Raw genomic sequence first — 57671 nt, forward strand, 5'->3', positions numbered from 1 at the left:
TCTTCCTGGTGAATGCCGATGGCAGCGGATTGCAACGGCTCAGCCAAAGCGCCGGAATCGATACCGAGCCTAGTTTTTCGCCCGATGGGCAGTCCATCATATTTACTTCCGACCGTGGCGGCAGTCCGCAGATTTATCGAATGGCAGTCACAGGGCGTGCATCCGGATCGGCAGAGCGCCTCACATTCGAGGGCAGCTACAACGTGAGCCCACATTACAGTTCGGACGGAAAAAGCTTCGTCTTCGTCCACCGCAATGGGGACAGATTTAATGTCGCGACCCAGGATCTGGCTACCCGCCAAGTGCAATTGCTCACTAATTCCCAATTTGACGAGTCCCCCAGCTTCGCTCCCAACGGCAAGATCATCCTCTATGCAACCGAGGTAAGGGGGCGTGGTATATTATCCGCCGTGTCGAGCGACGGCAAAACAAGACAACAGCTTTCAACGCAGGCTGGTGACATAAGAGAGCCGGCGTGGGGGCCTTTGCGAAGGCTCCAGTAGTTCGGGTTCCGTATTTTTTGCTAACTTTAAAGGAAATGAAATGAAAAAGATTTTATCCGTATTATTTATCAGTGTGTTGTCCGCCTGCGCGAGCAAGACTCCCCAGCCTTCTGCCGATGTGGAAGACAGGTCCGCAGGCGCCCGGACGGGGATGGAAACTCCTAGGTCAGGGGAAGGCGAGCCGAGCCTCAATCCGCTCACCGACCCCAATAATATTCTTTCACGGCGCAGCGTTTATTTCGATTTCGACAGCTACGTGGTAAAGGATGAATACAAGTCCCTGGTAGTGGCTCATGCCCAGTATCTGCGCGACAACTCCAATGCCAAGGCGCTGGTTCAGGGCAACACCGATGAGCGCGGAAGCAGGGAATACAACCTTGCGCTGGGGCAGCGTCGGTCTGATGCGGTAAAGTATGTGATGACTTTATCAGGGGCCAGGGAATCGCAGGTTGAATCTGTCAGCCTGGGAGAAGAGAAACCCCGCGCTACGGGTCATGACGAGGCCTCCTGGGCCGAGAACCGCCGCGCCGACATCCGTTATCAAGGGGATTATTAATCGTGGCATTGCGCGCTTTCTGGTTGGTGTTCGTGATCGCCTGTAATTCAAGCTTTGCCGGCGTGTTCGACGACGAGGAGGCGCGCCGGCAGATTGCCGTGCAAAAGGCATCTATCGGGGAAGTACGCAGTCAGGGACAGGCGCTGGAATCGCGCGTCGTAAAGCTTGAGGACCTGCTTAACAATCAACCGTTGCTTGAACTCCATAGTCAGATCGAAGCCCTGAGACTTGACATGAACAAGTTGCAGGGCCAGATCGAAGTACTGGTCAACGAGAACGAGTCCTCGCAGAAGCGCCAGAGGGATTTCTATATTGATCTGGATAGCCGGTTGCGGCGGATCGAGCAGCAGCCTGGCGAGCCTGAGGCATCCGGATCTGCAACATCTGAATCTGCAGAGGCAACCGCAGAGCACGGCGCGCCCGGGATGGAAGCCGAACCGGCAGCCGAGGCTCCAGCAGCAGCCACGGCTGCCACCGTTGTTTCGTCCGCAGCGAGCACACCTGCCAAGGGTATGAGCTCCGCATCGGCGAAGAATGGCGAAAGCGATGCCTATGAGGCTGCCTACAGCTTGTTCAAGGCCGGCAGTTATCAAGACGCCATTTCCCGGTTTAACAAGTTTCTCAAGACCTATCCCGGCTCCAGCTTTGCACCGAGCGCCCATTACTGGATCGGTAATTCTTATTATGCGCTACGTGATTTCAAGAGCGCCATCAGTGCTCAGGAGAAGCTGATCAAGACTTACCCGGATAGTGCGAAGGCGCCCGATGCAATGCTTAACATCGCCAGCAGCCAGCAGGAAATGAATAAAAAACCCGCTGCAAGGAAAACCCTGGAAACGCTGGTGGCCAGGTATCCGGGTAGCGAGGCCGCCGACAAGGCCAAGCGCCGGCTGATCACTAAAAAGTAATTTAACCAGTCATGGAGTATTGTCCCGTACATCTACGATATGGTTCACACCTTCTCTCCTCCTCCACCTATATCCCAGGTTAAACGATCCCCCGAAGCGGAGCGATCCCCTGAAGCGGAGCGATCCCGCAAAGCGGAGAGTTTGCGTATCAGCGAGATATTTTTCTCTCTTCAGGGAGAAACCAGCCGCTCAGGATTGCCGACCGTTTTTGTACGTCTGACCGGTTGTCCCTTGCGTTGTGCTTATTGCGATACCGATTACGCTTTCTACGGAGGAAAGCGTTTGTCAATCTCCGATATTCTGGCGGAAGTTGCCAGCTACGGTGCCCGCTACGTGACGGTGACCGGAGGAGAGCCCCTGGCACAGAAAGAATGCCTGCTATTGCTTACATTATTATGTGATGCAGGCTATTCGGTATCGCTCGAAACCAGCGGCGCCTTGGATATATCCGAAGTAGATGATCGCGTTTCGAAAATTCTGGATATCAAAACGCCGGGTTCGGGCGAAGTGGCAAGAAATTTCTGGCCAAACCTCCAGCATCTCACGTCCCATGATGAAGTGAAGTTTGTGTTGTGCGATGAAGCCGACTATCAATGGGCGTTGGAGGTAATGCATGAGCGTCAATTGAGTCTCATCTGCCCTGTTTTATTTTCGCCGGTCTATGGCAAGCTTGACCCCGCGATGTTGGCTGCATGGGTGTTACGCGACCGCGTAATGGTCCGGGTGCAGATCCAGCTCCACAAATTATTGTGGGGAGAAGGCGCGGGACGGTGAAGAACGAGCGAAAATACCTCTCCAATTTCCCATCTTGACTTCATGGCCAAGGCTGTAGTTCTTTTATCGGGTGGGCTCGACTCCGCCACCACCCTTGCCATTGCCCATAGTAGAGGGTATGAATGCTACGCCTTGAGCATGGATTATGGGCAGCGCCACGCATCGGAACTTGCAGCTGCGGAAGAACTGGCTCATTCGATCGGCGCGCGCGAGCACAAGGTAATCAAGCTCGACCTGTCCGTATTCGGCGGTTCGGCGCTAACGGATAAATCGAGCCCTATACCGACGGAAGGCTCCAGCGCCGGTATTCCGGTCACGTATGTGCCTGCCCGTAACACCATCATGTTGTCTCTCGCACTCGCCTGGGCCGAAGTGCTTGAGAGCCGGGATATTTTTATTGGGGTCAACGTTATAGACTACTCGGGGTATCCAGATTGCCGCCCAGAGTACATCCAGGCGTTTGAGGAGATGGCGAGCCTTGCTACGAAAGCCGCGATTGAAGGCACCAGGCTAAGCATTCACGCGCCCCTGCTAGCGTTGTCGAAAGCGCAGATCATTCAGCAGGGGATCTTGCTGGGGCTCGATTACAGTTCGACTGTGTCGTGTTATCAGGCGGATGAAGATGGGCGCGCCTGCGGCGTGTGCGATTCCTGCCGGTTACGGCGGGCGGGGTTTGAATCAGCCGGCGTGGCCGATGTAACGCGTTATCAACGCGTGATCAACGCATTATCAAAACGGGGAGTTGCGCCTGATTCCTTGATTCCATAGCGGGAAAGCGTATTCAACCATCCTCTCTTCATGATCCCCTGGCTCACGCCCGAAACCCCTTTTCCCCCGTTAGGCACTGCGCTCACCCATCCTAACGGCCTGCTTGCGGCTGGCGGCGATCTCTCGCCGCAACGGTTGATCGCGGCCTACCGCTGCGGGATTTTTCCATGGTTCAACGAGGGCGACCCTATTTTATGGTGGAGCCCGGACCCGCGCATGGTGCTTTTCCCCCCTGAACTTAAAATATCTCGATCACTAAGAAAAACGCTGAAGAAGGCCAATTATACGATCAGGGCCGACAGTGCTTTCAACGAGGTCGTGCGGGCGTGTGCCGAGCCCCGCAAGGAGCGGCCAGGCACATGGATACACGATGAGATGATCGCAGCTTACACTGCGCTGCACGAGATGGGCTTGGCCCATTCCATCGAAACGTGGATGGAGGGTGAGCTGGTGGGTGGATTGTACGGCGTTGCGCAGGGAAAAATGTTTTTTGGCGAATCCATGTTTTCCCGCACTACCGATGCGTCCAAAGTTGCGTTTGTGCACCTGGTACGACACCTGGAGCGCCGGGGCTTCAAAATGATCGACTGCCAGATGAAAACCGCTCATCTCGCTTCTTTCGGCGCCCGGGAAATTTCCCGCAAGGAATTTAGTCTAAAATTAAAAGAATTGGTAAACTATCCCGAACGAGTCGACAAATGGTGTATGGATAATGAGTCACTTGAATGATCTTCCGTCATCAACGCTACAGTTTTACACTACCGCGTCTTATCCATGCAGTTACCTGCCGGAGCAATTGGCGCGATCTCAGGTGGCGACACCCAGCCACCTGATCGATACCGGTGTCTATGGTGCATTGGTACAGGCTGGCTTTCGCCGTAGTGGCGCTTTTACCTATCGCCCGTACTGCGACAACTGCAGTGCTTGCATGCCGGTACGGATCGTGGTTGACGAATTGATTTCAAGGCGCGCCCAACGTCGTTCCTGGAAACGTCATCAGAACCTGGTCGCGACTCAACACGGTCTTTATTATCATCCGGATCACTATGCGCTATACCTGCGCTATCAGGCGCGCCGGCATAGCGGCGGCGGCATGGATCGCGACAGCCGGGAGCAATACCGCCACTTCCTGCTGCCAAGCAATGTCAATTCCAGCCTTGTCGAGTTTCATGAAAATGGCAAGCTGCGCATGATCAGTATTATCGACGAACTGCACGACGGTATATCCTCTGTATATACTTTCTTCGATCCCGATGTGCCGGGTGCCAGCTTTGGTACCTACAATATTTTATGGCAGGTGCAACTGTGCCGGCTATTGAAATTGCCCTATCTTTATCTTGGTTACTGGATAAAGGAAAGCCAGAAAATGGCATATAAGGCTGGCTTCAGGCCGCTGCAAGGTTTGGTCGGAGGGCAATGGGAGCCGCTGAGCAACTCCCGGATTCCTGAAGACTGAGACCACTCGCAGGAACGGCTGGAACATCAAGCTATAAAGTTATCGTTATGCAGTTATCGCTGCGCCGCTCTTATCGCGGCTGCGCGTGTAGCCAGCAGTTTTGCCTTATCCGCGTGGCCAATTTCCCGATAGAGTTGCGCCAGGTTTTCAAGGCTTGTGGCTACATTAGGATGATTTCGACCCAGCGCTTTTTCTGAAATAGCCAATGCGCGCCTGAACAGTGGCTCGGCATAAGGGTACTTGCCCTGTTCGTTATACATGCCTGCCAAATTATTCAAGCTCAAGGCAACGCTTGGATGATCCGGACCCAGTGCCTTTTGCGACATTGCCAATACGCGTTTAAAAAGCGGTTCAGCCTGCGCATATTGTTGTTCGGCTGTATACAGTAGCGCAAGGTTGTTCAAAGTCATCGCCACGTTTGCATGGGTCGCGCCAAGCGTTTTCTCCAATATTTCCAGCGCGCGCTTGAGAAGAGGTTCTGCCTGTGCGTACTGTTCCTGGGCTTGATATAGCTGTGCCAGGTTGTTCAGGCTCATGGCAACATTTGGATGATCGGGACCGAGTGCCTTCTCATCGATTGCCAATGCGCGCTTGTACAGCGGTTCTGCCTGCGCGTATTGCCCTTGTTTCCTGTAAAGCATTGCGAGATTGTTCAATGTCGCCGCCACCTCGGTACCTTCCCCGACAGACTTTTCAAAAATAGCCAAGGCGCGTATGAGAAGAGGTTCCGCCTGTTTATACTGATCCCGGGCATTATATAAAAATGCCAGGCTGTTCAGACTCGATGCGATGTCGGAATGGTCCGGTTCCCTTGTTTGTTCGGCTATCTGCAGCGCCTTGGCAGCTACTACAGTCGCACGGTTATAGTCCCCCTGCTCATAAAGCAATTCCCACTCCTGATTGAGCGTATCCCATTCAGTCATGGCATGAGTCAACCCCGAAGATGCCATGAGAACGAAGATCAGAGAATAGGAAGCCCGCTTGATGAATGTAATCATTTAGTCCTATGAGAAGTAACAAACAATGGGCAATTTTCTGTCGAATCCCGAAGGAATTTCTGAATCTGGATGCGGCGCTGGCAGCTCATTTTTTTAGCTCGCTCGACTGATGCCATGGCAAAAAGAATCTTTCATATCCCGTTGGCCTAATAGCTCCGCCCGTTCAACTGCTGAATATAAGCCGAAGTGGAAACGTTTTGCCAAGCATGAAAAAATCCTCGCGCACGCCTTTTGCGCGGTGTCAGATTATAAACGCTGTTCTGGATCAGACTCTCTATGACGCTGATTAACGCTTGCAAGTTCCTTTACAGACTCGGCACTTTCCCAGTGTTAAAATAAATCCATGTTCTATTCCTTACTTCGTCCGTTATTATTCAGGCTCGAACCTGAAACAGCTCACCGAGTTACGTTTGATGCGATCGAGAAGGCTTATCGGTTCGGGTTGATCCGCCGTGCCGCAATAGCATGCCGGTCCCGCAACGTCATGGGTCTCGATTTTTCCAATCCCGTTGGAATGGCTGCCGGACTGGACAAGAATGGGGAGCACATAGACGCGCTTGCAGCGCTCGGGTTTGGCTTTATCGAAATCGGTACGGTTACACCTCGTGCACAGCCAGGAAACCCGAAACCCCGGCTGTTTCGTATTCCTCAGGCACGTGCCATTGTCAATCGTATGGGCTTTAACAATGACGGTATCGATAAACTGATGGCGAATGTCAGGCGTGCAAATTATCGCGGCATACTCGGCATCAACATCGGAAAAAATTTCGATACGCCAATTGAAAAGGCTGTCGACGATTACCTGACTTGCCTGCGTAAAGCCTATCGCTACGCCGATTACATCGCTATCAATATTTCATCGCCTAATACGCCTTCCCTTCGTCAACTACAAAACGCTGAAGAACTGGATCATCTATTGCATATGCTGAAGCTCAATCAGCAAAAGCTCTCCGACGAGTACGGAAAATATACGCCCATCGCCGTAAAAATAGCTCCTGATCTCGATCCACAGCAAATCGACTCCATCGCGGCACTTTTGATGAAACATCGTATAGACGGGGTTATCGCGACGAATACCACTATTTCCCGAGCTGGAATAGAAACACTGCCTTATGCATGCGAGTCTGGCGGACTGAGCGGTGGACCGCTGGCAAAACGTGCCACCGCGGTCATCCGGCGCTTGCATGGCGTGCTGCAAGGGGCGCTGCCCATCATTGGGGTGGGGGGCATCCTATGCGCAGCGGATGCTGTGGAAAAAGTCGAGGCCGGCGCAAGCCTGGTCCAGATATACAGCGGCCTGATCTATCGCGGCCCTCGCCTGATACGGGAGATTGCGCATGCATTGTGCGCCTCAGACGCGCAGCATTCTTCACGGGCGGGTTCGAGATGAAAGAAAATTTGCTGGTAGCGGAAATCGATGCGATCCTGCCGCAAACCCAGTGCCGCCGGTGCGGATTCTCCGGTTGCGAACCTTATGCCAGGGCCATTGCTGAAGGGCATGCCAGCATCAACCAGTGTCCTCCGGGTGGCGACAAGGGCATTCGCAAGCTGGCAGAATTGTTGGGGATAAGGCCCATGGCGCTGAACACCCTGCACGGTTTCCCCAAACCCAGGACAGTGGCACTCATTGACGAGCAGCCCTGCATAGGCTGCACGCTTTGTATTCAGGCTTGTCCGGTGGATGCGATCGTGGGAGCGCCTGGCCACGCGCATACTGTCATTGCTGCCGAATGCACCGGCTGCGAATTGTGCGTGGCGCCGTGCCCGGTGGATTGTATCAGCATGATTCCATCCAAAGCACGAGCTGCTGGTTCCGCGGATAATGAGGATGCCAAAATTGATGACTGTTTGATACTTGAATACGACAAGCAAGTTGCCGACCGCGCTCGCGCACGTTATCAGTTCAGGTTGCAAAGGATCGAGCGTGAAAAACAGGAGAGCGAAGAGAGGCTTACGCAAAAAACCAAAGCCATGAGCAGCATTTCATCATCCACCACCGATCTCAAGAAAGCAACTATTCAGGCTGCGCTTGAGCGTGCCATGGCCGCTCAAGCGCAGGCTTCGAAGAAAAATAGCACTGTCGATATGCCGGCAACATCCCGCCGTATTAATTTATGAATTCAAGCATACGCCACGAGATATTCAGGCGTTTCAAGTCGGTGAATCCTAACCCTACCACCGAACTGGAGTATCGCTCGACTTTTGAATTGCTTATCGCAGTGATCCTTTCGGCCCAGGCTACCGACAAGGGCGTGAATGTGGCGACACGGAAACTGTTTTCCACCGCAAATACGCCTGAGAAAATTCTCGACCTTGGGGAGGCCGGGCTGCGGGATTACATCAAGAGCATCGGGTTATACAAAACCAAGGCCAAAAATATTATCGCTACTTGCAACCTGCTCATCCAGCATCACGGCAGCAAGGTGCCGCAGACCCGGGAAGAGTTGGAAAAACTGCCGGGCGTGGGGCGCAAGACCGCCAATGTGATATTGAATACTGCATTCGGCCAACCCACCATGGCGGTGGATACCCATATTTTCCGGGTTGCAAACCGTACCGGACTTGCACGCGGCAAAACCGTGCTGGAGGTAGAGCTGAAACTACTGAAGTACATACCGAAGGAGTTCAGCCACGATGCACATCACTGGCTTATTTTACATGGGCGGTATGTATGCATCGCAAGAAAACCGAAATGTGCCATTTGCATCATTAACGATTTGTGCGAGTTCAAGGAAAAAACTCTTTAAGGAAAACAATTTTGAGAAAGATGATACTGCTTGGTCACAGTCTGGATGTTTAATCCTTCGCGGGAACAGGCGCGTCAGTTTTTCTTTGATACCTGGCGCAAATATCGGCAGCGAGAGATACTCTCCGACATGGAAAACATGGCAGTTGAAGTGATCTTGCTGCATCCGGAGTACCACGCCATGCTTGATGATCCGGGACGCTACCAAGACAAGGATTATTTGCCGGAAACGGGCGATACCAATCCATTTCTGCATATGGGCATGCATATTGCCATCGGGGAGCAGCTTTCAATAGACCAGCCCGCCGGTATTCGCAAGCGATTTGAACGTCTACTGAAGTTGACCGGCAATGAACACGATGCCGCGCATCAAGTCATGGAATGTCTTGCGGAAATGATTTGGCAGGCACAACGCAACCAATCGGCGTTTGATGCTTCGGTATACTTTGAATGCCTGGACCGGGGGCAAAATTGATCTTTACTTGAAACGGCGCCACCATCCCGTCTATCTGGACTCCGAGCAGCGGGCTCTAGCAGCCTGTCGGACTTGAAGAATCGCAGCGAAAAAGTTACGCTTTCGCAGTCGATTTCCTTTAAGTCTGGCAGGGGAACAGTTTCAGGCCCGCCTGCCACTTCTGAACAAGCTCTCTCTGTGATGAGTACAGCGTGTATTCTCCGAGGAAGGGCTCGCGCGGCCCGGCTGAAAACCGATGGGAACGACGCCTAAGCGTTGTGCAAAGAGTTCCCGAAGTGAGCATTGGGGGCAGTATCGATATTCGCGGCCTCCCGTGGCGCACACTTCCCACGCCGAGGCCGCTTACCTTCTTCGGGAAGGGTTATCCCGCGCCGCATTCGCGCGCTATCCGTCTTGTTTCCCTCAACCCATCCCCTATATTCCTATATCCCTTGGTCCCACGACCGCACCGGGTAGGGTCTATTCAGAACTCCTGAATCAATACTTGGTTTTCAGACCGGATTGACTTGCAAAATAAGCCGACACATTTTCAATATCTTCCTTGCTCAAGGCGGCGGCCATCCCAGCCATGATGGGGTCCTGGCGCACGCCCGACTTATATTCGGTCAACGTATGAGCGAGATAATTTGCATGCTGCCCATTCAGCTTGGGGAAAGCGGGTGCGGGACTATTGCCGTCCGGACCGTGACACGCAGCGCAAACCTCCGCAGCTTTTTTCTTGCCAGCTTCAATATCGGCCGCCATTCCCTGGCTGGAAATCAGCAGCAGCGCGCCGCTCGCCGCGGCAATAACGAAATTTTTCATGAGGCTTTCCTTGCGTAATGAGTAATTATTTTCCGCTGGCACCAGCGTAATAGGCCGCCAGGTCTTCCATATCCTGGTCCGATAGTTGGGCGGCGATAGCCTTCATGCTGGGGTGGCTGCGAGCATCCGTTTTATACGCCTGTAGCGCTTTGACCAGGTACTCAGCATGCTGGCCGCCAATTCTTGGGACGTTATATACCGTCGGGTAAGATGTCCGGTATCCTTCTATTCCATGACAGCCGATGCACATGGTATTCTTCTGCTTCCCTGCAGCTGGATCACCTGCTGCCTGAGCCGTACCGGTGACCGCCAGAAGCAGGCCCCACGCAAATAATCTTATTATTGCTGGTCTTTTCATTATCAGTGCCCCCTCTTTACAAAAAGAGCGACTCTAAACGATGTGCCATTCCTGGTCAATCTATAAAATCTATAAAACAATAACATATATCGAATAGGGATATATGGAATGAAATTCATCGTCATGATTTCTGACCGTTTACTCGGCGTTTTGCCTCAAGTTCTTCCCATCGGGCGAGACAATTCATAAGCTCTTCTTCAATCCCGGCAAAACGTTCATGTAAGGACCGCGCTTTTTCCGGTTGATTGAGATAAAAATCCGCAGTATCCAGTTGGCCGGTGATGGCGGCCTGTTCCCGCTCCAGAAGCTCGATCTTTTGAGGCAGCTCATCGAGTTCGCGGATTTCCTTGTAATCCAGTTTAATCCGGGTGGGCTGTTCGCGCACCTCGCGCGCCTTGGACGGAGCAACCTGTTGCGATTTTGCCGCTTGTTCCTTTGCCGCGGCTTTCAGATATCCCTTTGCCCGTACCCAATCTTCATAGCCGCCGACATATTCCCGCAGTATGCCATTACCTTCGAAGGCGATAACCTGGGTTACGACGTTGTCGAGAAATTCACGGTCGTGGCTGACGAGAAACAGCGTGCCCGAATAGTTTTGCAACAGCGACTCCAGTAGTTCCAGCGTTTCGATATCCAGATCGTTGGTTGGTTCGTCAAGGATCAGGACGTTAGCGGGGCGGGTGAACAAACGCGCCAGCAATAGCCGGTTGCGCTCACCGCCCGAGAGAGACTTTACCGGCGAACGCGCCCGCTGTGGGGCAAACAGGAAATCTTCCAGATAGCTGATGACGTGCTTGCGCGTCTCGCCAATATCGATAAAATCCGAACCCTGGCTAATCGTGTCTATCAGGGTTGCCTCCTCGTCCAGTTGTTCGCGCAACTGGTCAAAATAGGCTACCTCAAGCTTGGTACCCAGCCGGACATCGCCGCTATCCGGCGGTAGTTCGCCCAGTATCAGCTTTAGCAAGGTGGACTTGCCCGCACCATTAGGTCCCAGCAATCCCACGCGATCGCCGCGCATGATCCGGCAGGAGAAATCGTCTATGATGATTTTGTCGCCATATCTTTTGCTGACGTGTTCCAGTTCGGCCACCATGCGTCCGGACTTGGCGCCTTCATCGACGTTGAGATTAACCGTCCCCATCTTTTCGCGCCGGTCGGCGCGCTCTATTCTCAGCGCTTCCAATCGTCTTACCCTGCCTTCGTTACGCGTACGGCGTGCCTGAATCCCCTTTCGTATCCAGACCTCTTCCTGCGCCAGCACTTTATCGAATTTTTGATTGTGGACGGCTTCAACCTCCAGCATCTCCAATTTTTTTCGCTGGTACTCGGCAAAATCGCCGGGGAAGCTTGCCAACTTACCACGGTCGAGCTCGACAATCCGCGTCGCTACATTATTTAGAAAGCGGCGGTCGTGCGTGACGAACAGCACGCTTCCGGCAAAGTCCTTCAGCAGTCCTTCCAGCCACTCGATAGAGGAAAAGTCCAGGTGGTTGGTCGGCTCATCCAATAGCAGCACGTCTGGAGATACCACCAGGGCGCGAGCCAGCGCCACCCGCTTTTTTTGTCCGCCGGAGAGTTGTCCCACTAAAGCGTCGGGGGGGAGATCAAGCTTGTCGATAGCGGTTTCCACCCTGGCCTGGATGCGCCATCCATCTTGAGCTTCCACTTCGGCTTGCAGGTCCTGCAGGCGAGAAAGAAGTGCCTCGGTGTCTCCCGTGCCGTCGCTCAAGAGATGAGACGCTTCATGATAATGAAGCAGCACCTGGCTGACTTTCCCCAATCCCTTGGATACTTCCTCGAATACCGTAAGGGCGGGGTCCAGCTCCGGTTCCTGCGGCACATAGGCCAGCTTTAATCCGGGCGTGCGCCAGATCCTGCCATCGTCCGGCTTGATTTCGCCTGCTATGATGCGCAGTAAGCTCGACTTCCCGCCGCCATTTCTGCCGATCAGCCCGATACGTTCGCCGGTATCAAGCTGCAAGTCTACATGATCAAGCAGCGTGTGATGACCAAAGGCAAGACAAGCGCTTTCAAGAGTGAGGAGAGGCATGGGCAGGGAAAGTTACTTCAGCTTGATTGATAAGGGGCGCAATTCTGGCATGCTTGGTGAAGTTTGGCAAAGAATCCGCCATGCTGATCAATGCGGGTTCGCCGGGCACGAGAACGATGCAGACAATTAGTCGAGCGGCAGCTCAAGCAATAAATTGTCTCGCGGCCGAGCGCGCCCGAGCGCCTGAACTGCTTCGCACCAGCCTTCACATGCATTGCGCCCCGGCCGGCCTCGCCAGATATTCAGCATCCCCTTGCATTTTGCGTAGAAGTAGAAGAATTTCAATACTTCCTGGCGCTGCGCCGCATCCGGACAGTAATCGCTACAGACAAGCTTGTCGTCTATCAAGCCGCCATCAGTCATAATCACGGCTCCCCAGGCTTTGACGCGTATCCTTGCGCCCAACGACAGGCGCGGGCCGAGTACCAGCGCATCCAGAAGATCGCCATCGAGGCCGATGTAACCTGGCACCGAGCCGTAGTTAAACGGACATGGCAGGGGCGAGATAAAGTCGACTCTACCGGTGGATCCGCGTTTAAGGAAGCTGCCCCGCGGAACTTCAATCACCACTTCCACCACTGGCGGTTCAGTCAGCGCCTGATGTATCGTATCCAGGCCGCAATAGGCGTTGTTGATAGTTCTCACGGTTCGAAGACGCTTATTCGCGCCAGAACGCTTTGAAATCCTGCTCTGTCCAGGATGGACATTATTGGTCTATCATCTTGAAGTCCGGTTTTGATCCAGCCCTTCCTTGACTTTTTTGCACGTTATCACTGCTCGACATCATCCTTTTCGACCAGTAGCGTATACAGCCTGCGGCTATCGGCGCGCAACACGGTAAACTTGAAAGCGCCGACAGACACCGATTCGCCTCGTTTCGGCAAACGGCCAAATTTATGCAGTACCAGACCACCGACAGTGTCGTAATCTACATCACTTAACCCGGTCCCGAGCCTTTCATTAAAATCGTCGATTTCGGTAATAGCCTTGACACGGTAATGACCGCCCGGATCCTGCACGATGTTGTCTTCGGCCTCGTCGAAATCATGTTCATCCTCAATGTCACCAACGATTTGTTCCAGTACGTCTTCAATAGTCACCAACCCGGCGACACCGCCATACTCATCCACTACGACGGCTATATGATTGCGGTTACTCCGAAAATCCTTGAGCAACACATTGAGCCGTTTAGATTCAGGAATAAAAACGACCGGCCGCAGCATATCGCGTACATCAAATTCTTCTTCTCCTGCAAAGTAACGCAACAGATCTTTCGCCAATAATATACCTATGACATTATTTTTATCGTTTTCAGTCACGGGAAATCGCGAATGGGCCGTCTCGATAACCAGCGGGATAAACTTGTCCGGCGTTTCGCTGATATCGATCACACTCATCTGTGAACGCGGAACCATGATATCTCGAGCCTGCATTTCGGATACCTGTATTACCCCTTCGATCATGCTCAGGGCATCCGAATCGAATAAATTGCGTTCAAAGGCAGAATGCAATAACGCGATCAGTTGCTCGCGATCCCCTGGCTTGCGCAAAAGCCAGGCGCTGACGCGATCGAGTAAGGCCGGTTTCGGGGGATCATCCATATGCGTTTGCCAGTTCGTTTACAAGAAATAAATAAACTGTGGAAGATGCCGACAAGCACATGCGGACCTCTCCATAATCAACATTCTTCAGCGGTCCCCAAAGATTCCCTGTAAGGATTTTCATATCCCAGTCTTTCGAGAATCTCGGCCTCCATCTGCTCCATTGCCGCTGCTTCAACATCGTTTTCATGATCGTAGCCCTGAAGATGCAAGACGCCGTGCACGGTGAGATGTGCGTAATGCGCTGTCAAATTTTTATGTTGCTCACGCGCTTCTCTTTCGATTACCGGCGCGCACAGCACAATATCTCCAGCCAGGGATTGCGCGCTTGGCCCAGCATTATCGTAAATAAAAGTCAGGACATTGGTCGCATAATCCCTGTTTCGAAAATTCCGGTTGAGGCTATGGCCCTCCGCTTCATCAACGACGCGCAGCCCAATCTCCGCATCGTGCGTCAATGCGGCTTTGATCCATTTGCGAAACGCCGATCTAGGGGGCGCCTCCGCAGCGTGGGCAGCGTATTGTGTCGCCAATTTCAGCTTTACTTCGCGGTGTGAGACTTCTGTAGGAGCCGGGGAAAGGTTACTTGTCTTTTTCGTATTTTTCATAGGCATTGACAATTCTTTGCACCAGCGGATGCCGCACCACATCCTCCGCGCCAAAATGCGTAAAAGCGATACCACGCACTTTTTTCAGGACCTGCTGGGCCTCTACCAGGCCACTTTTCTGATGTTTTGCAAGATCGATCTGAGTGATATCGCCTGTTACCACAGCCTTGGAGCCAAAGCCGATACGAGTCAGGAACATCTTCATCTGTTCGGGTGTCGTGTTTTGCGCTTCATCAAGTATGATAAAAGATTGGTTCAACGTGCGCCCGCGCATGAAAGCCAGCGGCGCAACTTCAATTGCGCTCCGCTCGAACTGCTTGCTGGTTTTATCAAACCCCATCAGATCATAGAGTGCATCATAGAGAGGCCGTAAGTAAGGGTCCACTTTCTGCGCCATGTCGCCCGGCAGAAAACCCAGGCGCTCGCCTGCTTCCACCGCAGGCCGCACCAGTACGATACGCGCTACGATATCGCGCTCCAGCGCGTCCACCGCGCTCGCCACGGCCAGATAGGTCTTTCCCGTTCCCGCAGGACCGATCGAAAACGTGATGTCATGCGTCTGGATTTGCTGCAGATATTCGACCTGGCGAGGCGTCCGGCCGCGTAAATCGCTACGGCGGGTAATCAGCGCGGGTTCCGTCGGTTCTTTCGTAGCAGTAGCAGCCGCAAGTTTTTTCGAATGATGAGGATTCATCGCTTCGATCAGGCCCAGTTGAATTTGCTCGATGCTCAAATGATGTTGCGCATGGCTGTAAAAATTTTGCAATGCTTCTGCGGCAAGCAAAGTCTGTGCGGATTTGCCGCGTAGGCTGAAGTGTTCTCCTCGACGCGCAATGGTGACATCGAGTAGGGTTTCGATCTGCCTGAGATTCTCATCCAGCGCACCGCATAAGTTGGCGAGACGCTGGTTATCAGCTGGGGAAAAAGAAATTTCGACAGGTTGGGGTTTCAAAAAGGCTGTAAGACACGATAGCGAGGACTTAATTCTGGCAGCGACAGCCGTACTTTGCAAGGAGTGAACGTGAAGGGGGCTTGCGGCGCATCACAAATCAACCTCACGTGGACATCTTACTCAAGTTCCGTAAATTTGGGCTGCACGATTTTCCCGCGCAACGAGTGCGCTAACGCCGCAGAGATCTCGATGTTTAAAAAATGCCCGGTCTCTGCCGGGTTGCCGACAAAATTTACCATACGGTTATTATCGGTGCGTCCGCAAAGCTCGTTGGCATCTTTTTTGGATTGCCCCTCCACCAGAATACGTTGAGTCGTGCCGACCATGCTCCGACTGATGGTCCGCGCCTGTTGCTCGACTTTTTCCTGCAAGCGTTGCAACCGCTCGAGCTTGATTTCATAAGGCGTAGTGTCCGGCAAGGCTGCCGCGGGTGTGCCGGGCCGCGGGCTATAAATGAAGCTGAATGAACCATCGAAGTTCGTTTCTTCTATCAACCTCATCGTCGCCTCGAAATCCGCCTCGGTTTCATCGGGAAAACCTATGATGAAGTCGGAGGTAAGCGAAATATCGGGGCGGACATTACGCAAGCGGCGGACGATGGATTTGTATTCCAGGGTAGTATAGCCGCGCTTCATTGCCGCCAGTATCCGGTCTGACCCTGACTGAACCGGCAGATGCACGTGATTTACCAATTTCGGCAATGTTTCGTAAGTCCGGATTAATCGTTCAGTGAATTCTTTAGGATGAGAGGTGGTATAGCGGATCCGCTCGATCCCGGGAATTTCATGAATATATTCAAGCAATAGCGCGAAATCGGCCATCTGCCGATCGTCCCCGGCTTCCCCATATTCGATTACGCCCCGGTAAGCATTTACGTTCTGCCCCAGCAGCGTCACTTCCTTGACGCCTCGACTTGCCAGCCCTGCAATTTCCGCCAGTATGCTGCTCAGGGGACGGGAGATTTCCTCGCCGCGGGTATAGGGCACCACGCAAAAACTGCAATATTTGCTGCAGCCTTCCATAATAGAAACGAAAGCGGTTGCACCTTCTGTACGTGCTGGCGGGAGGTGATCGAATTTTTCAATCTCGGGGAAAGAGATATCCACTTGCGGGCGGCCTGTGGCTTGACGCGCGGAAATCAATTGGGGCAACCGGTGCAGGGTTTGCGGACCAAATACCAAATCGACATATGGCGCACGCTTCACTATTTCTGCGCCTTCCTGGCTGGCGACGCAACCCCCTACGCCAATGAGAAGATTCGGGTTGGCCGTTTTAAGATGCCTGACGCGTCCCAGATCATGAAATACCTTTTCCTGGGCTTTCTCCCTCACCGAGCAGGTGTTGAACAAGATCACATCGGCCTCGGCGGGATCATTTGTTTTTTCCATGCCTTGCGCGTCATGCAGCACGTCCGCCATCTTGTCCGAGTCGTACTCGTTCATTTGGCAGCCAAACGTTTTAATATAAAGTTTTTTAGCCACACCTATCTCCAGCCTTACCGAAATATTGTTCGAACTACCCAGTACTGCGACCGTTCAGAAGTCGCAACGAATGCGCGGGTTTCAGCACGTCAAGCCGTTGGGGCTTTTATAACGGCGGCAACCATTGTTCAAACCTGAATTCGCCCCGTATCGAATCCACCAAAAAGGTGAAGCACAGGATATAAAAAATCCTATTTAGTTATAGCGCTTAGTTGACAAATAAGCGGTCAACTACCGGATTCGGGTTCGTCGCGAGAACATGATCTTTTAGATAGGGAGTCCGGTAATGCCGTAAATGAGCTTATCCGCTGTTTCGCAACCCTGCGGCCACTCCATTGATCGTGAGTTGTATTGCACGCTTCACGGCATCGGTCGCATCGCCCGAACGATAACGCCGCAACAGTTCTACCTGCAGATGGTTGAGCGGATCAATATACGGCGTGCGATTACGAATGCTGCGAGCAAGTGTAGGGTTATCCTGCAGCAACTCGGTGCGGCCAGTGACTGCGAAAAGCCACTTCACGCTAAGATCCCATTCTTTCTGTATGCGGCCAAAAACTTCCTCGCGCAAGTTGATATCGGTAACCAGCTCCGCATAACGCGATGCAATGCCCATATCGGTCTTGGCGAGCACCATATCCATATTGGATAACATGGTTTGCAGAAATGGCCAGGTACCATGCATTTCCTGCAGGAAGCCCAGCCCTTTTTTGCCTCGGCCCTGGCGCTGGACAAACATTTCCACGGCCGTGCCAAAGCCGTACCAGCCCGTAATCATGGCGCGATTGACACCCCAACTGAACGTCCAGGGTATGGCGCGCAAATCTTCTATCCGATCGGATTGAGTGCGTGATGGCGGGCGGCTGCCGATATTAAGTCCAGCAATTTCCCTGATCGGGGTCGATTCCTGAAAATAACGCTTGAACTCCGGGGTTTCGTATACAAGGTTGCGATAAGCGGTGAGCGCATCGCGCGCGAGTACTTCCATAGTATTGTGATACTCGGTGGCGCGTTTACCAAGGGGATCGCGGCTCAGCAGCGTAGCCTCAAGCGTCGCAGCGACCAACGTTTCAAGGTTTCGTCGTCCGATTTCCGGGTCGGCATATTTGCTGCCGATGACTTCGCCTTGCTCGGTAATGCGGATCTGACCATTCACGCTTGCTGGTGGCTGGGCCAGTATTGCTTGATAGCTGGGGCCGCCGCCACGTCCAACCGTGCCTCCACGTCCATGAAAAAGGCGCAGCTCAACTTTGTGCCTGGCAAAAATTTTCGTCAATTCGGTTTCGGCTTTGTAGAGCTCCCAGTTGGCTGCAAGAAAACCGCCATCCTTGTTGCTGTCGGAATAACCCAGCATCACCTCTTGCACATTGCCGCGCGAATCCAGGAGCTTGCGGTAATATGGCAGTGAAAATAATTCGTCCATGACGGCGCCACAGCCGCGCAAGTCCGCGATTGTCTCGAACAACGGAACGATATTGAGATGCAGGTGCGGCTTTTCGCCGGGTTGCAAAAGACCTGCTTCCTTGAGTAACAGCGCGACCTCCAGTATGTCGGAAACGCCGTCGGTCTTGGAAATAATGTAATTTGGCAACGCGGCACGACCGAAGCGCCGATGAATTTCCGTTGCCGTTTGTGCCATGCTCAGTTCGCTCTGAGCAAGTTCGGAGTATTCCAGATAAGGTGAGCGCAGGAGACGAGGACTGCTGATTTCGGTCAGCAGCCACTGTACCCGTTCCGTCTCGCTCAATTGGGAATAATTCCGGTCCCTTGCACAATGCCCGAGCAATTCCGCAACGACCTGCTCATGTATATTACTATGCTGGCGCATGTCCAGCGACGCGAGATGGAAGCCAAACACCTCCGCCGCCCGCCGCAGGTGACGCAAATCACCGCGCGCCAATAATTCGGATTTGTGCTGCTTGAGCGACTGAATGACGATATCAAGGTCCTTGATGAATTCCGTGCTTTTCCCGTAAGGTGCAGCGGGTCCAACCGGTCGACGCTGCCTGATTACGTGACCGAGGCCCTGGCTGGTGGCAGCGAGCCGTGCATAAACACCGATTAATGCGCGGCGGTAAGGCTCATCCGCACGGCTGGGAGCGCGATCGGGCGACGCCTCGGCCAACGCCGCCAAGGCATCATCCACATCCACCAAGCGCTCGGTCAGGCTTAACCTGCGGCCTATCCGATGTACTTCACCCATATAAAAATCCAACGCCAGCGCCGACTGTCTCTCAGCCGCATGGAGCATGACTTCATGGGTGACGAAAGGATTGCCGTCGCGATCGCCGCCTATCCAGCTACCGATGCGAAGAAACGGGGGAATATGGGGCGCATCCGCGCCCATTCCACTTTCCAGCAAATCCTCCATCTCCGCATACAGGCGCGGTACCTCAGTGAGAAAAGTATAGTGATAATAGGCGAGACCATTATTGATTTCGTCATAAACCGAGAGGCGCGCCGAACGCAGGATACGGGTCTGCCATAATATCTGGATGGCACAGCGCAACTCCTCTTCGTTGTTGCGTAGTTCATCCGGCGTAAGTTGCATGCGATCGCGCTCGTTTAAAAGATGCGCAATGGCCAGGTGGCAGTCCAGTATGCTTCTGCGTTGCACTTCAGTCGGGTGTGCAGTCAAAACCGGCGAAATCAGCGCCTTATCGAAAAATCGGGCCAGAGCGGCGCCATTCGTTCCGCTGGAGATGATCCTCTTCAGCGCGAGGGCGACGCTGCCCGCCTGAGGCGGCGATCCGTCGAGAAGATAGCTGCGGCGGCGGCGATTGTGATGCATATCCTCGGCAATGTTCGAAAGCTGCGAGAATTGGCTAAATGCGCGAACCACCGCTTCCGTCGCCTTGTTGCTCAACTGATTCAGCATCACGTCCAGTTCGTTCCGCGCCTCCAGGTCCTGCTCGCGCCGGAATCGAATTGCGGTCTGGCGAATATTCTCGACAAGATCAAAAGTAGGCTCGCCTTCCTGCTCACGCAGGGTATCGCCCAGCATACGGCCAAGCAGGCGGATATCCATGCGAAGGGGATCATCCTTGGGCCTGTCGTCATCAATGATGTGATTTTTTTCGAGGCTTCCGCTCGGGGAAGCAAGGGATGTCATAACGCTACCTCTTCTTGAACGCAGATACGAGCTGATGGCAGGTGCACTTCAATCCGGCTTGGAGCTTGCCATGCTAAAATAAGCACCGGCAGCAATTCCCTAATTTTCTCATCGTAATAAATAATGCTTAATTCCTCATCCATACCCTCACAAATCATTATCGCGACCCGTGAAAGCGCCCTTGCCTTGTGGCAGGCAAATTTTATTCAGGGACAGCTGGCGAAATTATACCCGCAAACGGAATCCAAAATATTGGGGATGACCACGAGGGGGGACCAGATACTTGACATATCCCTCTCCAAGATCGGCGGCAAGGGGTTATTCATCAAGGAACTGGAACAGGCGCTGGAGGAGCGGCGCGCGGATATCGCCGTGCATTCCATGAAGGACGTTCCAATGGATATGCCGCCAGGATATGCGCTGGCAGCTATCGCCGAACGTGAAGATCCGCGCGATGCTTTTGTTTCCAATCAATACGCCGATCTCGACGCACTCCCGCCCGGAAGCGTGGTGGGAACTTCGAGCCTGCGGCGCGAAAGCCAGTTGCGCGCGCGCTTTCCGCATTTGCAGGTGCAGCCGCTGCGGGGTAATGTTCAGACCCGCTTGCGCAAGCTCGATGAGGGACAGTTTGCGGCAATTATCCTCGCGGCTGCAGGCTTAAAACGGCTGGGGCTGGCTGACCGCATTACCGCATTGCTAAGTCCCGAAGTGAGTTTGCCGGCGGTGGGACAGGGCGCTTTGGGGATTGAATGCCGGTCGGATCGAACCGATTTGATCAAATTGATGGAACCTCTGCACCATCTTCCGACCGCTCAGTGCGTTGAGGCGGAACGCGCCATGAGCCGCGCCTTGGGAGGAAGCTGCGAGGTTCCGCTGGGTGGATTTGCAGAAATAAATGGAGGTGTTCTGAGGCTGCGCGGTTTCGTCGCAAGCCAGGATGGATCGCGCGTGATAAGCGATGAGCTGAGCGGCAATCCCGGCATGGGTGCGGTAATGGGCGCACAACTGGCACAGAATTTGAAGGCACGCGGTGCGCAGGAAATTCTGACGGCACTGGCATCGCAAACGATTGAACCCGTGAGCCATCCGTGACCAAGCCGCTGGCCGGGATCGACATCCTGGTTACGCGTCCGGCGCATCAGGCTGGCGAGCTTGCTGCCAAGATACGCATCGCGGGCGGTAATCCTGTTTTGTTTCCGGTACTCGAGATCCTGGATATCCCGAATCTGCATCCGTTGCTGGACTTGATCGGGCGGCTCGATGAATTCGACATTGCAATTTTTATCAGCCCCAACGCCGTTGTTAAGGCGATGAACCTCATAAGCGCGAAGCGGACGCTGCCCGCCCAGTTGAAAATAGTCGCTGTCGGCCAAGGCACCGCAAAGGAGTTGGGAAACTTTGGCGTCACCGGGGTAGTCGCGCCCGCTTTGCGCTTCGATAGCGAAGCTTTGCTTGATCTGCCGCTCTTGAGGCAGGTGAAAGGTAAGCGTATCGTAATTTTTCGCGGCGACAACGGGCGTGAATTGCTTGGGGAAAGCTTGCTGAAGCGAGGCGCCGTCCTCGAATACGCGAAATGCTACCGCCGTGTCATGCCGAAATCAGATACTGCTCCGTTGCTGCGCGCGTGGGCGAATGACAAGATGAAGGCAATTACCATAACCAGCAGCGAGGGGCTGCGCAATTTATGCGAAATGGTCGGCGAAGCATGGCTTAAGAAAACGCCGTTGTTTGTTTCTCATGTGCGCATCGCCCAAGCCGCGGGAAATCTCGGGTTCGCCCATGTCATTCTAACCACTGCTGGAGATGATGGATTGCTGGAGGGTTTGCTAAACTACTTTCGGCCGGAATCCACCAGAGAGATTCGTGGCTTGGAAAAACCATGAGCGCGGAAAAGCAGCCTGGCAAGACCGAAAAACCTCTGGAAGTGCGCAAGAGGTTGACCTTGCGCATCCATCCGCTCTTAATTTTTGTCATAATCCTTGTTCCCATTATCGCGCTGCAGTGGTATGACACTCGTAGTCAGATCGGGGGATTGCAGCATGAGCTGGCGAAGCGGCTAGCCGAGGCCGATGCTTCGGGAAAAGAGTCGCGTAATATTGTAGTGGAAGCGGCCGAGGCAGGACGCCGGACAGAGACAAAGCTCGGCTTGCTCGAATCAAGGCTCGCTGAATCGCAAAACCAGCAGTTGGCACTGGAGGCGCTGTACCAGGAACTTACGCGTAATCGCGATGAAGCAACGCTGGAAGAAGTGGAACAGCTGCTGCTCATCGCCAATCAGCAGCTTCAGCTTGCAAGTAACGTAAAAGCAGCCCTGATTGCAATGCAAGAGGCCGACGCCCGACTGCAGCGTCTTGACCGTCCGCAGTTATCTTCCCTGCGTAAGGTTCTGTCAACGGATATGGATCTGCTCAAAGCTGCGCCATATGTGGATACGGTAGGCGTCAGCATACGCCTGGACAATCTTGCCGCCTCGGTCGATGTGTTGCCATTGGCAATGGAACTTCGTCCACCCGAACCCGGCGCTTCCCGGTCCCCCCAGTTTCCAGTAACCGAGAATATATGGCTCCAGTTCCTGCATGAAGCGTGGGAGGACATAAAGCGTCTGGTGCGGATTCAGCACATGGATAAGCCGGATATTGCTCTGTTATCGCCATCACAAGCCTATTTTTTGCGGGAAAATCTAAAACTGCGTCTTTTGTCGGCGCGGCATGCGCTTCTGGCGCGTGATGGAACGAGCTTCAAGGCTGATATCGATGCATCCACGGACTGGATAGGCCGGTATTACGACAACAGCTCGCAGTCTGTCGTCAATATGCTTGAAACCCTGACCCAGCTGCGAGAAAGTGAAGTGGGCATTGAATTGCCCCGTATTTCCGCGAGTCTCGATGCGGTGCGCAACTATCGTCTCGCCCGTGATCGGGGAAATAGATGAAGGGAGCGCTCTGGCTTCTGGCGTTGTTCCTGATTGCGGTAGCGGTAACACTTGCGGCCAGATACAACAGCGGTTATGTACTGATAGTGGCTCAACCTTATCGCGTCGAGCTATCGCTCAATTTACTGGCGGTGTTGCTGCTGGTAATGTTTTTTATTGCCTATTTTGTAGTGAGGCTGGCTGTCATTACTTTCAGGTTGCCAGCGGAAGTGAGCGGATTCCGTCTCCGCCGGCGTCGCGAAAAAGCACGAATGATGATGCTGGATGGGCTAAGGGCGTTCTTCGAAGGCCGTTATGCCAAAGCTGAGAAAGCTTCCGTCGCCGTTCTGGAACTAAAGGAATCTCCCTCCGTCAGCGCGCTTAACGCAATGGTTGCGGCCCGTTCCGCGCACGAGCTGAGAAAGTATGCTCGTCGTGACGAACTTATTGCCCAGGCAAAAACCAGTGCACCGAAAGAAATAACCTTGCTGCTAATGACGCAAGCCGAGTTGCTGCTGGATGAACATCGGCCCGAAGAAGCGCTAAAAATATTGCATTCTCTTCCTCATGCCGGGGCGGGGAAGCATACCGCGGCGTTGCGGCTGGAACTGAGAGCGCAGCAGCGATCCAAAAATTGGGACGCCGTACTGGATCTGCTCGGGCAACTGGACCAGCGTAATGCCATCGAAAAGACAGTGATGAGGCAACTGCGGCTCCAGGCGCGTATGGAAAGTCTCAAAAGCAGGATGTTGAATCCGAAGGCGCTGAAGGAATATTGGCAAAATATATCTTCGGCCGACAAGAAAGACAGCAAGCTGGCTGCTGCCGCTGCGCGGGCTTACGCAGCGATGGGCGATTGTGTCGCAGCTCATCAGATTATCGAGGAAAGTTTAAATGCCCAGTGGGATTCCGAATTAGCAGGATTGTATGCAAAATGTCCGGGAAGCGACGCCATCAGCCAGATCGAGCACGCCGAAGCGTGGCTCGAATCTCATCCTAATGACGCCTGTCTGCTGCTGGCGCTGGGCAAGCTTTGCGTTAATTGCGAGCTTTGGGGCAAAGCACAAAACTATCTGGAGGCAAGCCTGTCCGTGGACCCGGATTATCCCGCTCATCTTGCATTGGCGCAGTTGAACGAGAAACTCGGACGGCTCGAGTTGGCAAGGGATCACTACAGCAAGGGGCTGGAACTTGCATTGTGGCGGCTGGACGCGCTAGAGCAGGAGTAGCTGGAAAATGGATCGGGCAAACCGCGGCACAGTCCGATTGGTTTCATTCCAGCCGCTGTATGCCAAAAGAAGTCGACTTATCCGTGCAACAGCGGATTGCCGGATGAGAGCAGGTAAAAAGGAGAACGGGTAAAAAGTTCAAGATCGGGGTTCGCGTGGCGAAACGGTGAATGCGTCGGAAAAGAATTCCTCTTCCGGAAGGCTGCGCAGCGTAGTGAAATCCTTGTGGGCGGCTTCAACCATGGCCGGTGTTCCGCAAGCGTATACCTGATACCCGGCGAGGTTGTCGAAATCCTGCAGCACGGCCTGATGCACCAACCCGGTCCTTCCGCTCCAGTTGTCGCCCGGCAGTGCCTCAGACAGTACCGGTATAAACGTAAAGTTGTCATGCTCCCGCTGCCAGTTTCCTGCCATGTCAGCCATATATAGATCGGCCTTCGTACGATTACCCCAGTAGAGCACGATCTGCCGTTCATTGGCCCGCAGATATTGTACGTGGAAGATATGCTCGAGTATGCTTTTAACCGGGGCGAAACCCGTGCCGCTGGCAACGAATATGATTGGTTTATCTGAATCTTCGCGTAGAAAGAATGTGCCGAGCGGTCCCTCAAAGCGCAAAATATCCTTTTCCTTCATCTTGGTGAACACATGCTCGGCGAACGTACCCCCCCGATAGTTGCGCACGTGCAACTGGAGCAGTTCGTCGTCATGAGGTGCGTTCGCCAGCGAAAAACTCCGGCGCTTGCCATCTTTCATGAGGATATCAATATATTGCCCAGCAAGAAATTGCAGCCGCTCGCTAGTTGGCAGCTTCAGGGAAATAACCATTACGTCCGGTGCGACTCGCGCCAGTTGTTGGACACGGCATGGCAGTATTTTGACTTTGATATCTTTTATTGCCCCAATTTCCCGACATTCAATTGTAAGTTCCGATAGCGGCACAGCACAGCAAAACAATGCCATTCCAGCCTGTTTCTCCATTTCGGTCAACGTACCTTCGTTATGACTGCCGAAATCCACCGTTCCCTGTATGATTTTGCCCTTGCAAGTCCCGCAGGCGCCGTTTCGGCAGCCATAAGGAAGCGGAAAACCTTCACGAAGCGCGGCTTGCAACACGGTTTCACCGGGTTGAGCGAAAAAGACGTGTCCGCTCGGCTTGATAGTGATTTGATGCGGCATCTGGTTACAAAATGAGTCTATAAAGACAATTTAACTGACGGCAAAGAAGAAAATGAACACGACGAAACGGACGCTTTTATTTATTGGTTGCGGCGACATTGCCTTGCGCACAGCGCCCCTGCTACAGGCGCACTACCGGCTACTGGGCTTGCATCGTAGACCCGACAGCCGCGCCGCTTTACGTTTGCATGGGATTACGCCAGTGCTCGGGAATCTCGATATACCGGGCAGCCTTGCCAAACTTGCGGGAATGGCTCATGCAGTTGTTCACCTGGCCCCTCCACCGAACTGTGGTCAACGCGATACCCGCACCGCAAACCTCCTGGCAGCGCTGACAAAGCGGCCAAAGATGAAGGGGGCAATGTTACCACAACGTCTTGTCTACATCAGTACCAGCGGTGTGTATGGTGATTGCAACGGCGCCCTTGTGGATGAAACCCGATTGATAAATCCTCAAACCGCGCGCGCAATGCGTCGTGCCGATGCGGAGGCGCAGGTGCGTCATTGGGGACTGCGCAACGGCGTGAGTGTTTCAATCCTTCGCGTGCCGGGTATTTATGCCGACGATCGCTTGCCGCTGGCCCGGTTGCGTGAGCACGCGCCAGCGTTATTGCCGGAAGAGGATAGCTATACGAACCACATACACGCCGACGACCTCGCCCGCATTATCTCCGCGGCGTTGCACTACGGAAAACCGGGCAGGATTTATCATGCCTGTGACGACTCAAAGCTTAAGATGGGCGAATACTTCGATCTCGTCGCGGACCAGTTCGATCTGCCGCGGCCTCCGCGCGTCTCCCGGGCCGAAGCGGAAAGTTTCATATCGCCAGGTATGCTATCGTTCATGCAGGAATCGCGGCGGTTGGCAAACATCCGTATAAAGCACGAGTTGCGCGTAAACCTTCGTTATCCCACCGTGGTCGAGTGTTTCACGCCGAGCGCAGCAAGTACTGCGGAAAATGGGTAAAATCCGATCTACGGATGAGCCAGGAGCACAATCGCAATGGAATCCATACTCATCATTAGCAATTTGCCCGATAGAGCGAGCGCGATGGCCCTTGCTCACAAACTGGTCGATGAACGATTGGCGGCCTGCGTTAACGTGCTTGACGGATGCACTTCTGTCTACCGCTGGCAGGGGAAAAACGAAAGTATCCGCGAAGTGCCGATCTTTATTAAAACCCTTGCGCAGCATTATGCACGGTTGGAGCAGTTGATAAACGCGATGCACCCCTACGAACTACCCGAAATCATTGCTGTCCCAATTAGCAACGGATTGCCTGCTTATTTAAAGTGGATCGCGGACGAAACATTAGTCCCGGACATAATTGATTAGAACCGGTTGCCATGCGCCTGAGCCAATATTTTTTGTTGTTGCTGTGTTTATGCAGCATCAATAGCTTCGCAGAGGAGAGGAAGCCTTTTGGCTTTCTTTCAGGGTTGCAGCAGCTTAGCTCGGGTTTCGAGCAGAATGAACAGGAATTGCTCCCTCCGGATCAGGCTTTCAAATTGACGGTAAAGGTCCGGGATGCAAATACGCTGGTGGCGCAATTCGAGCCGGCAAAGGATTATTATCTTTATAAAGACAAGGTTGCGTTCAAGCCCCAGGATGCTGGGACATCGATCGAGAAAATTTCACTGCCGCCGGGAACGATAAAAAGCGATGTTACCTTCGGCCAGGTCGAAGTCTTTCATCAGCCATTCGAAGCGTTGATTTCTTTGAAACGCGACGCATCGTCATCCGACAAACTGACTCTCGTCGCTACCTACCAGGGCTGCAATGAGCCAATAGGGGTGTGCTATGCGCCTATCAATAAGGTAATCGAGCTGACGCTGCCAATGGCAAAAGCCGCCGCCGGCGCGGTGGCCGATGCCATGAGCAGCTCCGCAGTGGCGGCGCCATCGGGCGCTTTAAAACCGGACGCAGCCGCAGAGCTGTTCCCGTCTGCAGGATCACCTGCCATCGAGACAGAATCGAATCGAATAGAGCGGATGTTCGAAAGCGGTAATTTTGGGCTGATCCTGACCGGTTTCTTTGGTATCGGCCTGCTGCTCTCATTTACTCCCTGCGTATTTCCGATGTTCCCGATTCTGTCCGGCATCATTGCCAGAGGCGGTACAAATATCACCAAGACGCGTGGATTTTTCCTGTCGCTCGCCTATGTCATGGGGATGGCGATTACGTACGCCATCGCCGGTGTGGCGGCTGGGCTTTCGGGTGCAATGCTCTCTGCAGCTTTACAAAATGCCTGGGTGCTGGGCACGTTCGCGCTGGTCTTTATAACGCTTGCTCTGTCGATGTTCGGTTTCTATGAACTGCAATTACCCTCCTTTCTCCAGAGTAAGCTTTCCGAGGAAGCGGGGCATTTAAAAGGCGGGCATCTGACCAGCGTATTTGGCATGGGGGCGTTATCGGCATTAATTGTCGGCCCGTGTGTAGCTGCTCCGCTGGCGGGGGCATTGCTTTACATTAGCCAGACCCGCGACATCGTGCTGGGTGGATCGGCGCTGTTCGTCATGGCCCTGGGCATGGGTGTGCCACTGCTGATATTGGGCGCATCCGCAGGGGCAATTTTGCCGAAAGCGGGCCCATGGATGGAGTCCATCAAACAATTTTTTGGCGTATTGCTGCTGGGAGTTGCAATATGGCTGATATCGCCGGTCATTTCCGCAGTTGTGCATATGCTGCTGTGGGCAGTCTTATTGATCATCTCAGCCATCTATCTGCACGCAGTTGATCCACTGCGTCCAGGAGCTTCCGGTTTTCAGAAGCTCCTGAAGGGCGTTGGGATGATTGCATTGCTGACCGGAATTGCATTGCTGGTGGGTGTTTTGTCCGGCAGTCGCGATATTTTGCAGCCCCTCTCAAAGTTAGGTATTGCTGCGGTCGATGCATCCGGAAAAAAACAGGATATCGCGCAAACGGATCATTTGCCCTTTCAGAGAGTGAAGTCGGTCGCGGAATTTGAACAGCATGTCCTTCGGTCCAGGAACCAATACGTGATGGTGGATTTTTCCGCGGACTGGTGCATTTCCTGCAAGGAAATGGAGCGCTTCACGTTTTCCGACTCGCAAGTACAGTCCCGCCTGAAAGATGTGGTACTGTTGCAGGTTGATGTTACCGAGGGGACACCGGATGACATGGCGTTGCTCAAACGCTTCAAGCTTTTCGGCCCTCCCGGCATTCTGTTCCTCGACCGGGAAGGACGTGAAATTCCCGGCATCAGGCTTATAGGGTATCAGGACAAGGAAAGCTTTCTGAAGATACTCAATGCGGTTTTGACCTAGCCGTTTCCGAAAAAGGTTCAATTCATCCGGATGTCATCGTTCTGAGTTCGAGCGAGGTCGTTCGCCAATTGCCGGCCGCGGCTCAATGCAAACCGCATTTGTGGGATTTACATTAAATGACCAAATTGCAGCAGGTATTATTGTATACAGGTGTCGCCATACTTGCGGTAGCGGCGGGATTTCTGTTGCGGGGCCAACTGATGAGCGGCGATGCTCAATCCGGGGCAACTGATGCGGCAGTGGCGAGTAGGGGAGCCGAGGCGATATTTGCCGCGAGTTTGCCCGACCTGCAGGACAAAAGTCAGGCAATATCGCAATGGCGCGGCCAAGTAATGGTAGTTAATTTCTGGGCGAGCTGGTGCGAACCTTGCCGCAATGAAATTCCCGAGTTCATTGAACTCCAGGAAAAATTCAGGGATAAGGGCCTGACTTTTATCGGCATCGCGGTGGATCAGAAGGAAAGAGCGGCAGCATTCAGCAAAGAGATTGGCATTAATTATCCCGTATTGGTGGGAGATATGAAAGCCATGGCACTGGCGGAGGCAGCAGGAAATCGCCAGGGAGCGTTACCTTTTACCGTCGTCATCGATCGTAACGGAAAAATTATCGGTACGAAATTAGGTCGTCTCAGCCAGGAAAAACTTGAATCCATGTTCAAGCCCTTGCTGTAGAGGAACGAGCTCATCCATGAAGTGTCGGCGAAATAATAACATTTCTATTTACTGCGGAAGCGAGGCAGTGGTGCGAATTTTCGAGCTTTGCAGCGTGTCGGACTTGAAGGAAATCGGCTGCAAAAGCGTTCGGCTGGTCCATATTTCGCTGCCTTTTCGGCCTATAGAATAACTATGGGCCTTTGAAATCCCATGCTTTCACCCAGTCACTTTTCGCTGCAATTCTTAAAGTCCGACAGCTGCTAGGCGAGCGCCCGATAAAGATTGTAAGAGCTCATGATGACAATCAACGTCCCCACCATTATCAGTAAAGTTCGTGCATGGAGCTTTTTGCACAACACCGCCGCAAACGGGGCGGCAAACAAGCCTCCGAATACCAGCCCCACTATGATGGACCACGTATTGGTTTCCATCAGCAATGTAAAAACCGTTGCACCTGCCAGCGTCAGAAAGAATTCAGCGAAATTGACCGAACCGATGGTTGTACGGGGATCGTTTCCTGAACTGACCAAAGTGGATGTCACCACCGGCCCCCAGCCGCCTCCACCCGCCGCATCGACGAATCCGCCAAACAACGCTAATTTTCCGACATGTCTCGGGGAGTCCTTGCGCAAACGCAGCGGGCGAAACGCTTTGCTGAGTATGTATATCCCCAGCAGCAGCAAATAAGTGGAAATATACGGCTTGAATACGGCGCCGTCGATCTGGGTAACGAGCACTGCGCCTAATATGCCGCCGAGAATACCGGGCACCAGCAAGCGTATAAATAATTCTTTATTTACATTGCCGAATTTGACGTGGGAAATACCCGAAACTCCAGTGGTGAAAATCTCCGCGATATGAACACTGGCACTGGCTGCTCCTGGCGTCGCGCCTGTTGCCAGAAGGAAAGTGGTGGCGGTCACGCCGTAAGCCATGCCCAAGGCGCCATCCACCACCTGCGCGAGAAACCCGACCATCACCGCGGTCCAGAAAAGTCTGCCGCTGACTGTCTCACCAATAATTTGCCACCCGCCAAACCAATTATTGGAAATAAAAAAGCGACTTGTCAAAAACAGGACCAGCGCAATCAACACCGCAACAATAAACCATACGCCGGCTTTGAGGAGAGGATGGGCGCCAGGATGAGAGACAGGCTCCTCGACGGGAGGAAGCCCAAATTGCTGGTGTTCGACGTTTATTGGATTTTGCGTCAGATCCAGGTTGCGAATCTTCATAAGTCCGGTGCCTCTGCCTCTTCAATTTGCGCACTATACCGATATGAGCAAACATGCAGAAATAACCTAATAGAATATAGTTATGCTTTTGCTTCTGTGGAGGTCGCGAATAAGCACTGAGCCTTGAAAATACCGGGCCATCAATACATGGAATAGTGCGTGTTAGCCGATATCGTTCTTATCATTCATTTCCTGTTCGTGTTGTTCGTTGTCGTCAGCCTGCCGTTAATATGGATAGGCGGATGGATGAGATTGGATTTTGTACGAAATCTTCGGTTTCGGCTTGCGCATATTGCCGCCATCCTGTTCGTGGTTGTCGAGTCTTTCGTCGGCATGATATGTCCGCTTACGTTATTGGAAGACAGGCTGCGCGGCGGGGAAAGCGGTGGTAATTTCATCCAGCGCTGGCTGCACCGCATACTTTTCTATGATGTGCCGGAGTGGATATTGACAACAATCTATGTACTTTTTGCAGTTCTCGTCATTATTACTTTCAGGCTGCTTCCGCCGCGACCTCGCAAACGTCAGCCATAGCATGGTCCAGGCTGACTGCGATAATTGACCCGGCGGTACGTGCAGGGTAAAGTTGACGGGGGAAGATTGATTTTGCTCTTAAAATCCGCACAATCGCTGCCCAATTGCCTCTCAGGAAACGTGCAACTATGCCCCCGATAACGCTGCTGCACCGTTTTATAAGCCACAGACGCCTGGTTATCGGGCTGGGCACCTTGGCTGCCATCATTCTATTATTCGGACTGCTCGGTTATTTCTGGCTGCCGGGGTATGCCAAGGCCAAGCTTGAAACGTGGCTGTCAGAAGCCCTGCATCGCCCGGTGACAGTTCAATCGATCGATATTCAACCCTATACCCTGGAATTGACCGTTCGTGGTTTTCGTGTGGGTGAAAAGGAGACGGACATCGATGCGGGAAAGGCGCTTTTTTCCGTTGATGAACTGTACACCAACCTTAGCATTGCTTCGATCGCGCGGCGCGCACCGGTAATCAGTTCCTTATCAATAAAAGCACCCGTGCTACGACTGGTTCGCGAAGGCGAAAACCGCTTCAATATCACCGACCTGATAGAAGACCTCATGAATAAGCCGAAGGAGGGCGGCGAGACCATGTTTTCGGTGAGTAATATCGTGATAGACGGCGGTCGCTTCGAATTTGTCGATCGGCTCAAGAAAAGTCATCAGGATATATCCGAAATCACAGTTGGAATACCCTTCATTGCGAACTTCGAAAATGACGAGAAAAGCTGGGTAGAGCCGCGCTTCAGCGCCAGGATCAATGGCGCTCCGCTCACTCTGGAAGGGAAGTTGCGCCCCTTCACGCAAAATCGCGAAGCGACGCTTGAACTCAAACTGAAAGACGTCGATTTGATGCGAATAGACGAATACTCGCCCGTCCCGCTCGGCATCAGCCTCGTGTCCGGCTACTTTGATAGCGACTTATTACTGACGTTTACCCAGATCGAGGGGCAGGCGCCAAATATGGTGTTGACGGGCCGCGCCGCGCTACGGAAGTTGGAGATAGAGAACCGAGCTGTGGAAGTGCCCTATACGGCGAAACTCGGCCAGCTCGATTTTGAACTGACCGAAATCAATCTGAACGGCCCTAAGCCCTCGCTTATTCAACTGGCCTTGGCTGAAGTTGCCTTAATTCGCAACGGAGAACCGGAACCGGTACTGAGCCTGCCTAAGGTAAGCCTGGATAAGGTCACGATCGATATCGGGCGCCAAAGTGTGGCGCTTGGTTCGTTGACGCTGGATCACTTCAAGGGTTCCGTGCGCCGAGAAGCGGATGGCCGGCTCGACCTCGTCAAGTTTTTTTCTGCGCTGCCGGGCAAGGCTGAGCTGGAACCGGAAGCGACCCCTGCCGCTACAAAGAAAAATAAGCCATGGACAACTCGGCTTGGCAGCTTGCAATTGATAGCCGCGGCACTGCGCTTCGAGGACCGCACGCTGCCAAATGTGGTACCGATGGTCGTCAATCCGCTGGATTTAACCTTATCCAATATCGACTTCAGCGGTACAACGCCGCTGAAGCTGGCATTGAAGGCCGAGGTAAATAAAACCGGGAGCCTCGAGACAAATGGGTCCCTGGCATGGGCGCCGTTGATGGCTGATCTTGCTATAAACGCCAAGAATATTGATCTTGTCGCGCTGCAAGGTTGGGCTGGTAACCAGTTGGATGCCTTGCTGACGAGTGGTTCGATATCCTTCGATGGCAACGTCAAGGCCGATGGGTCACCGCTGAAAGTGGCACTGAACGGTGAAAGCCGTTTCACCAATTTTAACGTCCTTCAAAAGACAAACATGGCGGACCTCATGCGATGGCGAAGCCTTGATGTGGGCGGCATTCAGTTTGCCAGTGATCCGCTTCGCGTCGATATCAAGTCGATTGCGATTGCCGACTTCCTTGCTCACGTGTTGCTTACTCCGAAAGGAGAACTCAATTTCAAGCATATTGCCGCTCAAAATGATAGTAGGGAACCGTCCGGGCAAACAACCCCGGCCGCGCAGCCTGTAGCGCAACAGCAAGCAACTTCCGATGTCGCCGCAAAAACCGTTGCGGAGAATTCTTCCAAACCATCGACCAAGAAGCCCCTGCCTGTTCGTATTGGTCGTATCGTGATGACCGGAGGCAACGTTAATTTCCATGACCAGTTCATCAAGCCCAACTACCGCGCCAAGTTGACGGGACTTGGCGGCCGCGTTGGTCCCCTTGATCCACGAAAGCCCGGTGAAATCGATATCCGCGGAGCGGTGGACAAAACCGCACCGCTAAAAATCGTGGGCAAGGTCAATACCCTTGGCAGCGAACTTTTCCTCGATATCACGGCGACCGCGAAGGGGATCGATATGCCGACGTTCAGTCCCTATTCCGGTAAGTACATCGGTTACGCAATCGAAAAAGGCAAGCTTTCGGTTGATATACATTATCACGTTGAAAAAGGGGAGCTGACAGCGGAAAACAACGTTTTCCTTGATCAATTAACTCTTGGCGAAAAAGTTGAAAGCCCGGATGCGCTGTCAATCCCGGTGAGTCTGGCGCTGGCGTTATTGAAAAACCAGCGAGGAGAAATCGATGTTCACCTGCCGATAAGCGGCTCCATCAATGATCCGGAATTCAGCATAGGCGGGGTGATTGTCAAGGTCTTCATTAATTTGATTACAAAAGCCGCGACCGCGCCTTTCGCCATGCTGGGCTCGCTCTTCGGTGGTGAAGAGTTATCGGAGATAGATTTTTCGCCGGGTTATGCGCAAATTACGCCTGAAGCCGAAAAACGCCTTGAAGCATTAGCCAAGGCATTGATAGATCGACCCGCACTCAAACTCGAGATTACAGGGCGAGCCGATCCAGCGCATGATCCGGAGGCTTTGAAACACATGATACTTGAACGTACCGTAAAAGCGCAGAAGCTATCGGAAAGTGTTAAAAAAGGAGAAACGGTCGCATCGCTTGATGACGTTGAGCTCAAGCCCGAGGAGTATGAAAAATACCTGACGCGGGTCTATAAGGATTCAAAATTCTCGAAGCCGAAAAATATGATTGGTCTTTCGAAAAGCCTGCCAGTACCGGAAATGGAACAGTTGCTGCTGGCAAATATCGACGCTGCGGATAGTGAAATGCGTGAACTTGGCGAGCTTCGGGCCGAAGTCGCGCGCGATTGGCTAATTGAGCAAGGTGGTGTTCCAAGCGAGCGAGTATTTGTGCTCGCGCCGAAAGTCGAGCCGGAAGCCAATAGCCAGAAATCGGGAAGCCGGGCAGAATTCTCCCTCAGGTAAATGCTGCCCAGCCAATGGCCGCGAAGATTTCCGAAAATTATGCGGGAATCTTCGCGGCCATGTTTCCATCGACCTATACCCGCTGTTTTAAAACTCGACTTGAACTTGCGTCAGGAAAGAACTCAAGTTAGCCTTATTAAAACCGGCGGTGCGAGAAATGGTGGATCCTTCCGTGTTCACATTTAGAATGTGAACAATGTTGTTCTGTATTTTGATATTGGGGTGAGGGTACCAGTTCAGCGCAAACCTGACCATATCCGCTTGGCCTCCTCTGATTACTCCGCTGTTCAAGTTGATATAATCATAACCGGCGGCCACTTCCCAAGCTCCCCAGCCTGAACCGTTCCATTGAAAATTCTGCCTGGGTTTTATTCGGTTCGCTGCACCATTTTTGACATGGTAGGCTTTGGATTCGCCGGTTAAAAAGTAACTGGCAAAGCCATAGTAGCCTGTGAAATGTTCGTTGTCATAACCCAGCCCATTTATATTCGTTCGTAAATATTCCCCTTGAACCGCGAATGGACCGTGGACCAGCCAACCCTCCGCGCCAAATCGGTCGTAACTGTCTATTCGGCGCGAGCCCGGTGCGCCCTTGTCTCCTACGCTCAAGTTGCCGGTATTCAACATGTTGGTGCGATCTACGTTAGTTCCCGGAAAGGCAAAGAATGCCATCCCTCCACCTCCCCCGCCCTGGGCAGATGGCGTAGTCGCTATTTGACCGGCGGCGTTGTACTGGGTGTTTACAGCAGTGTGCCCCGCCGAAATCCCCACATGCAAGAATTTGGTTTCGTCTTCCATCCAGGGCCGGCCCGTTATCCGGCCGATGCCTTCCCAGCCGGAATCGCCTGAACCATTGTTGCGGCTAACGTTGCCTGCGGTATTAACCGAGGTGGAAGCGGCCGACCAGGCCCCGATGGGTTCAGTCTGAAAAGCGACTCCAAACTGAAAACGCGGCACGGCATAATTGACCCCAATGCCGGTTTTGTAGGTATTGGGATTGTCGACAAACGAATTGACTGACATGTGACGCTCGATGAATGTGAGATAGCGGTTACTGGCTGCTTCTTCCAGACTGAACGGTTCTTTAAATGAACCGATCTTGACTGAAAAAGGCTTGGTCACGTTCAGCCGTGCGTAAGCGTCGGTAATTCCCGACGCTACAGAACCGTTACCTCGGCTGAAGTCGTACTCGAATTTGTAATCCCAGATCTTGAAAAAAGTACCTTCAGCACCAAGGCGGGCACGGCGAAGCGTCGCGCCGCTATTCCATTCATTAGGCAGGTTGGTGCCGGTAGCGGGCAAAACATCGTTGATGAAATTGTACTGTGAAGCTACCTGCATCCGCCCGTTGATCGCAAATGTAAAATTTCCGTCTTTACTTGCAAAATGCGGCGCACTATCAGTAAATTGAACGTGAACATTTTCTGTTTCCTTGACCCGCTCTTCGAGCGACGCGATATCGCTGGCAAGACGCGCTCCCATCATCTTTGATTTCAATTCTATATCTCTGCGGACAGCGGATAAATCCGCTGTTTCCTTTTTTTCTGCTGCTATGGGGCCGGTATTATCTGCTGTCTCCGTCTTGTCGGTCGTGTTATCCGCGGTTTTGTCTGCTGTTTTAGGCTTGTCCTCTCTTACGAAAGAACCTATATGGACGCGGCCGGGTCCAGGCTTTGCGTAAAGCTGTTCGGTGTTGGTATCGACATAAAGGTCAATGGCGAGAGCCGCGGTTGATAGGCTTGAGCCTAAAATGGCTGTGATTGCCAACGACAGTCTGGATAATTTCATATAGTTTTTCTCTTCCCGGTTGTTTATCTAAGCCGGTTGCGAGAATACTGCAGGGAAATGTCCGTTTAATTTCAGTTTTGTAACAGTTTCATGACAATGATGCGCTTGGCGAGGGAGGCGGCCAGATGGGGAAATAGTCAAGGGGGAATAACTTGAGGCAAGCGAGTCCGTGGCTTGTCTATTAAACGAATGGAGTATCGCAATGCCCTATTCCGACAGGCCATCCTGCGTTCCACTTTTCTTGTTGCCGTGATAGTCTATGTGCTGAGTTATTTGAACTATCAGGTAAACCGTTTTAAGCTCAAACTTCCCTTAAGATCCGTTAAACATTAGAGAGGAATCAATGGAAATTCATGTGTATGACACTTATGTCAAGGCGAAAGATGGCCACACAATGCACTTTGACGTATTTACAGGTGTAAAAGACGACAAGAAAGCGATCGAGTATGCGAAACAGTGGCTCACCTCGATTGGTGAAGGCGACGCGACAGTCACCAGTAAAGAGTGTAATTTTTGCCACAGCCAAAGTGCTCCGCCTAATGTCACTGACGCGATCAACAAGGATGGGTATTTCATTTACAAGATGGAAGGGTGCGGATGAGCATTAAGGAAGCATGCCGGTGAAAGCTGTCGGTACATTTCAAAGACGATGAATACGCGGCACGCTTTGCTGGTTTTCATCACCGGCTCTATGAAGAGCCTGGGCATTTTCGGGCTTATGTTTGGTTCCCCGCTTTGGGGTAGCGAGCTGGCCAAAACTATCGAACAGGTCAAGCCCTCGATAGTTGGAATCGGAACTGTTCAGATAACCCGGTCCCCGCCCGTCAATTTTTTGGGGACCGGCTTTGCGCTGGACGATGGCCTTCACGTGGTTACCAATGCTCATGTTGTTCCGGAGGTCCTGGACATTGCGAACAAGGAGTCCTACGTCGTGATTACAGGCAAGGGCAAGCAACCGGAACTCAGAGTTGCCACCATCGTTGCTCTCGACAAAGATCATGATCTGGCGCTGCTGAAAATCAGCGGCGTCGCTTTACCCACAATGAAGCTTGGAGACGCAGAAAAAGTTCGGGAAGGGCAAGATCTGATTTTTACGGGTTTCCCGATCGGTATGGTCCTGGGATTTTACCCGGTTACTCATCGTGCCATGGTTTCTTCAATAACGCCCATTATTTTGCCCGCTCACAATTCGAGGCAGCTCAATGCGAAGATGATCGGCCAGTTGCAGAAGTCTGCCTATGCGGTATTTCAGCTTGACGGCACCGCCTATCCCGGTAGCAGCGGAAGCCCTCTCTACGATCCCGAAACCGGACTGGTATATGGCGTGATCAATATGGTATTTGTAAAGGGTAAAAAGGAGGCCGCGCTCAGCAATCCGAGCGGCATTACGTATGCGATCCCCGGCAATTATATTCGCGAGTTGCTGCTGCAGCGCAAATAACAAAGATAAGTACGTTGCCGTTAAAACACGTTCGGATCTGTTCCTTGGTACGGCGCGGTTCGCTTGTCACCAACACACAAGAGCCAGAGCATAAGCTGGATATCATTCCGAGACGTTGAGAAAAGCTTTAGAGTTCGAAGCATAAATGCAATAAATGCAATAAATGCAATATCGCTGGAAGTTAACCGCAAATGAAGCTGGGCTACATTACCTTTAATACCCGATGAGTGAGCTGTAAGGAGGAACGATGCAAATGGTCACTGTGGCAATAGCCGATACGGATCCCGGGCGGCGCATAAAATTAGAACAGTACTTGCAAGACGGGCCGGGCATTAAGGTGCTTACAAACATCATGCCATCTAAAAATGAGATAAAGCATCAGCTCGAGCCCGATACTGCCGTTATACCTGTTGACGAGGTAGTTGCCAGGATCGGCCAACTGAAGCCTCGCATTGTTTTTGTCAGTCTGGATCAGTCTATCGGTGGAGATTTTGCTTTGCTGGAGGCTTTGCATCGCGAATGCCCCGAGACGCTCGTATTGTTGTTAACCGATAAATCGGTCCAGGAGGAGCAGATAATACAAGCCTTGGCGAGCGGTGCGCGCGGGTGTTTGAGCCATGAAGCAGACCCGCTTTATTTTTTGAAGGCTGTGCATGTCGTTGACCGTGGTGAGATCTGGGTAACACGTAAAATGCTCGGTAAAATTATGGATAAGGTATTGCACTAATCCGGATTTTGATGGGAGACATTCTTGATTTTGCTTGCTAGTCAGTTTCAAGACGACCTGTATCGATGGGAACAGGGGGTGCGCGGCGTTGCCCCCGTATTCTGTTCAACTAATTTGGACTCGCTCAGGGACGAATTGGTACGTCTAAAACCACAGATCCTCCTGCTCGATCATGATTTGCCAAAACTGGATGGGCCAAACGGAATCGCGGCGCTCATGAAATTGAATCCGGAGACTAAAGTCATTATTTTGAGCTATCCGATCGCCGACGAGATCGAGTGGGCATTATTCAGAACGGGAGTAAGGGGATGTTGCCAGCGCGACGTAAAACCTGAGCAGCTTAAAAATGCCGTTGTGGCTGTTCAGCAAGGCGAGTTGTGGATTCGGAGATCGCATAGCTGGCATCTGCTGAATGAACTTGTCACGATCACGCGGGAAAAGAATAAAATTAAAGAGGCCGTTGGGGAATTACTCGCGAATTTAACGCGGCGCGAATATGAAATTGCTACGCTTGTCGGAAATGGTGAAACCAATAAACAAATCGCGCGGCGGCTGGCTATCACGGAGCGTACAGTGAAGGCTCATTTGACCGAGGTCTTTCGCAAGCTGGACATTGCCGATCGACTCAAGCTGGCGCTGATTGTGAAGGGCTCCATGTCGTCACATGACTCGACACGAATCGACCACTAGCATTCTGTCGGACTTGAAGAGTCGCAGCGAAAAAGTGACTGGGTGAGAAAAAATTTTGAGGATTTTGAAGGTCAATAGTTATTCTATTGACCGAAAAAGCGCGGAAATATGAGCTGACCAGACATTCTTGCAATCGATTTCCTTTAAGTCCGACAGGTTGCTAGATATTTACGCTCTCGCATTTGCTTATTTCATCCTGATCAGGCTCGCTGCGCCAGTGCAGCAAATTCACCGGGCATTCCATAAATAATAAGCGTTTTACGCTTGTACTTGCACCGCCGAGCCTTGGTTCAAAGCACTGTTCCTTTTTATACTTCCCGATTCACTTTTCGCTTACGCAAATGCGTAATTGACGAGGTGAATTGCGTCTAGCTCGCACACATCCATATCGTGCCCAAGCCTCTCCAGTTGTGGAGGAGCATTAATCTGTTTTAAAACCGCAAAGAACTCCAATTTGCTCGTTAGCGTACCAAAGTCCAATTGTTCTTGCCGGTGAAGTTGATATGATGCATATAGGACTTGACGTTAGCTGACTATATAATACTTTCGTAAATTAAAGGCTTATCCCGCGGAGACAAGAAACTGCTCAGGTGATTGGTGAACCAGACGTCCATTAATAATCTTTTCAACATTTACGATGCACGCTCAATAATATCAAGGGCAACGGCGCGGACGTTTCGATCGGAGGCGTGCAAACATTAACTAGAAGTAAACTTTAACCGGTGTCGCTTGAGGCGGTTTGCGCTGACCTTGGGCTGAGCGAGAAGTGCCTGGGAGCTCATAAGATACTGATGAGGAACGAAATTGTTTCGGATTTATAATCACTTCATTTCCAGAACCGTGATCCTGCTTATCAGTGCTGAAATTCTCGTGCTGATGTTCATGGTATATCTCGGGGTAACTATTCGTTTTTTTGATCAAGCTGACCCCTTTCCCTTCTCTTTCTCGTCCTTGCTTCCCGAGGCGGGGACTTTCACCTTTGTCATGATCCTCTGCATGTCCGCCATGGGGTTATATCAATTGGATTCCCGCCTGGATATCAAGGACACTTTATTCCGCCTCATGCCTTCCATGATGCTTGGATTCGGAATAACGACGCTGGTTTTTTATTTGCTGCCTGACCTCTATCTTGGCCGTGGCATATTGGGGCTGGTAATGCTTTTTGCTCTGTCCGGGATTCTCCTGACACGAGCGGCTTTTCTTAAATGGTCCAGCCTGGGCATCCTGGAGTCACGGGCCATCGTGTTGGGCATAGGTGGCAAAGCTAAGGAGTTCGTCGAACAGACTAAAAAAAGCGAGTCAGGACACAGGGGATTCAAGATCATTGGTTTTGTCCCGTTGCCGGATGAAGAACTTCATGTGCCAGCCTCTGCCGTTCTGCCGAATGTGGATTCCTTGATATCTCTCGCTAATCGCCATGGGGCAGGGGAGATCATTATCGCAATTCAGGAACGTCGCGGCGGATGTTTTCCTATTCAGGACCTGCTGGAATGCAAGCTGAACGGGATAAAGGTGACTGACTCAGCCGCTTTTTTTGAGCGTGAACGGGGGCAAATTCGAGTAAATACCCTCTACCCGAGCTGGCTGGTTTTTGGCGGCGGGTTCGACCAAAGCCTGCTTAGATCCGGTATTAAACGCGTTTTCGACTTGGCCGCGAGCGGCGTCCTTCTGGCTGTTACGCTACCTGTAATGTTGATTGCCGCTCTTTGTATTCTGTTAGAGGACGGTACCCCCATTTTTTACCGGCAGGAAAGGGTTGGAAAGGGCGGGAAAATATTTATGGTTCTGAAATTCCGCAGCATGCGGGCTGATGCGGAGAAAGGAGGAACGCCGCAATGGGCGACAACGGATGATCCCCGGATAACACGAGTGGGTAGAATTATTCGTAAACTGAGAATCGATGAGCTTCCCCAGATATTGAATGTCTTGAATGGTGACATGAGTTTTGTCGGTCCCCGTCCGGAAAGGCCTTATTTTGTAGACCAGCTTTGCATGAAAGTTCCCTATTACAATGTTAGGCACAGCATCAAGCCGGGCATAACCGGATGGGCCCAAGTGCGCTACCGGTATGGCGCGTCGGTAGAGGACGCCATCGAAAAGCTTCAGTACGATCTTTATTATGTGAAGAACCACAGCCTGTTTCTTGATGTAATTATCCTGATAGATACCGTTGAAGTTGTCGTGCTGGGGAAGGGTGGAAGATGATGTGGGACGCCTTCAAGTCCTGCGCGGGCGTGGCGGCATTGCGGAATGGAATGCGCGAAAGGCGGCGACGCGAATGGTGCGACCGCTCAGGGGACGGCACCTTCCCGAGGAAGGTGCGACGCCAGAGCGGGATATTGGCGCCAGAAGCGCGACCGCGATATTCCCGGCACTGCCGGATCGCCGCTCCGCGCTATCCCTCGCACAACACTTTAGGGCGCCTCCCTTTCGCCGCGAGATCGACAAAGCGGGTGGCTCGCAAAGCCGCCATCCCTTCGCTCCACTGGCACATGAGCGGCAAAATCGGGCATTCATGTCGTTGCCCGTCTTGGCATGTGGGGCAAACCAAGACCTTCTCCGCCCGTCTTGTGATCACCCCGATTTTTGCAACACGCTCCACGGGCGAACTGCTTGAAGGCTCCCTTAAGCGCAGCGATATAACATGTTGATGAATATAGCGACGGCCAGCTACACGCTAGCGGCAGTCGCGCATTTTTTCCTGGCTTTACTTTTGGTAACAAGCTGGCGAGGTCGTCTGCACGGGATCGTGTTACCGATAGCCTGCCTCCTTTCTGCATTCTGGGCGTCATTGCTCGCTTATCAAGCTAACCAGAATCTCCCCCTCTCGCTCCTGACAGATACACTCGAAATTGCCAGAAATGGGGGCTGGACTGCCTTTCTCATTATGTCGCTGGGGCTGTATCGGAAAGATGACTCATCCATCGTGAAGATCAGTCCGGCCCTGGTTGCAATAATGATGATGTATATCGGGTGCTTCATCGTTGCGCTCTACTCTCAGGCTGACTTTGACTTTTCATCGCATAAAACGATTGACTTCATCGATAATATCGCTGGAAGCCTGGCAATGGCAATACTCGGCATGATTCTGGTAGAGCAGCTTTACAGAAATACGCCGGTCAAGCAGCGTTGGGGAATAAAATTCGCATGCCTCGGCATCGGGGGCATCTTTGCCTATGATTTTTACTTATACAGCGATGCGCTGCTGCTTAGGCACGTGAATCCTGAAATATGGGCGGCACGCGGGATAGTTAATGCGCTGGTTGTTCCGCTCGTCGCCGTTTCGGCTGCGCGAAATCCCCAATGGTCAGTCGGCATCGCGGTATCTCGTCATATTCTTTTTTATTCAGCAGCATTGTTCGGCACCGCAGCCTATCTACTGGCAATGGCTGCCGCCGGCTACTACCTCCGTTTTTTTGGGGGAAGCTGGGGCATCGTCATGCAGGTGAGTTTTTTATTTGGCGCTGTGGTTCTGCTATTGGCCGTATTGTTTTCGGGTACTTTGCGTTCCTGGCTCAGGGTCTTCATCAGCAAGCACTTTTTCAGCTACAACTACGACTACCGGGAAGAATGGCTGCGTTTTACGCGCACGCTCTCGGACGGTGGGCACGTACTGGGTGAGCGCGTGATCCAGGCATTGGCGCAATTGGTTGAAAGCCCTGCCGGGAGCCTGTGGATCTGCAGGGAATCCGGTAATTGCGAGCCTGTAACGCATTGGAATATGCCGGCGACTGGCGGGCTTGAGCCTCTGACCAGCCCTTTCTGTCAATTTCTGGGAAACAAAGAGTGGGTGGTCGATTTACAGGAATACGCCATAAATCCTGAAAAATATTCAGCAGTCGCTCTGCCTCAATGGTTGCAAACCATAGGCAGGGCATGGCTCGTGGTGCCGCTGATTCAACATCGGAAACTATTTGGTTTTGTAGTGCTGGCGCAGCCAAGAAGTAGGGTCAATCTGAACTGGGAGGTGAGTGATCTGCTCAAGGTTGCGGGCAATCAAGCTGCAAGTTACCTGGCGCAGCAAGAGGCGGCCAATGCGCTTATGGTGGCGCGTCAGTTTGAATCCTTTAATCGTATGTCGACGTTCGTAGTGCACGACTTGAAAAATCTCGTTTCACAGTTATCGCTTTTGCTTTCCAATGCTGAGAAGCATAAAAATAACCCGCAATTCCAAGTAGACATGATCGAAACGGTATATCTCTCCGTTCAAAAAATGAAGCGGCTACTGGAAAAACTAAGCAGTGTCGATTCGCCCGAGAATTCGGTTCCTCTTTTTATCGCGCCGTTGTTACAAGAAGCGGTAAAAAGTAAATCCGTTGCCGAACCTGCGCCGATTCTTGAAATACAGGATACGAGCCTTGCAGTGTGCGCAAACTCGTCCCGTCTTGAGAGAGTCATGGGACATCTCATCCAGAACGCAATCGAGGCGACCTCAAAGAACGGGCAGGTTCGGGTTCGGCTGAGAAGAGAGCAGAATTGCGCGATAGTTGAAATAAAGGATACCGGCCATGGTATGAGCGAAGAATTCATTCGCGAAAAACTTTTTAAACCTTTCGAATCCACCAAATCCGCGGGTATGGGCATCGGCGTGTTTGAAAGCAAGGAATACGTGTCTGAACTAGGTGGGGAATTGGAGGTTACCAGCAGTGAATCGAATGGCACGGTTTTCCGCATCATCCTGCCTCTTCATCAAAGTGCTTCCATCGTTAAAGTAGTGGCTGGATAGTGTGGGATTCGTTTTTGGAGATGCAGTAGGCGATCGAAAATGCAGCTTTCCCTTGCAGTACCAAGACAAGCAAACGGTCGAAAGCTTCAATGGATATACGCTCGCCAGGTTAGAAAGACCGATACATCGCATAAATGAAAAATGTTTCGTAAACGTTCCACTAGAAGTAGCGGTACAAAGTCAGGTTGATTCAATTCAAGCTAAGGTAAGAGGGCATCAGGTGAGTCAGGATAAAAAGAGTTTATTGGTAATCGAGGATGATCCAGGCCTGCAGAAGCAATTGCGCTGGAGTTTCGACGCTTATGAAGTATTCGTGGCGGGTGATCGCGAAAGCGCGCTTGCCTTGGTCCGACGGCATGAGCCTGCTGTCGTTACTATGGATCTGGGACTTCCGCCCGATCCGGATGGCGCCTCGGAAGGGCTCGCCACGCTAGCACAGATACTTGAACTTGCGCCGGACATCAAGGTGATCGTTCTGACCGGTAACCAGGATCATGGGAATGCACTAAAGGCTATCGCGGCTGGGGCTTACGATTTTCATCAAAAGCCTTTTGATCCCGAGATGCTGGGGTTGGTGGTAGAAAGAGCATACTACCTGCATGCGTTGCAGCAGGAGAACCGCAGGTTATCGCAATCTCAGGCGTCTCCCATCATAGCGGGAATTATTACCCGCGATCCCGCGCTGATCAAGGTATGCCGTAATGTGGAGAAAGTGGCCCCGTCCGATGCCACGGTTATACTGCTGGGTGATAGCGGTACAGGTAAGGAAATTCTGGCAAGAGCGCTGCATCAGGCAAGCGCCAGAAGAGAAAAACGGTTCATGGCAATCAATTGCGCCGCGATTCCGGAAACGCTTCTGGAAAGCGAATTATTTGGCTACGAAAAAGGCGCATATACTGGAGCGGTCAAGCAGACGCCCGGAAAAATCGAGCTGGCTAATGAAGGTACTTTTTTTCTTGATGAGGTCGGTGATTTGCCCATGCCGTTACAGGCAAAACTTCTCCGTTTCTTGCAGGAAAGAGTGATCGAAAGAGTTGGAGGACGTAAAGAGATCCCGGTCGACGTTCGTGTTGTATGCGCGACGCATCAGAATTTAAAGAAGCTGATCGAGGAAGGCCGTTTCCGGGAAGACTTATATTATCGCTTGAGCGAGATTGTTATCACAATTCCTCCGCTGCGAGATCGGATGGGGGATCCGGCATTGCTTGCGCATCACTTCAAGAATAAGTTCTGTGCACAGGAGAAGCGACTTTCGCTGAATTTCAGCCAGGAGGCGCTCGCTGCGATCGAAAACTACCCTTGGCCTGGCAACGTACGAGAAATGGAGAACTGTATTAAACGCGTTGTCATCATGGCCGACGGCCCCATAATCAGCGTTGACGATCTCGGGCTGCAGGTTTCAACCAGCTTGGCGGAACCGATCAACCTTCGCCACGTGCGTGACAGGGCGGAGCGCGATGCCTTGATGAAAGCACTGGCAAGAGTGGATGGGAACGTTGTCAAGGCGGCGGAACTACTGGGCGTCAGCCGTCCCACCATTTATGATTTAATGAACCGCCACCGGCTAAAATAGCCACACCTTATAACATTCGTCGCCCCTTCCTTTTTACGTACAGGTATTTTCGATGGCAGATCTCCTCCACGAACTCATCTTCAAGTCTGCTGATCATGCTTCCGATAAAGAAGCGCTCGTGCATCAGAGAAATCGAACAAGCTATGGCGCATTGGCCGAGGATATTGGCTCAGCTCGGGCAGCCATGCTCGCTTTAGGGCTTGGGCGAGGCGAACGCGTCGCTATTTATCTCGAAAAACGCCTGGAAACTGTTATCGCATTGTATGGTGCCGCAGCCGCGGGCGGCGTATTCGTACCCGTCAATCCGCTCCTGAAGCCGGAGCAGGTGGCTTACATTCTTCGCGACTGCAATGTCAGGGTCCTCGTCACCTCAGCCGACCGGTTGAAGCTGCTTGCCACCGTTTTGCCGCAATGCCATGATCTGCATGCCATCATGCTAGTGGGTTCGGCCGAGCCTGCGCCCGTCGTTTCCGGCATTAGTGTCATCTCATGGAACGACGCGTTGACGGCACGGGGCCATGCTAAAGCGCATCATAGTATTGATGGCGATATGGCTGCGATTCTCTACACTTCCGGAAGCACCGGCAAGCCAAAAGGCGTAGTCCTTTCCCACCGAAACCTGGTGGCGGGAGCAACGAGCGTAGTTCAGTACCTCAAGAATACGCCGGATGATCGAATTCTGTCGGTGCTGCCGTTGAGTTTCGATTATGGGCTCAACCAGCTTACCACGGCATTTCAGGTCGGAGCTACCGCTGTCCTGATGAATTATTTGCTGCCGCGGGATATCATTCACACGGTTGAGGACGAAAAAATCACAGGTCTTGCCGCAGTGCCTCCGTTGTGGATTCAACTGGCCCAATTGAACTGGCCAGCGGATAATTCATTGCGTTACATCACCAATTCCGGGGGGGCAATGCCGCGAGCGACGCTCGATTTGCTGCGCAACATTCTCCCTCATACAGAAGTATTTCTCATGTATGGCCTCACCGAGGCGTTCCGTTCGACCTTTCTTCCACCCGAGGAAGTGGTCGCACGCCCCGACTCCATAGGTAAAGCCATCCCGAATGCGGAAGTGCTGGTGGTACGGGAGGATGGATCACTCTGTGCGGCCGGGGAGCCGGGAGAGTTGGTGCATCGTGGCGCGCTTGTTTCCATGGGATACTGGAACGACCAGGAAAAAACCGCCGAGCGGTTCAAACCCGTTCCGTCTCGCCAGTCGGGGTTGACTATTCCGGAATTGGCGGTGTGGTCGGGTGATACCGTGCGCATGGATGAGGAAGGTTTTCTGTATTTCATTGGCCGCCGCGATGAAATGATCAAGACGTCCGGCTATCGCGTCAGCCCCACCGAGATCGAAGAGGTGATCTATGGGACGGAGCTTGTGGGAGAGGCCGCTGCCGTTGGCGCTCCTCACCCCGTATTGGGGCAGGCCATTATTCTGATCGTTACGCCGCGAGCAGGCTCGAGAATTGACCAGGACGCGTTGCTTGCGGCGTGTAAGCTTCATCTTCCCGCTTTCATGCTGCCGAGCTCGATCGAGTGCAAGGAAGGCAATTTACCGCGGAACCCCAACGGGAAAATTGACCGGAAATTCCTTGCCCAGGAATTGCAGAATACTTTCATGGAGACCGGCGCGTGAATAATGTCCGGCCAAAACATGCCTCAATGGTTCAATTCTCGAGCCGCGACGACTGCCTTCAGATTGGAGGCATGTCCCTCAAGCGGTTGGTGCAGCGGGTAGGCAGAACCCCATTCTATGCTTATGACCGGCAGCGCATTACGGATAGGATTGCCCTTCTGCGTCAACATCTTCCTGCCGAGGTTCACCTCCACTACGCAATGAAGGCTAACCCCATGCCTGCGGTTGTGCAGCATATGGCTGGTCTGGTGGATGGGTTGGACGTGGCATCTGCCGGCGAAATGAAAATCGCTCTGGATACACCCATGCCTTCATGTCAGGTCAGTTTTGCCGGGCCAGGGAAGGCCGACCAGGAACTTTCCTGCGCGATCGCTGCAGGCATTATCGTTAATATGGAATCCGAGCAGGAAATGGAGCGTATCGCCAATCTGGGCAATCACCTTGGTATTCGTCCGAAAGTAGCGGTCCGTGTCAACCCGGATTTTGAACTCAAATCCTCCAGCATGAAAATGGGCGGAGGAGCGAAGCCGTTTGGCGTCGATGCAGAACGAGTTCCAGCAATGCTGGCCCGAATGGCTAAGCTTGAACTCGATTTCGAAGGATTCCATATTTTTAGCGGCTCGCAAAATCTTAAAGTGGCGGCTATCCAGGAATCCCACGAAAAGACCTTGCAACTGGGAATCGCCCTTGCCAGGCACGCACCCGGTCCGGTTCGTTTGCTGAATATAGGCGGCGGCTTCGGGGTGCCTTATTTTCCTGGAGACGAGCCATTGAATGTAGCAGAGGTCGGTGAAAATTTACGACACCTGATGCCTGAGGCGAGACGGCAACTTCCCGATGCGCAAGTGGTGATCGAACTTGGGCGTTATCTGATAGCGGAGGCAGGCATTTATGTATGCCGTGTACTGGAGCGAAAAGAATCAAGAGGGCAAATATTCCTGGTAACCGATGGTGGATTGCACCACCATCTCGCAGCTTCCGGAAATTTTGGCCAAGTCATCCGCAAGAATTATCCCGTAATCGTCGGCAACAAGGTAAATAGTGCCGAAAGGGAAATTGTCTCGGTGGTGGGACCGCTCTGTACGCCACTGGATCTGCTCGCGGATCGCATGGAAATGAGCAAAGCGGAAGCCGGGGATTTAATTGTCATTTTGCAATCGGGTGCTTACGGCTTGACCGCAAGCCCGACGGCATTTCTCGGCCATCCGCCACCCGCCGAAGTGCTGGTTTAAAAACCAACGTAGCATCGATGTTTTATTTGAGATGAGTCGCTTGATCGTCCGCAAATTCGCCAGCAAGCAATCATTAACGAAAATTAACGAAACGATGGAAAGATGATGTACAAGAAAACCGGAGATCTATCATGAGCGGGTTGTGCGGCTGGACAGGCCAGGACGGATCCGTTACCGAGAATCTCCAGCTTGCCAGGCGAATGGCTGGACCCCTTGCCCGTTTCGATGGCAGTGTTGTCGAGGCAGTTGCTGGACGAAGCAGCGGTCTTGCCATTGCTGCAAGCGGTGATAACAAGCACATTTACCAAAAGAATGGGCTTTTCCTGGCATTATGGGGGCGGGCCAATTTTCTTGAACCGCGCCTAATCCAGCTTGCGCGAACCGAAGGCGTGGCAAAAACGCTGGCGGAGGATTGGCGGGAAAGAGGAGAAAAGGCACTCAAAAATTTGACGGGCGCATTTTCTCTTTGCATCCTGGATGAAAATACCAACGACGCGATTTTGGCAATCGATCGTATGGGCATATGTCCGCTCGTCTACCGCAACGATGGAAGACGGCTGGTTTTTGGTTCATCGGCAGACGCCGTAAACCTGCACTCAGCGGCTAAACCGGAGATCGCTCCACAAGGCCTGTATAACTATCTCTATTTCCATATGGTACCCGGCCCGGATACGATTTATCAGGGGCAGAAACGTCTTCTGCCCGGCGAATACCTGATTTATCGAAAGGGAAAAGTTGAGACACGCAAGTATTGGGAAATGCGATTTCAGGAGAACGAGAAACGCCCGTTCCAGGAGCTCAAGCAGGATTTTATGCACGTACTGCGATCAAGCGTTCGCGAAGCGGTCGGGGATCAGCAGGTCGGCGCGTTCCTGAGCGGAGGAACCGACAGTTCGACCATCGCGGGATTATTAGGTGAGGTTTCGGGCCAACCGGCACACACCTATTCCATTGGCTTCGATGCCTCCGGATATGATGAAATGGAATATGCGCGCATCGCCGCGAAACATTTTTCCACGCAGCATCATGAGTACTATGTCACTCCGGATGACATAGTAAGCGCCATTCCCCAGGTCGCGGCGATTTTCGATCAGCCTTTTGGCAACGCGTCTGCCATCCCTGCCTACTATTGCGCGCGCATGGCGAAAGCTGACGGCCTCAGCAGGATATTGGGAGGAGACGGAGGGGACGAACTCTTCGGCGGCAACGTTCGCTATGCCAAGCAACATCTCTTTTCCCTCTATGGGCAAACGCCCTCCGTGGTGCGCAAAGGAATTATCGAGCCGCTGGTTTTTGGCATTCCCGGCGGAGCGGCGTTGCCGCTGATAAAGAAGGCGCGAAGCTATATCGAACAGGCCTCGATTCCGATGCCCGCCCGCACAGAGACTTACAACCTGCTGGAACGCTACGGCTCCAGGGAAGTTTTTACGGCGGAATTTCTAAGCACGGTTAATCCTGGTAACCCAGCTAACCTTCTCGATGAAATCTATCATGAGAACAACGCCGCGAGTCTGATAAATCGTATGCTGGCTTTCGATCGAAAGTTCACGCTTGCCGATAACGACCTGCCCAAAGTCGCCATGGCTTGCGAATTAGCCGGAATGGAAGTTGCGTTTCCCCTGATCAGCGATGAAATTGTGGCTTTCTCCTTGCAACTCGAGCCCCATCTGAAGCTCAAGGGTACAAAATTACGATATTTCTTCAAGGAAGCACTACGCGGTTTCTTGCCTGACGATATCATCACCAAGCAAAAACACGGGTTCGGTTTACCTTTCGGTGTGTGGCTCCAGCAGCACAAGCCACTGCAGGCTCTGGCTTCGGACAGTCTGAGCGATCTCAAGTCCCGGCGCATCGTTCGCCCCGATTTTATCGATAAGCTGCTGGGGCAGCATCTGAATGAGCATGCGGGATATCATGGCACCATGGTTTGGGTACTGATGATGCTCGAGCAATGGTACAGGCAGCGGTAAGGTGCAGACGCAATATCTTTAGCATATACCGCAGGTAAAGCGGGTTTCTTGTTGAACGTGCCGCTCGATTACGGGAAGCCAACGGAGCTGACGCCTTTGTATCGGCGGACAACTCAACGTAGACATATTTCAGCGAAACATATTGACATCATAAAATCAAAGTCGCACGATTTTATAAAAATTTCATGCTTCATCGTTGAATGCTGGCTATGATGTAACAAACCCGGCCTTCAAGCAGATAGATCAGTTAGCCGCACATGAGTGAGGCTGTGCATAGAGCCCGCTGCATCATCGAGGTGTCGATAAAAGAAGCTTGCGAGCAACTCATGCTGATATCGATCATGCAATTTGTATTAGTTTCCCCGGCAAGCCGCCGACCATGACAGAAGCCGCGCTGGTGCTGGTGTGCAAGCGCCCGGCATCGGGAGTCGGCAAGCAACGGTTGGCTGCAAGCGTAGGTGGAGAGGCGGCAAATCGCATCGCCGAGGCGTTGCTCGCCTGCGCGCTGGAAGACGCGCGTGCTTGGCCCGGTCCGGTGGTAATCGCTCCTGCGGATCCGGTGGATCATGCTTGGGCATCCGCACTATTGCCGCAGGCGCGGGTACGACTAAAAACACGTATAGAGCCGCAAAAAAAGGGCAATCTCGGACAAAGGCTTAATGCACTGGATCATAAGCTGCGCGGCTATGGGCTGGAACAGTTGGTGTATATCGGCAGTGATGCGCCCCTGCTTGCGCCGCCCGATTATGCGGCGGTTTACGAGGCTTTGATGAGTCATGATACCGTGTTGAAGCCGGCAGCGGATGGCGGTGTGGTACTGATGGCGAGCCGGAAGCGATGGCCGGCGTTGAGCAGCTTGCCGTGGAGCACAGCGCGCCTTGGTGCTGCGCTGGCCAATTGTTGCCGATCTGCGAGACAATCGGTCGTTAACTTGGCACAAAGTTTCGATGTGGATGAAGAAGACGATGTCATTCGTCTGATCGAAGCGTTGAATACGGATCAGCGGCCGGCACGGCGAGCGCTGCATGGGCTGGCTTGCGATCTGGCCCACTGGAGGGAGCGGAGTCATGTCCAGTTTTAGTGCGATTATTCCCTGCTATCATGACGAGAGCAAGCTGGTCGATCTGCTCCGCCAGTTGCGAAATTTGCCGGATAACTCATTTCAAGGGGCGCTGGAGGTCATCGTGGTAGATGGGGCCGACAGCCCGTCATGCCGCAACATCTGCCATCAATACGACGCGCGCTGGATAGCCGGCGAACCCTGCAGGGGAGGGCAATTACTGTCGGGTGCTGCGCTGGCGCAAGGTGACACCTTATGGTTTCTGCATGCCGACATCCGTTTGCCGCACGATCCGTTGAAGGCGATGGGCCGCGCATTAGCGCAAGGTGCGGTAGGAGGCTATTTTCGCTTTCGTTTCGATGAGCCGCGTGCCTGGCCAGCACTACTGCTGGAGCCGGCTATCGCCTTTCGTTGCCGTTTCGGCATTCCATATGGTGACCAGGGTCTTTTCATGACCCGGCAGGCCTATGCGGAGGTGGGCGGCCACTCCCCTTGGCCCCTGTTCGAGGAAGTATCTCTGGTTCGAGGGTTACGCCGGATAGGACGATTTCTACCTTTACGCGAATCGGTTTTTATCGATCCGCGCCGCTGGCATCGCGACGGGTGGTGGCGGCGTACCTGGGCAAATCGCAATCTGGCGTTCGCTTTCGCGCGTGGCGTCGCGCCCGAAAGGCTGGCGGCGCGCTATCGTTCCAAAACGGTTTAATTCCGATCATGAGGTGAATGCCATGCATGACACTATTCAGCAATACTATGGAGAAATTCTGAGCTCTTCGCTCGATCTTCAGACCAACGCGTGCCGGACGGATGCAGGCTTGCCCGAATATGTGAAGCCCATATTGGCGCAGGTACATGATGAGGTGCTGGCTCGCTACTACGGCTGTGGCCTGGTGCTGCCAGAATCGCTCGATGGCTTGACCGTACTCGATCTTGGTTGCGGCGCCGGACGCGACGTTTACGTACTATCGAAGCTCGTGGGAGAGTATGGCCGGGTAATTGGGGTGGATATGACGGAAGAGCAACTTGCGGTTGCGTCCAGGCATGAGGAATATCACCGTAAGGCATTTGGGCATGCAGAGAGCAACGTGCGTTTTCTGCATGGCTATATCGAGCGCTTATCCGAACTCCAACTGGCAGATGCCAGCGTGGATGTCATCGTATCCAACTGCGTGCTCAATCTTGCCCCCGACAAGGCGGCGGTATTGAGCGAAGCGTTGCGGGTACTCAAGCCCGGAGGGGAGCTATATTTTTCAGATGTGTATGCTGATCGGAGAGTGCCCCCGGAACTTACCGCCGACCCGGTGTTATATGGTGAATGCCTGAGCGGAGCGCTGTACTGGAACGATTTTCTCGGCCTGGCCCGCGCACATGGCTTTACCGATCCGCGGTTGGTTGACGATCACGGAATTACTATTGGAAACGCGGAGCTGGCTGCGCGAACCGGAAACATCCGCTTTTACTCTGCTACTTATCGATTATTCAAGTTGGACAACCTGGAATCCGCCTGCGAGGACTATGGTCAGGCCGTGGTTTATCGCGGCACGATACCGCATCATCCTCATGTGTTTGAGCTCGACAAGCACCACCGCATCGAGACCGGCAAGTTCTTCCTTATCTGCGGCAACTCCTGGCGCATGCTGCATGATACCCGGTTGGCCACGCATTTTGACTTCTACGGTAACTTTGATCGGCACTACGGTATTTTCCCCGGTTGCGGCACAGGACTACCTTTCGACGATACAATTCGCGACGCCGCAGGCAATCAATCGGGCGGATGTTGCTAGTCCATGGGCATCGGGTACGAGGAGATCATCCCCATCAGTAGCGAGGGATCCAGCCGTTCCGAAAACTGGCGGCGCACGCCTGACGATCAGCCACGCGGCTTTATTCGGCCGCATGCGCTGGATGAATTGTGGTTCCATACCGGCACTGCGTGTAACCTTGCCTGTCCCTTTTGCCTCGAGGGCTCGAAACCGGGAGACGACCGCTTACAGCTGTTGCGCTTTGAAGAAGTTGTTCCGTTTGTGGATGAGGCGCTCGATCTCGGCGTCAAACAGTTTTCCTTCACCGGGGGCGAACCATTAATCAATAAGGATATCTTTCGTATTCTCGATTACGCGTTGCAGTACAAACCGTGCCTGGTGCTGACCAACGCAACCGAACCGTTGATCAAGCGCCTGAAGCAACTCGAACCGCTGCGCGACCGGCCGTCCTCGCTCAGTTTTCGCGTAAGCCTGGATTATCCCGACGCCGTCCGGCATGATGCCGGGCGTGGTGAAGGCATGTTCGCCCGTGCACTGGAAGGATTGCGAGCGCTCCATGAACTGGGATTCAATATTTCGGTGGCGAATCAGCTTTTGCCTGACCTTACCCCGGAAACTGTGTCGGCACGCTTCAGAGAAGTTTTTCGCACCGCGGGCTTACCTGAGGATCTGCTGCGTATCGAATTTCCCGAATTTCACTCGCCGGGTGCACAGGTGAAATCGCCGCATATTACGGAACGCTGCATGACAGACTTTCATACCGAAGAGGCTTGCCGCTCATTCATGTGTGCGTTCAGCAAGATGATTGCGAAAAGCGATGGGGGGTTACGAGTTTATGCCTGCACTCTCGTGGATGACGATCCGGACTATATCCTGGGGGAAACACTGACGAAAGCCATGCAAATGGCCGTGAGCATGAAGCATCACCGCTGTTACAGTTGCTTCAGGCATGGTACTTCATGCAGCGAAATGAAACGAGGTATTTGAATAATCCTAAAACCGGTAGTTGGACGTAGCGGCCTCACCCACAAGGTGAGCGGCAAATAAATATGAGATATTGTTATTAATCATAACACTGACCTATTAAATGAGCGGTCAACTACCGGATTTAGGATAATCATTTTCAGGAATAATCTTCGCGATTCAGGAAGCGAATGAAGAGGCGAGAAATGAAATGGCGTTTGTACCAAGCTCAACCTGTCAGTCAGTCTGCTTATCAAGGTAAGGCAGTCTGCGCTATAAACCCATAGGCGATAGCTTATAAACAGGTTTCATTGACGGTGCGGAACGCAAGCGCGCAGATAACTCCACCTGACAGTACTTGCAAATCAGATTTATAGGCGCCCAGGATGAAACATTGGTGGCTGCTCGTGTTGCTGGTATTGTTGATTATTTTGTTCCTGGCGTTTGATCTCGGGCGCTTCTTCAGCCTGGAAACGCTCAAGAGCGGGCGTGATGAGCTGCAACAGGCTTATCAGGCACGGCCACTGCAAATGATGGGTCTGTATGCCGGCATTTATATTGTCATAGCCGCACTCTCCCTGCCCGGCGCCGGTGTGATGACTTTAGCGGGCGGCGCCATTTTTGGGGTCTGGGTCGGCATTCCGCTGGCTGTCATTTCCGCCAGTATCGGTGCTACGGTCGCATTATGGATGGCGCGCTACGTCTTTCGGGAGTTCGTGCAGCAACGTTTCAGCGATCGCATGACGGCAATCGACGCAGGCATCAAGCGCGACGGTGCATTTTATCTTTTCACTTTGCGCCTGGTACCGGTATTTCCTTTTTTCATAATCAATTTGCTGATGGGGCTGACGGCAATACCAGCCGGCACCTTCTTCTGGATCAGCCTGCTGGGCATGCTGCCCGGGACGGCAATTTATGTCAACGCCGGCACGCAGTTAGCTTCGATTACCAGTCTTTCCGATATTTTCTCGCCGGCGCTGATAGGGTCTTTCGCGTTGCTCGCCATATTCCCTTGGCTGGCGCGGTGGGCAGTGGAGCGTGTGAGGATGAGAGGGGCTGGAAATATACACGCGCGCTGGACTAAACCAATCCGGTTCGATCGTAATCTGGTGGTCATCGGCGCAGGCTCGGGGGGCTTGGTGACGTCCTACCTTGCAGCGGCCACCCGCGCCAAGGTTACGCTGATTGAAGCGAACAAGATGGGCGGGGATTGCCTTAATTTTGGCTGCGTGCCCTCCAAGACGCTGATCCGTTCGGCTACTTTCCTGCGGGAGGCGCGACACGCAAAAGACCTGGGTTTCAGTGGCGCAACCGTCGAATACAGTTTTGGCGAGGTAATGGCGCGTGTACATCGCATCATAAAAACGATCGAGCCGCATGATTCGGTAGAACGCTATACAAAGCTGGGGGTGGAGGTAATCCATGGCAAGGCACGCATTACTTCGCCTTGGACGGTGGAGGTCAATGGGCAAATCATAAGTACGCGCGCGATTGTCATCGCTACAGGTTCCCGTCCCACTATTCCCCCGATTCCGGGGCTGGAGCAGGTGCGCTACTACACCTCCGACACCATCTGGTCGCTTACCGAGCGACCCGACCGGCTCGTCGTTCTAGGCGGCGGACCTATCGGCTGCGAGTTGGCGCAGGCATTTGCGCGCCTGGATTGCCATGTTACGCAAGTGGCGAGATCAGGGCTACTGGAAAGGGAGGATACGGACGCCGTTGCAGTAATCGAGTCTGCGCTTCGCGCCGATGGAGTGCGCCTGCTGACCCAAACCGATGCTATTCGTTGCGAAAGCGGAGCCGGTGAGCAGCGGCTGGTTGTGCGCCATGACGGAAAGGAGGAAGCCATTCCATTTGACGCGATGCTGTGCGCGGTGGGAAGAACGGGCAATACCGAAGGCTTCGGTCTCGAGGAACTGGGGATTTCGAATTCGCCAAAGGGGACGATTGAAACGGATGCGTGGTTACAGACGCTCTATCCCAACATCTATGCGTGCGGCGATGTGGCGGGACCATATCAGTTTACGCACGTCGCCGCACACCAGGCGTGGTATGCGTCCGTTAATGCATTATTTGGCGGTTTCAAACGTTTCAAGGTGGATTACTCGGTAATTCCATGGGCTACGTTTACCCATCCGGAGATTGCCCGTGTCGGCTTATCGGAGGCGGAAGCAAGCAAGCGCGGCATTAAATTCGAGGTGACCCGCTATTACCTGGAAGGCCTGGATCGCGCTATTACGGATGAAGCAGCGCACGGGTTTATCAAGGTGCTCAGTCCGCCGGACAGCGATCGTATCTTGGGTGCGACTATTGTGAGTGACCATGCCAGCGACTTACTGGCGGAATTTGTGCTGGCGATGAAACACAACCTCGGCCTTAAAAAGATACTTGGCACCATTCACACTTATCCGACCTGGTCGGAGGCCAACAAATATGCGGCAGGGGAGTGGAGGCGTGCACACATACCGTACCGCCTTCTGGACTGGGTGGAAAAGTACCATGCATGGCGGCGAGGCTAAGAATGAGGATATTTTCGACAAAGAAATATGCCATATTTATTGCGGCACTATTGTTGGTATATGGCTGGGCTCAACCTGGCAACGCTGCTTCGGAGAAACTGGTTTTAACCGGCGCCAGCACCATCGCCCCGCTGGCAGCAGAAATTGCCCGACGCTTCGAGTCGCAACATCCCGGTACGCGGATAGACGTGCAGACTGGCGGTTCTTCGCGCGGTATTAACGACACCCGCAACGGAACTGCCGGGATCGGCATGGTATCCCGCGCCTTGAAACCGGCCGAGCAGGATTTACAAGCACATACCATTGCCCTGGATGGTGTTGGGCTTATTCTGAATGCGAGCAACCCGATCTCCGGGCTAAGCCGACAGCAGGTTATCGATATATATACCGGCAAAATCATCAACTGGAAGACGCTAGGCGGGCGAGATGCACCCATCACCGCCATCAACAAGGCCGAAGGCCGATCGACACTTGAGCTGTTTCTGGGCTATTTAAAGCTGAAGAACAGCGATATCAGGCCACACGTGATCATCGGCGACAACGCGCAGGGAATCAAGACGGTGGCCGGCAACCCGAACGCCATCGGTTATGTATCGATCGGCGCGGCGGAATACGAAGCGCGGCATGGTACCCCGATCAAATTACTGCCCCTCGATGGCGTTGCGGCTACCGTAGCGAATGTACGTAACGGTACTTTTCCTCTATCGCGGCCGCTTAACCTCGTAACGCGGGCTGCACCGCAAGGGCTGGCGCGGGATTTCATAGCGTTTGCCCGTTCGGAGCAGGTACATGATCTGGTCGAGGCACAATATTTTGTCCCCGTCGGCTTCCGTTGATACGCTGACTCTCTGGCTGCTGCGCGGCGCTGCAGGCGCCGCGATGGGCGTGGTACTGCTGATCCTTTTATTCATCGCGATTGAGTCCTGGCCGGCGCTGCGGCATATATCGATTGAGCGTTTTCTCACCGATCCCTCCTGGAATCCAGGAGAAAACTTGTACAACCTGGCGCCCATGCTGTCAGGTGCCCTCTACGCCGCGGCCGGGGCACTATTACTGGCGACACCGCTGGGCATCGCCTCGGCACTGTTTATCGCCTACTATGCATCGCCGCATGCGGCAAGCATCTACCGGCGCCTGG

At 53.0% G+C, this 57671-nt stretch carries 52 protein-coding genes (2 of these 52 only partly in view); 39 read left to right on the plus strand and 13 right to left on the minus strand.

Annotated features, from left to right (window positions below; genetic code table 11):
• The 7 genes in view from tolB to BLS94_RS05400 are tightly spaced (at most 42 nt apart) and all read left to right on the plus strand, a layout consistent with a single transcriptional unit that may run on beyond the window.
• Window positions 1-503: the final stretch of a Tol-Pal system beta propeller repeat protein TolB gene (gene tolB / locus BLS94_RS05370; RefSeq protein WP_256325296.1), read on the plus strand. Its footprint begins 784 nt before the window's first position; only the last 503 of its 1287 coding nucleotides appear in the window; the start codon falls outside the window, past its left edge; its stop codon occupies window positions 501-503.
• Between the two features lie 40 nt (window positions 504-543).
• A complete protein-coding gene (pal, locus tag BLS94_RS05375; protein WP_090958302.1) occupies window positions 544-1059 on the plus strand; it encodes a peptidoglycan-associated lipoprotein Pal in 516 nt (171 codons plus the stop codon).
• Between the two features lie 2 nt (window positions 1060-1061).
• A complete protein-coding gene (ybgF, locus tag BLS94_RS05380; RefSeq protein ID WP_090958304.1) occupies window positions 1062-1967 on the plus strand; it encodes a tol-pal system protein YbgF in 906 nt (301 codons plus the stop codon).
• A gap of 39 nt (window positions 1968-2006) precedes the next feature.
• A complete protein-coding gene (queE, locus tag BLS94_RS05385; protein ID WP_090958306.1) occupies window positions 2007-2741 on the plus strand; it encodes a 7-carboxy-7-deazaguanine synthase QueE in 735 nt (244 codons plus the stop codon).
• A 42-nt stretch (window positions 2742-2783) separates the two neighbouring features.
• On the plus strand, window positions 2784-3509 hold the full coding sequence (gene queC / locus BLS94_RS05390) for a 7-cyano-7-deazaguanine synthase QueC (RefSeq protein ID WP_090958308.1): 726 nt from the start codon (window positions 2784-2786) through the stop codon (window positions 3507-3509).
• A gap of 30 nt (window positions 3510-3539) precedes the next feature.
• A complete protein-coding gene (gene aat, locus BLS94_RS05395) occupies window positions 3540-4238 on the plus strand; it encodes a leucyl/phenylalanyl-tRNA--protein transferase (protein ID WP_072768117.1) in 699 nt (232 codons plus the stop codon).
• Window positions 4222-4965 (plus strand): arginyltransferase, encoded by a 744-nt coding sequence (locus BLS94_RS05400; protein WP_072768116.1) that lies wholly within the window; start codon window positions 4222-4224, stop codon window positions 4963-4965. The genes aat and BLS94_RS05400 overlap by 17 nt, the downstream gene beginning before the upstream one ends.
• Before the next feature lie 53 nt (window positions 4966-5018).
• Here BLS94_RS05400 and BLS94_RS05405 read toward each other — a convergent pair whose 3' ends face one another.
• Window positions 5019-5963: a tetratricopeptide repeat protein gene (locus BLS94_RS05405; protein WP_090958310.1), complete on the minus strand. Its 945-nt coding sequence runs from the start codon at window positions 5961-5963 to the stop codon at window positions 5019-5021.
• A 343-nt stretch (window positions 5964-6306) separates the two neighbouring features.
• On the opposite strand from BLS94_RS05405, the gene BLS94_RS05410 reads away from it, so the two are divergent.
• The 4 genes from BLS94_RS05410 to BLS94_RS05425 are packed head-to-tail and all read left to right on the plus strand — an operon-like array spanning window position 6307 to window position 9184.
• Window positions 6307-7353, plus strand: a complete 1047-nt coding sequence (locus BLS94_RS05410; protein WP_090958312.1) for a quinone-dependent dihydroorotate dehydrogenase — start codon at window positions 6307-6309, stop codon at window positions 7351-7353.
• Entirely contained in the window at window positions 7350-8081 is a 732-nt protein-coding gene (locus BLS94_RS05415) for an RnfABCDGE type electron transport complex subunit B (protein ID WP_090958316.1), read from the plus strand. The genes BLS94_RS05410 and BLS94_RS05415 overlap by 4 nt, the downstream gene beginning before the upstream one ends.
• Window positions 8078-8710, plus strand: a complete 633-nt coding sequence (nth, locus tag BLS94_RS05420) for an endonuclease III (protein ID WP_072768113.1) — start codon at window positions 8078-8080, stop codon at window positions 8708-8710. The genes BLS94_RS05415 and nth overlap by 4 nt, the downstream gene beginning before the upstream one ends.
• A gap of 45 nt (window positions 8711-8755) precedes the next feature.
• Complete coding sequence (locus BLS94_RS05425) at window positions 8756-9184, plus strand: DUF1841 family protein (protein ID WP_072768112.1); 429 nt, start codon at window positions 8756-8758, stop codon at window positions 9182-9184.
• A gap of 477 nt (window positions 9185-9661) precedes the next feature.
• On the opposite strand, the gene BLS94_RS05430 is transcribed toward BLS94_RS05425, so the two are convergent.
• From BLS94_RS05430 to ppc, 9 genes are all read right to left on the minus strand, one after another.
• The gene (locus BLS94_RS05430; RefSeq protein WP_090958321.1) at window positions 9662-9988 is read right to left on the minus strand and encodes a c-type cytochrome; all 327 of its coding nucleotides are present in this window, start codon (window positions 9986-9988) and stop codon (window positions 9662-9664) included.
• A gap of 25 nt (window positions 9989-10013) precedes the next feature.
• Window positions 10014-10346, minus strand: coding sequence for a c-type cytochrome (locus BLS94_RS05435; RefSeq protein WP_090958323.1), 333 nt, complete (start codon window positions 10344-10346; stop codon window positions 10014-10016).
• 121 nt (window positions 10347-10467) lie between these two features.
• On the minus strand, window positions 10468-12399 hold the full coding sequence (locus tag BLS94_RS05440) for an ATP-binding cassette domain-containing protein (RefSeq protein ID WP_090958325.1): 1932 nt from the start codon (window positions 12397-12399) through the stop codon (window positions 10468-10470).
• Window positions 12400-12525: 126 nt separating this feature from the next.
• Window positions 12526-13044, minus strand: coding sequence for an inorganic diphosphatase (locus BLS94_RS05445; protein ID WP_256325297.1), 519 nt, complete (start codon window positions 13042-13044; stop codon window positions 12526-12528).
• A 125-nt stretch (window positions 13045-13169) separates the two neighbouring features.
• Complete coding sequence (locus BLS94_RS05450) at window positions 13170-14000, minus strand: HlyC/CorC family transporter (protein WP_090958327.1); 831 nt, start codon at window positions 13998-14000, stop codon at window positions 13170-13172.
• A gap of 77 nt (window positions 14001-14077) precedes the next feature.
• Window positions 14078-14608, minus strand: a complete 531-nt coding sequence (gene ybeY, locus BLS94_RS05455) for an rRNA maturation RNase YbeY (protein ID WP_090958329.1) — start codon at window positions 14606-14608, stop codon at window positions 14078-14080.
• Window positions 14583-15560 carry a PhoH family protein gene (locus tag BLS94_RS05460; protein WP_072768106.1) on the minus strand — a complete coding sequence of 326 codons (978 nt, stop codon included), beginning with the start codon at window positions 15558-15560 and terminating at the stop codon, window positions 14583-14585. Before BLS94_RS05460 ends, ybeY begins: the two co-directional genes overlap by 26 nt.
• Window positions 15561-15676: 116 nt before the next feature.
• Window positions 15677-17041 carry a tRNA (N6-isopentenyl adenosine(37)-C2)-methylthiotransferase MiaB gene (gene miaB / locus BLS94_RS05465; RefSeq protein WP_090958331.1) on the minus strand — a complete coding sequence of 455 codons (1365 nt, stop codon included), beginning with the start codon at window positions 17039-17041 and terminating at the stop codon, window positions 15677-15679.
• Between the two features lie 301 nt (window positions 17042-17342).
• Window positions 17343-20069, minus strand: coding sequence for a phosphoenolpyruvate carboxylase (ppc, locus tag BLS94_RS05470; RefSeq protein ID WP_256325300.1), 2727 nt, complete (start codon window positions 20067-20069; stop codon window positions 17343-17345).
• A gap of 207 nt (window positions 20070-20276) precedes the next feature.
• On the opposite strand from ppc, the gene hemC reads away from it, so the two are divergent.
• From hemC to BLS94_RS05490, 4 genes are read left to right on the plus strand one after another with little or no spacing between them, the layout of a single operon-like run.
• Window positions 20277-21245 carry a hydroxymethylbilane synthase gene (gene hemC / locus BLS94_RS05475; RefSeq protein WP_090958336.1) on the plus strand — a complete coding sequence of 323 codons (969 nt, stop codon included), beginning with the start codon at window positions 20277-20279 and terminating at the stop codon, window positions 21243-21245.
• Window positions 21242-22036, plus strand: coding sequence for a uroporphyrinogen-III synthase (locus BLS94_RS05480; RefSeq protein ID WP_090958338.1), 795 nt, complete (start codon window positions 21242-21244; stop codon window positions 22034-22036). The genes hemC and BLS94_RS05480 overlap by 4 nt, the downstream gene beginning before the upstream one ends.
• Window positions 22033-23085, plus strand: coding sequence for a uroporphyrinogen-III C-methyltransferase (locus BLS94_RS05485; RefSeq protein WP_090958340.1), 1053 nt, complete (start codon window positions 22033-22035; stop codon window positions 23083-23085). The genes BLS94_RS05480 and BLS94_RS05485 overlap by 4 nt, the downstream gene beginning before the upstream one ends.
• Window positions 23082-24293, plus strand: a complete 1212-nt coding sequence (locus BLS94_RS05490; RefSeq protein WP_090958342.1) for a heme biosynthesis HemY N-terminal domain-containing protein — start codon at window positions 23082-23084, stop codon at window positions 24291-24293. The genes BLS94_RS05485 and BLS94_RS05490 overlap by 4 nt, the downstream gene beginning before the upstream one ends.
• Before the next feature lie 138 nt (window positions 24294-24431).
• Here the strand turns inward: BLS94_RS05490 and BLS94_RS05495 are convergent, their stop codons facing one another.
• A complete protein-coding gene (locus BLS94_RS05495) occupies window positions 24432-25472 on the minus strand; it encodes a CDP-6-deoxy-delta-3,4-glucoseen reductase (protein ID WP_072768099.1) in 1041 nt (346 codons plus the stop codon).
• Window positions 25473-25524: 52 nt separating this feature from the next.
• Between BLS94_RS05495 and BLS94_RS05500 the strand changes: the two genes are divergently transcribed.
• From BLS94_RS05500 to BLS94_RS05515, 4 genes are all read left to right on the plus strand, one after another.
• A complete protein-coding gene (locus BLS94_RS05500) occupies window positions 25525-26439 on the plus strand; it encodes an SDR family oxidoreductase (RefSeq protein ID WP_090958344.1) in 915 nt (304 codons plus the stop codon).
• A gap of 36 nt (window positions 26440-26475) precedes the next feature.
• Window positions 26476-26808, plus strand: coding sequence for a divalent-cation tolerance protein CutA (gene cutA / locus BLS94_RS05505; RefSeq protein WP_072768097.1), 333 nt, complete (start codon window positions 26476-26478; stop codon window positions 26806-26808).
• 11 nt (window positions 26809-26819) lie between these two features.
• A complete protein-coding gene (gene dsbD / locus BLS94_RS05510; protein ID WP_090958346.1) occupies window positions 26820-28760 on the plus strand; it encodes a protein-disulfide reductase DsbD in 1941 nt (646 codons plus the stop codon).
• Between the two features lie 116 nt (window positions 28761-28876).
• A complete protein-coding gene (locus BLS94_RS05515; protein WP_090958348.1) occupies window positions 28877-29431 on the plus strand; it encodes a TlpA family protein disulfide reductase in 555 nt (184 codons plus the stop codon).
• Between the two features lie 242 nt (window positions 29432-29673).
• Here the strand turns inward: BLS94_RS05515 and BLS94_RS05520 are convergent, their stop codons facing one another.
• Complete coding sequence (locus tag BLS94_RS05520; protein ID WP_090958350.1) at window positions 29674-30648, minus strand: sulfite exporter TauE/SafE family protein; 975 nt, start codon at window positions 30646-30648, stop codon at window positions 29674-29676.
• A 159-nt stretch (window positions 30649-30807) separates the two neighbouring features.
• Here BLS94_RS05520 and BLS94_RS05525 point away from each other — a divergent pair, with 159 nt between their 5' ends.
• Entirely contained in the window at window positions 30808-31182 is a 375-nt protein-coding gene (locus BLS94_RS05525) for a DUF2784 domain-containing protein (protein WP_072768093.1), read from the plus strand.
• Between the two features lie 128 nt (window positions 31183-31310).
• Window positions 31311-34439: a DUF748 domain-containing protein gene (locus BLS94_RS05530; RefSeq protein ID WP_090958352.1), complete on the plus strand. Its 3129-nt coding sequence runs from the start codon at window positions 31311-31313 to the stop codon at window positions 34437-34439.
• Window positions 34440-34526: 87 nt separating this feature from the next.
• Here the strand turns inward: BLS94_RS05530 and BLS94_RS05535 are convergent, their stop codons facing one another.
• Window positions 34527-36227, minus strand: coding sequence for an OprO/OprP family phosphate-selective porin (locus BLS94_RS05535; protein ID WP_090958354.1), 1701 nt, complete (start codon window positions 36225-36227; stop codon window positions 34527-34529).
• 343 nt (window positions 36228-36570) lie between these two features.
• Here BLS94_RS05535 and BLS94_RS05540 point away from each other — a divergent pair, with 343 nt between their 5' ends.
• The 18 genes from BLS94_RS05540 to pstC form a co-directional block, all read left to right on the plus strand.
• The gene (locus BLS94_RS05540; RefSeq protein ID WP_072768090.1) at window positions 36571-36828 is read left to right on the plus strand and encodes a DUF2024 family protein; all 258 of its coding nucleotides are present in this window, start codon (window positions 36571-36573) and stop codon (window positions 36826-36828) included.
• A gap of 90 nt (window positions 36829-36918) precedes the next feature.
• The gene (locus BLS94_RS05545; RefSeq protein ID WP_072768164.1) at window positions 36919-37668 is read left to right on the plus strand and encodes a S1 family peptidase; all 750 of its coding nucleotides are present in this window, start codon (window positions 36919-36921) and stop codon (window positions 37666-37668) included.
• Between the two features lie 247 nt (window positions 37669-37915).
• The gene (locus tag BLS94_RS05550; RefSeq protein WP_090958356.1) at window positions 37916-38395 is read left to right on the plus strand and encodes a response regulator; all 480 of its coding nucleotides are present in this window, start codon (window positions 37916-37918) and stop codon (window positions 38393-38395) included.
• Window positions 38396-38419: 24 nt separating this feature from the next.
• Window positions 38420-39085 (plus strand): response regulator transcription factor, encoded by a 666-nt coding sequence (locus BLS94_RS05555; protein WP_090958358.1) that lies wholly within the window; start codon window positions 38420-38422, stop codon window positions 39083-39085.
• Between the two features lie 804 nt (window positions 39086-39889).
• Window positions 39890-41290, plus strand: a complete 1401-nt coding sequence (locus BLS94_RS05560) for a TIGR03013 family XrtA/PEP-CTERM system glycosyltransferase (protein ID WP_072768087.1) — start codon at window positions 39890-39892, stop codon at window positions 41288-41290.
• Between the two features lies 1 nt (window position 41291).
• A complete protein-coding gene (locus BLS94_RS05565) occupies window positions 41292-41702 on the plus strand; it encodes a hypothetical protein (protein WP_090958361.1) in 411 nt (136 codons plus the stop codon).
• Between the two features lie 27 nt (window positions 41703-41729).
• On the plus strand, window positions 41730-43811 hold the full coding sequence (prsK, locus tag BLS94_RS05570; RefSeq protein WP_090958363.1) for an XrtA/PEP-CTERM system histidine kinase PrsK: 2082 nt from the start codon (window positions 41730-41732) through the stop codon (window positions 43809-43811).
• A gap of 220 nt (window positions 43812-44031) precedes the next feature.
• Window positions 44032-45384, plus strand: a complete 1353-nt coding sequence (prsR, locus tag BLS94_RS05575) for a PEP-CTERM-box response regulator transcription factor (protein WP_090958413.1) — start codon at window positions 44032-44034, stop codon at window positions 45382-45384.
• Window positions 45385-45436: 52 nt separating this feature from the next.
• Window positions 45437-47023, plus strand: coding sequence for an acyl-CoA ligase (AMP-forming), exosortase A system-associated (locus tag BLS94_RS05580; RefSeq protein ID WP_090958365.1), 1587 nt, complete (start codon window positions 45437-45439; stop codon window positions 47021-47023).
• Entirely contained in the window at window positions 47020-48255 is a 1236-nt protein-coding gene (locus tag BLS94_RS05585; RefSeq protein WP_218124747.1) for a pyridoxal-dependent decarboxylase, exosortase A system-associated, read from the plus strand. The genes BLS94_RS05580 and BLS94_RS05585 overlap by 4 nt, the downstream gene beginning before the upstream one ends.
• Before the next feature lie 131 nt (window positions 48256-48386).
• Complete coding sequence (locus BLS94_RS05590) at window positions 48387-50225, plus strand: asparagine synthetase B family protein (RefSeq protein ID WP_090958367.1); 1839 nt, start codon at window positions 48387-48389, stop codon at window positions 50223-50225.
• A gap of 379 nt (window positions 50226-50604) precedes the next feature.
• A complete protein-coding gene (locus BLS94_RS05595) occupies window positions 50605-51306 on the plus strand; it encodes a TIGR04282 family arsenosugar biosynthesis glycosyltransferase (RefSeq protein WP_072768080.1) in 702 nt (233 codons plus the stop codon).
• Entirely contained in the window at window positions 51293-51991 is a 699-nt protein-coding gene (locus BLS94_RS05600; protein ID WP_090958370.1) for a TIGR04283 family arsenosugar biosynthesis glycosyltransferase, read from the plus strand. Before BLS94_RS05595 ends, BLS94_RS05600 begins: the two co-directional genes overlap by 14 nt.
• 22 nt (window positions 51992-52013) lie before the next feature.
• On the plus strand, window positions 52014-53069 hold the full coding sequence (locus BLS94_RS05605; protein ID WP_090958373.1) for a methyltransferase domain-containing protein: 1056 nt from the start codon (window positions 52014-52016) through the stop codon (window positions 53067-53069).
• A 3-nt stretch (window positions 53070-53072) separates the two neighbouring features.
• Window positions 53073-54035 carry a radical SAM protein gene (locus BLS94_RS05610; RefSeq protein WP_090958375.1) on the plus strand — a complete coding sequence of 321 codons (963 nt, stop codon included), beginning with the start codon at window positions 53073-53075 and terminating at the stop codon, window positions 54033-54035.
• A gap of 362 nt (window positions 54036-54397) precedes the next feature.
• Window positions 54398-56533, plus strand: coding sequence for an FAD-dependent oxidoreductase (locus tag BLS94_RS05615; protein WP_090958377.1), 2136 nt, complete (start codon window positions 54398-54400; stop codon window positions 56531-56533).
• A gap of 2 nt (window positions 56534-56535) precedes the next feature.
• On the plus strand, window positions 56536-57369 hold the full coding sequence (locus BLS94_RS05620) for a phosphate ABC transporter substrate-binding protein (protein ID WP_090958379.1): 834 nt from the start codon (window positions 56536-56538) through the stop codon (window positions 57367-57369).
• Window positions 57323-57671: the beginning of a phosphate ABC transporter permease subunit PstC gene (pstC, locus tag BLS94_RS05625; RefSeq protein WP_256325298.1), read on the plus strand. The gene runs 425 nt beyond the window's last position; 349 of the gene's 774 nt are visible here — the first part of the coding sequence; the start codon lies at window positions 57323-57325; its stop codon lies off the right edge, out of view. The genes BLS94_RS05620 and pstC overlap by 47 nt, the downstream gene beginning before the upstream one ends.

Origin of the sequence: Nitrosospira sp. Nsp18, from assembly GCF_900103145.1 — a bacterium.
GTDB lineage: Bacteria > Pseudomonadota > Gammaproteobacteria > Burkholderiales > Nitrosomonadaceae > Nitrosospira.

Bases quoted from the DNA above. Each gene is read 5' to 3' on its own strand.
- BLS94_RS05595 (WP_072768080.1), top strand. From the start codon at position 50,605: ATGACAGAAGCCGCGCTGGTGCTGGTGTGCAAGCGCCCGGCATCGGGA.
- queC (WP_090958308.1), top strand. From the start codon at position 2,784: ATGGCCAAGGCTGTAGTTCTTTTATCGGGTGGGCTCGACTCCGCCACC.
- nth (WP_072768113.1), top strand. From the start codon at position 8,078: ATGAATTCAAGCATACGCCACGAGATATTCAGGCGTTTCAAGTCGGTG.
- BLS94_RS05485 (WP_090958340.1), top strand. From the start codon at position 22,033: ATGAGCGCGGAAAAGCAGCCTGGCAAGACCGAAAAACCTCTGGAAGTG.
- ppc (WP_256325300.1), bottom strand. From the start codon at position 20,069: ATGGATATCCGCCTGCTTGGCCGTATGCTGGGCGATACCCTGCGTGAG.
- BLS94_RS05415 (WP_090958316.1), top strand. From the start codon at position 7,350: ATGAAAGAAAATTTGCTGGTAGCGGAAATCGATGCGATCCTGCCGCAA.
- BLS94_RS05535 (WP_090958354.1), bottom strand. From the start codon at position 36,227: ATGAAATTATCCAGACTGTCGTTGGCAATCACAGCCATTTTAGGCTCA.
- BLS94_RS05605 (WP_090958373.1), top strand. From the start codon at position 52,014: ATGCATGACACTATTCAGCAATACTATGGAGAAATTCTGAGCTCTTCG.
- BLS94_RS05610 (WP_090958375.1), top strand. From the start codon at position 53,073: ATGGGCATCGGGTACGAGGAGATCATCCCCATCAGTAGCGAGGGATCC.
- BLS94_RS05430 (WP_090958321.1), bottom strand. From the start codon at position 9,988: ATGAAAAATTTCGTTATTGCCGCGGCGAGCGGCGCGCTGCTGCTGATT.
- BLS94_RS05400 (WP_072768116.1), top strand. From the start codon at position 4,222: ATGAGTCACTTGAATGATCTTCCGTCATCAACGCTACAGTTTTACACT.
- pal (WP_090958302.1), top strand. From the start codon at position 544: ATGAAAAAGATTTTATCCGTATTATTTATCAGTGTGTTGTCCGCCTGC.
- dsbD (WP_090958346.1), top strand. From the start codon at position 26,820: ATGCGCCTGAGCCAATATTTTTTGTTGTTGCTGTGTTTATGCAGCATC.
- BLS94_RS05405 (WP_090958310.1), bottom strand. From the start codon at position 5,963: ATGATTACATTCATCAAGCGGGCTTCCTATTCTCTGATCTTCGTTCTC.
- BLS94_RS05620 (WP_090958379.1), top strand. From the start codon at position 56,536: ATGAGGATATTTTCGACAAAGAAATATGCCATATTTATTGCGGCACTA.
- BLS94_RS05425 (WP_072768112.1), top strand. From the start codon at position 8,756: ATGTTTAATCCTTCGCGGGAACAGGCGCGTCAGTTTTTCTTTGATACC.
- BLS94_RS05530 (WP_090958352.1), top strand. From the start codon at position 31,311: ATGCCCCCGATAACGCTGCTGCACCGTTTTATAAGCCACAGACGCCTG.
- BLS94_RS05520 (WP_090958350.1), bottom strand. From the start codon at position 30,648: ATGAAGATTCGCAACCTGGATCTGACGCAAAATCCAATAAACGTCGAA.
- queE (WP_090958306.1), top strand. From the start codon at position 2,007: ATGGTTCACACCTTCTCTCCTCCTCCACCTATATCCCAGGTTAAACGA.
- BLS94_RS05545 (WP_072768164.1), top strand. From the start codon at position 36,919: ATGAAGAGCCTGGGCATTTTCGGGCTTATGTTTGGTTCCCCGCTTTGG.
- BLS94_RS05490 (WP_090958342.1), top strand. From the start codon at position 23,082: ATGAAGGGAGCGCTCTGGCTTCTGGCGTTGTTCCTGATTGCGGTAGCG.
- aat (WP_072768117.1), top strand. From the start codon at position 3,540: ATGATCCCCTGGCTCACGCCCGAAACCCCTTTTCCCCCGTTAGGCACT.
- BLS94_RS05615 (WP_090958377.1), top strand. From the start codon at position 54,398: ATGAAACATTGGTGGCTGCTCGTGTTGCTGGTATTGTTGATTATTTTG.
- BLS94_RS05440 (WP_090958325.1), bottom strand. From the start codon at position 12,399: ATGCCTCTCCTCACTCTTGAAAGCGCTTGTCTTGCCTTTGGTCATCAC.
- prsK (WP_090958363.1), top strand. From the start codon at position 41,730: ATGTTGATGAATATAGCGACGGCCAGCTACACGCTAGCGGCAGTCGCG.
- cutA (WP_072768097.1), top strand. From the start codon at position 26,476: ATGGAATCCATACTCATCATTAGCAATTTGCCCGATAGAGCGAGCGCG.
- BLS94_RS05600 (WP_090958370.1), top strand. From the start codon at position 51,293: ATGTCCAGTTTTAGTGCGATTATTCCCTGCTATCATGACGAGAGCAAG.
- BLS94_RS05580 (WP_090958365.1), top strand. From the start codon at position 45,437: ATGGCAGATCTCCTCCACGAACTCATCTTCAAGTCTGCTGATCATGCT.
- BLS94_RS05495 (WP_072768099.1), bottom strand. From the start codon at position 25,472: ATGCCGCATCAAATCACTATCAAGCCGAGCGGACACGTCTTTTTCGCT.
- BLS94_RS05450 (WP_090958327.1), bottom strand. From the start codon at position 14,000: ATGGATGATCCCCCGAAACCGGCCTTACTCGATCGCGTCAGCGCCTGG.
- BLS94_RS05410 (WP_090958312.1), top strand. From the start codon at position 6,307: ATGTTCTATTCCTTACTTCGTCCGTTATTATTCAGGCTCGAACCTGAA.
- BLS94_RS05500 (WP_090958344.1), top strand. From the start codon at position 25,525: ATGAACACGACGAAACGGACGCTTTTATTTATTGGTTGCGGCGACATT.
- BLS94_RS05590 (WP_090958367.1), top strand. From the start codon at position 48,387: ATGAGCGGGTTGTGCGGCTGGACAGGCCAGGACGGATCCGTTACCGAG.
- ybeY (WP_090958329.1), bottom strand. From the start codon at position 14,608: ATGAAAAATACGAAAAAGACAAGTAACCTTTCCCCGGCTCCTACAGAA.
- BLS94_RS05540 (WP_072768090.1), top strand. From the start codon at position 36,571: ATGGAAATTCATGTGTATGACACTTATGTCAAGGCGAAAGATGGCCAC.
- BLS94_RS05515 (WP_090958348.1), top strand. From the start codon at position 28,877: ATGACCAAATTGCAGCAGGTATTATTGTATACAGGTGTCGCCATACTT.
- hemC (WP_090958336.1), top strand. From the start codon at position 20,277: ATGCTTAATTCCTCATCCATACCCTCACAAATCATTATCGCGACCCGT.
- BLS94_RS05550 (WP_090958356.1), top strand. From the start codon at position 37,916: ATGCAAATGGTCACTGTGGCAATAGCCGATACGGATCCCGGGCGGCGC.
- BLS94_RS05435 (WP_090958323.1), bottom strand. From the start codon at position 10,346: ATGAAAAGACCAGCAATAATAAGATTATTTGCGTGGGGCCTGCTTCTG.